Origin of the sequence: Microbacterium sp. LjRoot45, assembly GCF_964253325.1 — a bacterium.
Taxonomy (GTDB): Bacteria; Actinomycetota; Actinomycetes; order Actinomycetales; family Microbacteriaceae; genus Microbacterium.
In genome coordinates this window covers 1,022,618-1,074,535 of sequence record NZ_CAXUQM020000001.1, presented here as the reverse complement: position 1 = coordinate 1,074,535, position 51,918 = coordinate 1,022,618, and the positions used below count along the sequence as shown (strand labels likewise).

Annotated in this window: 70 protein-coding genes (2 of these 70 only partly in view); 4 read left to right on the top strand and 66 right to left on the bottom strand. The window is 69.7% G+C overall.

Features of this window, described 5'->3' with window-relative positions:
• The 54 genes from ACSQ18_RS05000 to ACSQ18_RS04735 form a co-directional block, all read right to left on the bottom strand.
• On the bottom strand, positions 1 to 1,045 hold the 5' portion of the coding sequence (locus ACSQ18_RS05000) for a phage upper tail fiber protein (RefSeq protein WP_436036065.1). 101 nt of this gene lie to the left of the window's left edge; the window shows 1,045 of its 1,146 coding nt (coding positions 1-1,045); its start codon is at positions 1,043 to 1,045; its stop codon lies beyond the left edge, outside the window.
• Between the two features lie 6 nt (positions 1,046 to 1,051).
• Positions 1,052 to 1,348 (bottom strand): hypothetical protein, encoded by a 297-nt coding sequence (locus ACSQ18_RS04995; RefSeq protein ID WP_436036064.1) that lies wholly within the window; start codon positions 1,346 to 1,348, stop codon positions 1,052 to 1,054.
• Positions 1,349 to 1,383: 35 nt separating this feature from the next.
• On the bottom strand, positions 1,384 to 1,746 hold the full coding sequence (locus tag ACSQ18_RS04990; RefSeq protein WP_436036063.1) for a hypothetical protein: 363 nt from the start codon (positions 1,744 to 1,746) through the stop codon (positions 1,384 to 1,386).
• A complete protein-coding gene (locus ACSQ18_RS04985; RefSeq protein WP_436036062.1) occupies positions 1,743 to 2,183 on the bottom strand; it encodes a hypothetical protein in 441 nt (146 codons plus the stop codon). The genes ACSQ18_RS04990 and ACSQ18_RS04985 overlap by 4 nt, the downstream gene beginning before the upstream one ends.
• Entirely contained in the window at positions 2,180 to 3,079 is a 900-nt protein-coding gene (locus ACSQ18_RS04980; protein ID WP_436036061.1) for a hypothetical protein, read from the bottom strand. Before ACSQ18_RS04980 ends, ACSQ18_RS04985 begins: the two co-directional genes overlap by 4 nt.
• 64 nt (positions 3,080 to 3,143) lie before the next feature.
• Positions 3,144 to 3,398 (bottom strand): hypothetical protein, encoded by a 255-nt coding sequence (locus ACSQ18_RS04975; protein WP_436036059.1) that lies wholly within the window; start codon positions 3,396 to 3,398, stop codon positions 3,144 to 3,146.
• 11 nt (positions 3,399 to 3,409) lie between these two features.
• Positions 3,410 to 3,562 carry a hypothetical protein gene (locus ACSQ18_RS04970; protein WP_436036058.1) on the bottom strand — a complete coding sequence of 51 codons (153 nt, stop codon included), beginning with the start codon at positions 3,560 to 3,562 and terminating at the stop codon, positions 3,410 to 3,412.
• Positions 3,563 to 3,564: 2 nt separating this feature from the next.
• Complete coding sequence (locus ACSQ18_RS04965) at positions 3,565 to 5,457, bottom strand: DUF859 family phage minor structural protein (protein ID WP_436036057.1); 1,893 nt, start codon at positions 5,455 to 5,457, stop codon at positions 3,565 to 3,567.
• The gene (locus ACSQ18_RS04960; protein WP_436036056.1) at positions 5,457 to 5,630 is read right to left on the bottom strand and encodes a hypothetical protein; all 174 of its coding nucleotides are present in this window, start codon (positions 5,628 to 5,630) and stop codon (positions 5,457 to 5,459) included. Before ACSQ18_RS04960 ends, ACSQ18_RS04965 begins: the two co-directional genes overlap by 1 nt.
• On the bottom strand, positions 5,627 to 7,807 hold the full coding sequence (locus tag ACSQ18_RS04955; RefSeq protein ID WP_436036055.1) for a hypothetical protein: 2,181 nt from the start codon (positions 7,805 to 7,807) through the stop codon (positions 5,627 to 5,629). The genes ACSQ18_RS04960 and ACSQ18_RS04955 overlap by 4 nt, the downstream gene beginning before the upstream one ends.
• A complete protein-coding gene (locus ACSQ18_RS04950) occupies positions 7,800 to 8,594 on the bottom strand; it encodes a hypothetical protein (protein WP_436036054.1) in 795 nt (264 codons plus the stop codon). Before ACSQ18_RS04950 ends, ACSQ18_RS04955 begins: the two co-directional genes overlap by 8 nt.
• Positions 8,587 to 12,243, bottom strand: coding sequence for a phage tail tape measure protein (locus ACSQ18_RS04945; protein ID WP_436036053.1), 3,657 nt, complete (start codon positions 12,241 to 12,243; stop codon positions 8,587 to 8,589). Before ACSQ18_RS04945 ends, ACSQ18_RS04950 begins: the two co-directional genes overlap by 8 nt.
• Before the next feature lie 320 nt (positions 12,244 to 12,563).
• Positions 12,564 to 13,013: a DUF7426 family protein gene (locus tag ACSQ18_RS04940; protein WP_436036052.1), complete on the bottom strand. Its 450-nt coding sequence runs from the start codon at positions 13,011 to 13,013 to the stop codon at positions 12,564 to 12,566.
• A 73-nt stretch (positions 13,014 to 13,086) separates the two neighbouring features.
• The gene (locus ACSQ18_RS04935) at positions 13,087 to 13,863 is read right to left on the bottom strand and encodes an IPT/TIG domain-containing protein (protein WP_436036051.1); all 777 of its coding nucleotides are present in this window, start codon (positions 13,861 to 13,863) and stop codon (positions 13,087 to 13,089) included.
• 11 nt (positions 13,864 to 13,874) lie between these two features.
• Entirely contained in the window at positions 13,875 to 14,279 is a 405-nt protein-coding gene (locus ACSQ18_RS04930) for a phage tail terminator protein (protein WP_436036050.1), read from the bottom strand.
• Positions 14,276 to 14,593 (bottom strand): hypothetical protein, encoded by a 318-nt coding sequence (locus tag ACSQ18_RS04925; protein WP_436036049.1) that lies wholly within the window; start codon positions 14,591 to 14,593, stop codon positions 14,276 to 14,278. Before ACSQ18_RS04925 ends, ACSQ18_RS04930 begins: the two co-directional genes overlap by 4 nt.
• A gap of 11 nt (positions 14,594 to 14,604) precedes the next feature.
• Entirely contained in the window at positions 14,605 to 14,931 is a 327-nt protein-coding gene (locus tag ACSQ18_RS04920; protein ID WP_436036048.1) for a hypothetical protein, read from the bottom strand.
• Positions 14,928 to 15,290, bottom strand: coding sequence for a hypothetical protein (locus tag ACSQ18_RS04915; RefSeq protein ID WP_436036046.1), 363 nt, complete (start codon positions 15,288 to 15,290; stop codon positions 14,928 to 14,930). The genes ACSQ18_RS04920 and ACSQ18_RS04915 overlap by 4 nt, the downstream gene beginning before the upstream one ends.
• A gap of 34 nt (positions 15,291 to 15,324) precedes the next feature.
• A complete protein-coding gene (locus ACSQ18_RS04910; protein ID WP_436036045.1) occupies positions 15,325 to 15,546 on the bottom strand; it encodes a hypothetical protein in 222 nt (73 codons plus the stop codon).
• Positions 15,546 to 16,469, bottom strand: coding sequence for a phage major capsid protein (locus ACSQ18_RS04905; RefSeq protein WP_436036044.1), 924 nt, complete (start codon positions 16,467 to 16,469; stop codon positions 15,546 to 15,548). Before ACSQ18_RS04905 ends, ACSQ18_RS04910 begins: the two co-directional genes overlap by 1 nt.
• A 13-nt stretch (positions 16,470 to 16,482) precedes the next feature.
• On the bottom strand, positions 16,483 to 16,845 hold the full coding sequence (locus ACSQ18_RS04900; RefSeq protein WP_436036043.1) for a capsid cement protein: 363 nt from the start codon (positions 16,843 to 16,845) through the stop codon (positions 16,483 to 16,485).
• Between the two features lie 2 nt (positions 16,846 to 16,847).
• The gene (locus ACSQ18_RS04895; RefSeq protein WP_436036042.1) at positions 16,848 to 18,128 is read right to left on the bottom strand and encodes a head maturation protease, ClpP-related; all 1,281 of its coding nucleotides are present in this window, start codon (positions 18,126 to 18,128) and stop codon (positions 16,848 to 16,850) included.
• The gene (locus ACSQ18_RS04890; RefSeq protein WP_436036041.1) at positions 18,125 to 19,393 is read right to left on the bottom strand and encodes a phage portal protein family protein; all 1,269 of its coding nucleotides are present in this window, start codon (positions 19,391 to 19,393) and stop codon (positions 18,125 to 18,127) included. The genes ACSQ18_RS04895 and ACSQ18_RS04890 overlap by 4 nt, the downstream gene beginning before the upstream one ends.
• Before the next feature lie 14 nt (positions 19,394 to 19,407).
• Positions 19,408 to 21,135 (bottom strand): terminase large subunit domain-containing protein, encoded by a 1,728-nt coding sequence (locus tag ACSQ18_RS04885; protein WP_436036039.1) that lies wholly within the window; start codon positions 21,133 to 21,135, stop codon positions 19,408 to 19,410.
• A 61-nt stretch (positions 21,136 to 21,196) separates the two neighbouring features.
• Complete coding sequence (locus tag ACSQ18_RS04880) at positions 21,197 to 21,823, bottom strand: P27 family phage terminase small subunit (RefSeq protein ID WP_436036037.1); 627 nt, start codon at positions 21,821 to 21,823, stop codon at positions 21,197 to 21,199.
• Between the two features lie 3 nt (positions 21,824 to 21,826).
• The gene (locus ACSQ18_RS04875) at positions 21,827 to 22,219 is read right to left on the bottom strand and encodes a hypothetical protein (RefSeq protein WP_436036035.1); all 393 of its coding nucleotides are present in this window, start codon (positions 22,217 to 22,219) and stop codon (positions 21,827 to 21,829) included.
• A 1-nt stretch (position 22,220) separates the two neighbouring features.
• Positions 22,221 to 22,403 (bottom strand): hypothetical protein, encoded by a 183-nt coding sequence (locus tag ACSQ18_RS04870; protein ID WP_436036033.1) that lies wholly within the window; start codon positions 22,401 to 22,403, stop codon positions 22,221 to 22,223.
• 3 nt (positions 22,404 to 22,406) lie between these two features.
• Entirely contained in the window at positions 22,407 to 23,150 is a 744-nt protein-coding gene (locus ACSQ18_RS04865; RefSeq protein ID WP_436036031.1) for a hypothetical protein, read from the bottom strand.
• Positions 23,151 to 23,300: 150 nt separating this feature from the next.
• Positions 23,301 to 23,735, bottom strand: a complete 435-nt coding sequence (locus tag ACSQ18_RS04860) for a hypothetical protein (protein WP_436036029.1) — start codon at positions 23,733 to 23,735, stop codon at positions 23,301 to 23,303.
• A 3-nt stretch (positions 23,736 to 23,738) separates the two neighbouring features.
• On the bottom strand, positions 23,739 to 24,050 hold the full coding sequence (locus ACSQ18_RS04855) for an HNH endonuclease signature motif containing protein (RefSeq protein ID WP_436036027.1): 312 nt from the start codon (positions 24,048 to 24,050) through the stop codon (positions 23,739 to 23,741).
• Positions 24,051 to 24,413: 363 nt separating this feature from the next.
• A complete protein-coding gene (locus ACSQ18_RS04850; protein WP_436036025.1) occupies positions 24,414 to 25,277 on the bottom strand; it encodes a hypothetical protein in 864 nt (287 codons plus the stop codon).
• Positions 25,261 to 25,983 (bottom strand): hypothetical protein, encoded by a 723-nt coding sequence (locus ACSQ18_RS04845; protein ID WP_436036023.1) that lies wholly within the window; start codon positions 25,981 to 25,983, stop codon positions 25,261 to 25,263. The genes ACSQ18_RS04850 and ACSQ18_RS04845 overlap by 17 nt, the downstream gene beginning before the upstream one ends.
• A 546-nt stretch (positions 25,984 to 26,529) precedes the next feature.
• On the bottom strand, positions 26,530 to 26,682 hold the full coding sequence (locus ACSQ18_RS04840) for a hypothetical protein (protein ID WP_436036022.1): 153 nt from the start codon (positions 26,680 to 26,682) through the stop codon (positions 26,530 to 26,532).
• Entirely contained in the window at positions 26,679 to 27,077 is a 399-nt protein-coding gene (locus ACSQ18_RS04835; RefSeq protein WP_436036021.1) for a hypothetical protein, read from the bottom strand. Before ACSQ18_RS04835 ends, ACSQ18_RS04840 begins: the two co-directional genes overlap by 4 nt.
• The gene (locus ACSQ18_RS04830; RefSeq protein ID WP_436036020.1) at positions 27,074 to 27,571 is read right to left on the bottom strand and encodes a hypothetical protein; all 498 of its coding nucleotides are present in this window, start codon (positions 27,569 to 27,571) and stop codon (positions 27,074 to 27,076) included. Before ACSQ18_RS04830 ends, ACSQ18_RS04835 begins: the two co-directional genes overlap by 4 nt.
• Complete coding sequence (locus ACSQ18_RS04825; protein WP_436036019.1) at positions 27,568 to 27,873, bottom strand: hypothetical protein; 306 nt, start codon at positions 27,871 to 27,873, stop codon at positions 27,568 to 27,570. Before ACSQ18_RS04825 ends, ACSQ18_RS04830 begins: the two co-directional genes overlap by 4 nt.
• A complete protein-coding gene (locus ACSQ18_RS04820; RefSeq protein WP_436036018.1) occupies positions 27,870 to 28,175 on the bottom strand; it encodes a hypothetical protein in 306 nt (101 codons plus the stop codon). The genes ACSQ18_RS04825 and ACSQ18_RS04820 overlap by 4 nt, the downstream gene beginning before the upstream one ends.
• Complete coding sequence (locus tag ACSQ18_RS04815) at positions 28,172 to 28,609, bottom strand: hypothetical protein (RefSeq protein ID WP_436036017.1); 438 nt, start codon at positions 28,607 to 28,609, stop codon at positions 28,172 to 28,174. The genes ACSQ18_RS04820 and ACSQ18_RS04815 overlap by 4 nt, the downstream gene beginning before the upstream one ends.
• Positions 28,606 to 28,896, bottom strand: coding sequence for a hypothetical protein (locus ACSQ18_RS04810; protein WP_436036016.1), 291 nt, complete (start codon positions 28,894 to 28,896; stop codon positions 28,606 to 28,608). Before ACSQ18_RS04810 ends, ACSQ18_RS04815 begins: the two co-directional genes overlap by 4 nt.
• Positions 28,883 to 29,242 carry a hypothetical protein gene (locus tag ACSQ18_RS04805; RefSeq protein ID WP_436036015.1) on the bottom strand — a complete coding sequence of 120 codons (360 nt, stop codon included), beginning with the start codon at positions 29,240 to 29,242 and terminating at the stop codon, positions 28,883 to 28,885. Before ACSQ18_RS04805 ends, ACSQ18_RS04810 begins: the two co-directional genes overlap by 14 nt.
• The gene (locus ACSQ18_RS04800; protein WP_436036014.1) at positions 29,239 to 29,625 is read right to left on the bottom strand and encodes a hypothetical protein; all 387 of its coding nucleotides are present in this window, start codon (positions 29,623 to 29,625) and stop codon (positions 29,239 to 29,241) included. Before ACSQ18_RS04800 ends, ACSQ18_RS04805 begins: the two co-directional genes overlap by 4 nt.
• Positions 29,622 to 30,290 (bottom strand): hypothetical protein, encoded by a 669-nt coding sequence (locus tag ACSQ18_RS04795; protein ID WP_436036013.1) that lies wholly within the window; start codon positions 30,288 to 30,290, stop codon positions 29,622 to 29,624. The genes ACSQ18_RS04800 and ACSQ18_RS04795 overlap by 4 nt, the downstream gene beginning before the upstream one ends.
• On the bottom strand, positions 30,287 to 31,840 hold the full coding sequence (locus tag ACSQ18_RS04790; RefSeq protein WP_436036012.1) for an Lsr2 family DNA-binding protein: 1,554 nt from the start codon (positions 31,838 to 31,840) through the stop codon (positions 30,287 to 30,289). Before ACSQ18_RS04790 ends, ACSQ18_RS04795 begins: the two co-directional genes overlap by 4 nt.
• Positions 31,837 to 32,154, bottom strand: coding sequence for a hypothetical protein (locus ACSQ18_RS04785; RefSeq protein WP_436036011.1), 318 nt, complete (start codon positions 32,152 to 32,154; stop codon positions 31,837 to 31,839). Before ACSQ18_RS04785 ends, ACSQ18_RS04790 begins: the two co-directional genes overlap by 4 nt.
• A complete protein-coding gene (locus ACSQ18_RS04780; protein ID WP_436036010.1) occupies positions 32,151 to 33,602 on the bottom strand; it encodes a ParB/RepB/Spo0J family partition protein in 1,452 nt (483 codons plus the stop codon). Before ACSQ18_RS04780 ends, ACSQ18_RS04785 begins: the two co-directional genes overlap by 4 nt.
• A 55-nt stretch (positions 33,603 to 33,657) precedes the next feature.
• Positions 33,658 to 33,906 carry a hypothetical protein gene (locus tag ACSQ18_RS04775; RefSeq protein WP_436036009.1) on the bottom strand — a complete coding sequence of 83 codons (249 nt, stop codon included), beginning with the start codon at positions 33,904 to 33,906 and terminating at the stop codon, positions 33,658 to 33,660.
• Positions 33,906 to 34,358 (bottom strand): hypothetical protein, encoded by a 453-nt coding sequence (locus ACSQ18_RS04770; protein WP_436036008.1) that lies wholly within the window; start codon positions 34,356 to 34,358, stop codon positions 33,906 to 33,908. The genes ACSQ18_RS04775 and ACSQ18_RS04770 overlap by 1 nt, the downstream gene beginning before the upstream one ends.
• On the bottom strand, positions 34,355 to 35,299 hold the full coding sequence (locus ACSQ18_RS04765) for a hypothetical protein (protein WP_436036007.1): 945 nt from the start codon (positions 35,297 to 35,299) through the stop codon (positions 34,355 to 34,357). Before ACSQ18_RS04765 ends, ACSQ18_RS04770 begins: the two co-directional genes overlap by 4 nt.
• Before the next feature lie 24 nt (positions 35,300 to 35,323).
• Complete coding sequence (locus tag ACSQ18_RS04760; RefSeq protein WP_436036006.1) at positions 35,324 to 35,992, bottom strand: phage antirepressor KilAC domain-containing protein; 669 nt, start codon at positions 35,990 to 35,992, stop codon at positions 35,324 to 35,326.
• 5 nt (positions 35,993 to 35,997) lie between these two features.
• On the bottom strand, positions 35,998 to 36,231 hold the full coding sequence (locus ACSQ18_RS04755) for a hypothetical protein (RefSeq protein WP_436036004.1): 234 nt from the start codon (positions 36,229 to 36,231) through the stop codon (positions 35,998 to 36,000).
• Positions 36,232 to 36,271: 40 nt separating this feature from the next.
• The gene (locus tag ACSQ18_RS04750; protein ID WP_436036003.1) at positions 36,272 to 36,475 is read right to left on the bottom strand and encodes a hypothetical protein; all 204 of its coding nucleotides are present in this window, start codon (positions 36,473 to 36,475) and stop codon (positions 36,272 to 36,274) included.
• Positions 36,472 to 37,059, bottom strand: coding sequence for a hypothetical protein (locus tag ACSQ18_RS04745; protein ID WP_436036002.1), 588 nt, complete (start codon positions 37,057 to 37,059; stop codon positions 36,472 to 36,474). The genes ACSQ18_RS04750 and ACSQ18_RS04745 overlap by 4 nt, the downstream gene beginning before the upstream one ends.
• Positions 37,056 to 37,997 carry a hypothetical protein gene (locus ACSQ18_RS04740; protein ID WP_436036001.1) on the bottom strand — a complete coding sequence of 314 codons (942 nt, stop codon included), beginning with the start codon at positions 37,995 to 37,997 and terminating at the stop codon, positions 37,056 to 37,058. Before ACSQ18_RS04740 ends, ACSQ18_RS04745 begins: the two co-directional genes overlap by 4 nt.
• Positions 37,994 to 38,233 carry a helix-turn-helix domain-containing protein gene (locus ACSQ18_RS04735; RefSeq protein WP_436036000.1) on the bottom strand — a complete coding sequence of 80 codons (240 nt, stop codon included), beginning with the start codon at positions 38,231 to 38,233 and terminating at the stop codon, positions 37,994 to 37,996. The genes ACSQ18_RS04740 and ACSQ18_RS04735 overlap by 4 nt, the downstream gene beginning before the upstream one ends.
• A gap of 133 nt (positions 38,234 to 38,366) precedes the next feature.
• Between ACSQ18_RS04735 and ACSQ18_RS04730 the strand changes: the two genes are divergently transcribed.
• Positions 38,367 to 38,627 (top strand): helix-turn-helix domain-containing protein, encoded by a 261-nt coding sequence (locus tag ACSQ18_RS04730; protein WP_436035999.1) that lies wholly within the window; start codon positions 38,367 to 38,369, stop codon positions 38,625 to 38,627.
• Positions 38,628 to 38,764: 137 nt separating this feature from the next.
• On the opposite strand, the gene ACSQ18_RS04725 is transcribed toward ACSQ18_RS04730, so the two are convergent.
• The 4 genes from ACSQ18_RS04725 to infC all read right to left on the bottom strand — a co-directional run bounded on the left by ACSQ18_RS04725 (position 38,765) and on the right by infC (position 40,996).
• The gene (locus ACSQ18_RS04725; RefSeq protein ID WP_436035998.1) at positions 38,765 to 39,571 is read right to left on the bottom strand and encodes a TrmH family RNA methyltransferase; all 807 of its coding nucleotides are present in this window, start codon (positions 39,569 to 39,571) and stop codon (positions 38,765 to 38,767) included.
• Between the two features lie 90 nt (positions 39,572 to 39,661).
• On the bottom strand, positions 39,662 to 40,042 hold the full coding sequence (gene rplT, locus ACSQ18_RS04720; protein ID WP_144807539.1) for a 50S ribosomal protein L20: 381 nt from the start codon (positions 40,040 to 40,042) through the stop codon (positions 39,662 to 39,664).
• A gap of 46 nt (positions 40,043 to 40,088) precedes the next feature.
• Entirely contained in the window at positions 40,089 to 40,283 is a 195-nt protein-coding gene (rpmI, locus tag ACSQ18_RS04715; protein ID WP_005048908.1) for a 50S ribosomal protein L35, read from the bottom strand.
• A 62-nt stretch (positions 40,284 to 40,345) separates the two neighbouring features.
• On the bottom strand, positions 40,346 to 40,996 hold the full coding sequence (gene infC, locus ACSQ18_RS04710; protein ID WP_436035997.1) for a translation initiation factor IF-3: 651 nt from the start codon (positions 40,994 to 40,996) through the stop codon (positions 40,346 to 40,348).
• Between the two features lie 227 nt (positions 40,997 to 41,223).
• Between infC and ACSQ18_RS04705 the strand changes: the two genes are divergently transcribed.
• Positions 41,224 to 41,631, top strand: a complete 408-nt coding sequence (locus ACSQ18_RS04705; RefSeq protein ID WP_174236293.1) for a DUF1844 domain-containing protein — start codon at positions 41,224 to 41,226, stop codon at positions 41,629 to 41,631.
• Between the two features lie 9 nt (positions 41,632 to 41,640).
• Here the strand turns inward: ACSQ18_RS04705 and ACSQ18_RS04700 are convergent, their stop codons facing one another.
• The 6 genes from ACSQ18_RS04700 to ACSQ18_RS04675 form a co-directional block, all read right to left on the bottom strand.
• The gene (locus ACSQ18_RS04700) at positions 41,641 to 42,423 is read right to left on the bottom strand and encodes an SseB family protein (protein ID WP_436035996.1); all 783 of its coding nucleotides are present in this window, start codon (positions 42,421 to 42,423) and stop codon (positions 41,641 to 41,643) included.
• A complete protein-coding gene (gene priA, locus ACSQ18_RS04695; RefSeq protein WP_144807537.1) occupies positions 42,407 to 43,153 on the bottom strand; it encodes a bifunctional 1-(5-phosphoribosyl)-5-((5-phosphoribosylamino)methylideneamino)imidazole-4-carboxamide isomerase/phosphoribosylanthranilate isomerase PriA in 747 nt (248 codons plus the stop codon). Before priA ends, ACSQ18_RS04700 begins: the two co-directional genes overlap by 17 nt.
• Before the next feature lie 56 nt (positions 43,154 to 43,209).
• Positions 43,210 to 43,857 carry an imidazole glycerol phosphate synthase subunit HisH gene (gene hisH / locus ACSQ18_RS04690; RefSeq protein WP_301039692.1) on the bottom strand — a complete coding sequence of 216 codons (648 nt, stop codon included), beginning with the start codon at positions 43,855 to 43,857 and terminating at the stop codon, positions 43,210 to 43,212.
• Entirely contained in the window at positions 43,854 to 44,459 is a 606-nt protein-coding gene (gene hisB / locus ACSQ18_RS04685; protein ID WP_436035995.1) for an imidazoleglycerol-phosphate dehydratase HisB, read from the bottom strand. Before hisB ends, hisH begins: the two co-directional genes overlap by 4 nt.
• 86 nt (positions 44,460 to 44,545) lie before the next feature.
• Positions 44,546 to 45,637 (bottom strand): histidinol-phosphate transaminase, encoded by a 1,092-nt coding sequence (locus ACSQ18_RS04680; RefSeq protein WP_436035994.1) that lies wholly within the window; start codon positions 45,635 to 45,637, stop codon positions 44,546 to 44,548.
• A gap of 102 nt (positions 45,638 to 45,739) precedes the next feature.
• A complete protein-coding gene (locus ACSQ18_RS04675) occupies positions 45,740 to 46,105 on the bottom strand; it encodes a LysM peptidoglycan-binding domain-containing protein (protein ID WP_436035993.1) in 366 nt (121 codons plus the stop codon).
• Between the two features lie 256 nt (positions 46,106 to 46,361).
• Here ACSQ18_RS04675 and lexA point away from each other — a divergent pair, with 256 nt between their 5' ends.
• Positions 46,362 to 47,045 carry a transcriptional repressor LexA gene (gene lexA, locus ACSQ18_RS04670; RefSeq protein ID WP_144807532.1) on the top strand — a complete coding sequence of 228 codons (684 nt, stop codon included), beginning with the start codon at positions 46,362 to 46,364 and terminating at the stop codon, positions 47,043 to 47,045.
• A gap of 14 nt (positions 47,046 to 47,059) precedes the next feature.
• Here the strand turns inward: lexA and metE are convergent, their stop codons facing one another.
• Both metE and ACSQ18_RS04660 read right to left on the bottom strand, forming a co-directional pair.
• Positions 47,060 to 49,378, bottom strand: a complete 2,319-nt coding sequence (gene metE, locus ACSQ18_RS04665) for a 5-methyltetrahydropteroyltriglutamate--homocysteine S-methyltransferase (RefSeq protein WP_436035992.1) — start codon at positions 49,376 to 49,378, stop codon at positions 47,060 to 47,062.
• A complete protein-coding gene (locus tag ACSQ18_RS04660) occupies positions 49,375 to 50,340 on the bottom strand; it encodes a methylenetetrahydrofolate reductase (protein WP_436035991.1) in 966 nt (321 codons plus the stop codon). Before ACSQ18_RS04660 ends, metE begins: the two co-directional genes overlap by 4 nt.
• A 246-nt stretch (positions 50,341 to 50,586) precedes the next feature.
• Here ACSQ18_RS04660 and ACSQ18_RS04655 point away from each other — a divergent pair, with 246 nt between their 5' ends.
• A protein-coding gene (locus tag ACSQ18_RS04655; RefSeq protein WP_436035990.1) for a S9 family peptidase crosses the window boundary here: on the top strand, positions 50,587 to 51,918 show its 5' portion. Its footprint extends 615 nt past the window's final position; 1,332 of the gene's 1,947 nt are visible here — the first part of the coding sequence; its start codon is at positions 50,587 to 50,589; the stop codon falls past the right edge of the window.

The window sequence follows — 51,918 nt, the reverse complement described above, 5'->3', positions numbered from 1 at the left end:
CCTTCCCGGTCAGCTCGGTCTGAACGAACGCGGTCGTGGCGATGCTCACGTCGTTGTCCCCCGGCGCCGGCGTCGGCGCCGTCGGGTTCCCCGTCAGCGCCGGCGACGCGAGCGACGCCTTGAGCGCGAGCGCGTTGGTGATCGTCGCGGCGAAGTTCGCGTCGTCACCGAGCGCGGCCGCCAGCTCGTCGAGCGTGTCCAGTGCGCCCGGCGCCGAGCTGATCAGCGCAGCGATCGCCGTGGCGACGAACGCGGTGCTGGCCGCCGTTGTGCTTGCGTCGCCCGGCGCGGCCGTCGGCACCCGCGGGTTGCCCGTGAAGACCGGCGACGCGAGCGGCGCCTTGAGCGCGAGCGCGTTGGTGATCGTCGCGGCGAAGTTCGCGTCGTCACCGAGCGCGGCCGCCAGCTCGTCGAGCGTGTCGAGCGCGCCCGGCGCCGAGCTGATCAGCGCGGCGATCGCCGTGGCGACGAACGCGGTGGTGGCGATGCTCGTGTCGTTGTCGCCCGGCGAGGGGGTCGGCGCGGTCGGGTTTCCCGTGAGAGCTGGCGACGCCTTCGGGGCCAGGGCGGCGAGCGCGGCGGCGAGGTCGGTCTGGCTGGACATGGGGCCCGTGATCGAGCCCCAGGCTGCGGGGCCACCCTCACCGCCGCCTCCCCCACCGCCGGCCTCGACGAGGGCGATGAGATCGGCGATCCAGCCCGGGACGCCCCATCCGCCATGGTCGGGCGGGGTCACGTCGACGAGGTCCTTGAAGGCGACGGTGCCGGAGGTCGGCACCTCGCAGTAGCGCGGCGGCGAGGTGAACTCGCCGCCATTGATGATGAACTGGAACTCGTGCGCGAAGCCGTCGGGCAGCGGGTCGACCTGGATCGAGAAGGCGCCGTCGCTTTCGAGCTCGTGGCGCGAGGCGATGGGCAGCATCGTCACACCGCCGGCGGTGGTCACCATCTCGACAGGCCGGACGGTGATGTAGGACTTGTTCGGGCCGATCGTCGACGGGGCGACGCCGCTACCGACCCCGGCGTCGCCCGTGATCGTCGTCATTGCAGCTCAGCCCTCTCCGTCGACCGCGTCGGCACTGCCGGCGCTGGCCTCCTGGTACTCGGCCGGGACGCCCTTCGAGATGATCGAGAGGTAGGAGGCGAGACCCGCGAGCGGCGGGGACGCGAGAGCGACGCCGACGGTGATGCCCGCGACCAGCCAGTTCGGCTCCGCGGCAAATGCGATGATCGCCGCGGCGCTGATGCCACCGGTGGGGATGGTTGCGGCGTAGGCCTGTGCGGTGGTGCGGACGAAGCCGCGCTTGGCGGCGAGCTTCACTCCGGGAGGGATGACGGCGTCGGACATGGGGTTCTCCTTCAGGTGGTGGTGTTGAGCGGCGATCACGGGTGTGCTCGCCAGGGGTGATCCATCGGCATGGTGTCCTCGTCGAGGTCGGCGAGGTCCTCCGGGTTGAGCCGCGGCACGTGGTCACCCGGCCACTGCCGGGACAGTGCGCGGATGATGCGACCCTTGGACGCGTCGCGGCGCTCAGCGTTCTCCATCCGCGCGAGCAGGCCGGGGTCCTTCTCGTCGCCGTAGACGACCTTGGTGAGCGCATCGAGACGCTGCCAGAGCGTCTCGATGCGAGTGGGCTCCCGGAACCGCTTGACGATCAGCGAACCGATCCATCCGAGGATGGCGGTTAGAGCGATGCCGCCGAGCACGAACAGCTCCCCCGTGTAGTCCGCGGCCGCGGGCGTCACTGTGCGCTCCGGGTGAGCGGCCGCCTGACGAGCGAGTAGAACCGGATCGTGGGCAGCACGCACACCACGACCGGGACGAGCGACAGCGGGGCACTGTCCCAGTCCCCGCTGGACCCGGATCGGTAGATGAGCGCGAACGAGTAGGCGACGAACGACAGCACGAATGCGGCGGTCGACCACTTCTCGAACCGGTAGCGACCCGTCACCCACGTGCGCGCGACAGCTGCCGCGGCGAGCGTCGCAAAGGCCACCACGCACAGCGCCCACCCGAGCGCGAACGCCCGCGACCCTACGATGACGAACGTCGGCACCTCGACGATCGCGGCCCAGAAGCCATACGCTGCGAGGCCGACGTACTTGCCGAACAGCGCAAGAGTCAGCGCGCGCCCCGACAGACCGATCTCGCGATCCTGCAGGGGGTGGTGCCCCCCGCTCACTTCAGGTACTTCCGGAGGACGTACCCGGTGAGCACCTTCAGGCCCACGCGGACGCGGACCCTCCAGTACGCGGCCTTCGCCGAGCTGCCGTCGACGGGCACGGCGCGGAGGACGGTGACCTTCTGACCCCGCTTGAGCCGGGCCAGCCGCTTGGAGCCGCCCTTGCCGAGCTTCGCCGGGCGGTCGCGGAGAACGAGCGTCGAGCGTGCGACGGCCTTGGTGCGGAGGACTGCGAGGTTGCCCTGCACCCAGCCGGTGATCTTGCCGGCCTTGATCGGAGTCCACCCGGCGATGGTCTTGCCGGACTTGATCACCGTGCCCGGGTCGAGGGTCGCGATCACCGCGCCGCTGCGCGGAGACGTGCGCACGTTGACGTGGCCGAGGGCGACCTTCTCGTACGCGTACTTCACCGCCGCGCCCGCGGGAGATCCCTGCACGGCGTCGGGGTCCGGACCGGTGGTCACGTTGTGTCCGCCGATCCAGTCGGTCCACCCGAGGAACTCGACCTCGTTGGACGCCCACTTCCGCTCGAGCTCGTCGATCGTCGTCGCGCCGATGCGGCCACGGGTAGGCCAGTCCGTGGAGACGATGCGGTTGCCGCCCAGCGAGAGACAGATGTGCCCGGGCCACGGGTCGACGGTGCCGTCCTCGATCCGCAGCTTGAAGTACACGACCGCGCCGGCGGGCATGTTCCTGTCGCCAACGTGCCGGCGGCTCACCGGGGTGCGGTTCCACGACACCCGCGCGGACGTGTACGCGTTGGGCGCGTCCGACCTCTTGAACGGGAAGATCTGAAACACCTCGTAGAGGCACGCCAGCGGCCGGTTCACCTTCTTCGCGAGCAGCTTCCGCGCGGCGGCCTGGCCGTCGAGCGTCTCAGGCTTGAACACCATCATGTGCCTCCTCGGGCATGGCTGAGGCCCCCAGCTATGCCAGGGGCCTCATATGTGGGTGGTTGAGTCAGACGCCGTCCGGCGTCTCATCCGATCCGATAGGTGCGTCGTTGAGCAGCTGCTCGAGCTGCGCGTTGCGCTCGGCGATCAGGTCGTCACGCTCGGCGAGCTGGCGGGTGAGGTTGCTCACCTGGCCGGCGAGCGCGGCTCGCTCGGCCTGCAGCGTCTCGATCGTGATGTCCTTCGCGATGCCGTCGACGGTCAGCGCGGCGATGTGGCTGCCGAGCCGTTGCACCAGGTCTCCGGCGTTGACGTTGGTCATCTTGTGCTCCTTCAGTGGGTGGTGATGTCGGTGATCAGCTGGCCGCACGGGTTGCACACCACGAGCTCGAGGCAGCGGAGTGTGACGGGGATCTCCGCGTTGCCGCAGTCGGGCGTGTGGCAGACCACCGTCCGGAGAGGGGGCTCGGTCTCTGGGTCGTCCATGGCTATCCGTCCGTGCTGCTCTCGAACATCTGGGTGGCGTGCCAGGCGACCGGCGTGGTCGTCGTGCTCCCGCGGGTGAGGTAGACCGTGGTGCCCGAGGCGCTGGTGCCGGAGTAGCCGACGCCTTTCACACCTGTCGCGGTGCCCGGCACGGTGGTCGCGGCGGTCACCTGCAGGCGCGGCGCCCGGTTGAATCGCCCCACTGGGAACACGATCGACACGCCGGTTGGGGTGTCGGCGGCCGAGGGGGTGATGTCGACGAGGCCCTGCGCTTCGGCGTACGCGGTGTGTGCGCTGTTGATACGGCCGAGGATCTGGATCGATGACGATGCGCCACCGAGGATGATGTCGCCGCCATCGCTGTTCAGGCCCAGGGTCGAGACCGCCCCGTTGTTTCGCGCCATGATCTCGTTCGGATCGATGACGAGGTTGCCCGAGGTGTCGGCACCGATCTGGAACGCGTGGGCGGTACTGCTCGGCTCAGCGTCGTTCGTCGCCGAGAGGCGCAGCCGGGTCGAGTAGATGTCGCCGGCGACGTCGAGCGCCCCGCGCTCCCACCGCTTGCCGACACCGATGCCGCTCGGTCCGATGTCGAGCGTGACTGCGCCGACGCTCACCACGGCCTGCTGCGCCGATGTGGTGAAGCGATCGGTGACCTCGAAGCGGGCATCCCACGCGAGCAGCTCCGAGTAGGTGCTGATCACGAACGTCGCCGACAGGGCGATCCCCGAGTGTGTCGTCAGCGCGGTCGACGTCCAGACGGTCGTGTCCTTCTGCCGGGTGCGCGCCTGCCACTTCAGCGTGTTCCGCTGAGTGCCGTTGACCAGCGAGGAGACCGATGCGGCGACGGTGAACTTCAGCGAGGTGCCGTCGTCGTTGAGCGTCCCGTCCGGCAGACACCGCTGCACCTTGAGGAGGGTGATGCTCGGCGGCGCCCACGGCAGGACGTTGATCGCGACCGTGCGGGTCGCGGTGCGGCCGCGCGAGTCGGTCACCGTGGCGACGACGTTAACCGTCCCCGAGGCGGCGAGCGCGGCTGTCGTGCCGGACTGCCCGGTGAGCGTCTGCCCGGCCACGGTGACCTTGTACGCGGTGATCGTCGACCCGTAGACGCCGGCGGCGCCGCTGATGGCGTAGCTGAGCTTGGTCTGTGCCTGCACGTACGCGCCGATCGCCGAGGCGATCTCCGGCACCGCCTCGGAGACGGTGAGCGTGGATACGGTGGGGACGATCGACGAGCTGGCCCGGATGGTGAACGCGACCGACTTCGTGCCGACCAGGGTCGACCCGCTGTAGGTCTTCGCGGTGATCGTGCCGGACCCGGACACCGAGTCGGGGATGCGGTTGAGCAGCGACAGCGGCACGGTCCAGTCGTAGGAGCTGCCGACACCGGTGGCGATCGTGCCCGACGCGCCCTCGAAGCTGTAGGTGAGCGTGTGGGTGAAGCTGGACGAGGCCCGGGGCAGGTCGATCTCGAGGACAGATCCCGCGTTCACGGCGCCGCCGACGTCGGGCTGGGTAGCACGCGGGATGGTGGGGAGGGTGACCGAACCGGAGGGGGTGCCGGTGCCGAACAGCGGGCCACCCATGGACACCGACGCTGAGAAGGTGACGGTGCGGGTGCCGTCGGCGGAGTGGTTGATCCAGACTTCGTCCTCGTAGATCGTCTTCACCGAGTACTCGGTGAAGTCGTACGTGTACGTGCCGGACTCGTTGCCGCCGCCGGACAGCGACCAAGGGTAGCCGGTGTTGCTCCAGAGACCGGATCCTTCGTCCTTCCGGTTGCGGACCGTTCGCCGCACCAGCGACCGGTTGTTGGTGACCTCCTGCTTGACGAGCGTGATGACGAGCTCCGCGTCGTACTGGGAGTTGATCGCGTCCTTGAACGTGGCCACTACGAGACCGCCGTCACGTCGTGCAGCCGCACCTCGAACGGCAACGGCATCTCACGAGTGGCTGCCAGTAGTCCGAGCTCGGCGGCCTGCTCCTCCGACTCGGCGTCGACGAGCACGCCCATCCCTTCGTCGAAGGTGGGACCGACCGCCACCCGCACCTTGTAGCGCGTCATGTCTGCACCACTCTCACGATCGTGCGGTTGCCGGAGACCTCGAACTGCAGGTTTCCGATGACCGCGGTGTCGGATGTCAGCCGGGGCACGTCCATGCCCTGCGGCCCCCAGGTCGTCGCCTCGACCCCGTTGACGCTGAACGAGGCACCGTCGTTGCGGAACTCGAACGTGGTCGGGTCGCCCTCGCGGCCGATGACCGCGCCGTCCGGGCCGAAGCGGTAGTACTGGCCGGCTTCCTCGAGCTCGTCGACGCGGCCGGCGAGGATGAGAAACCCCTCGTTCGCCTCGAGCTGGATCTGCTCACCGACGTTCGGGGCGAGCATGTCGACCTCGATGACGCCGGCTTTGAGGATGCCGGTGGTCAGCTCAGCGATGATCGCGGTGTTGGCGAAGAAGTCGGGGATCGACTCGAGGTCGTCCGGCGTGAGCCCGATCACCGTGATGCTCGCCACCGTCGACGGGTTCGAGGTTCGGCCGGACGTGTCCCGCCAGAACAGGCGCACATACAGTTCGGTGCCGACCGCACCGCGCACGATCGCCACCTGCCCGTCGGTCGTCACGGGCGCGCCGGCGCGCGTCCACGCGCCGTCGGATGCGGGCGCAACCTCCGCGTACAGCTGCCAGAACGACGGGCCGACAGGCCCGGTCTCCAGCTGCCCGTCCCAGGAGATGATCACACCCAACGGCGTGGTCACCAGGATCGGCATCGTCGGAGCGGTGACGTCCTGCACGGGGCTCGCGGGTGTGACGGTGACCGGATCGGACAGCACCGACCAGGCGCCGTTGTACGCCCGCACCTGGACCGTGCGGAGATCGCCGGACCACTCCACCTCGGCGAACGTCTCAGAGCGCTCCAGGAGGGGCGCGGGGGACGCGTCGCCGACACCCACCCACACCTCGTAGGTGGTGACGGCCGTGTCGGCGCCGTGCACCGTCGTCGTCACCGGGTCCCACTCGAGGCGGATCTGCGCGTACGGTTCGCCGTTCGCGCGCACCATGCCTACGTTCGACACGACGGTGAGGCCGGTCGGCGCCGACGGTTCGGCCTTCGGCTTCACGACACCGGGCGGGATCGGCTGCCCGGAGCCGCCGGTCATTGAGATCGATCCGAAGGAGATCTGCGCCGCTCGAGCAGCGATCTTCGAGACGAGGCTGAGGAACCGCTCGCCGAAGGTCAGTCGCACCGTCACGCTGGAGTCGGACTTCGAGATCTGCACACCGACGAGTCGGTAGGCGCCGCCGGCCACGGTGAACAGGTCACCGAGCTGGAAGTCGATGAGCGGCCGGGCGGGCAGCATCGACATCGCGTCGTATGTCACGGTGAACTCGCGCCGCACCTGCGAGGCGGCGTCGATGATCGGCTGCGCCATCCGCAGCGCCACCGCGGCAGTGGTCGCGCCGGAGACGGTGACGACCGCCTCGCGCGGGCCGGCGCCGAGCTCGGGGCGGGTGACGATCTGGGTCGGCACATCGGTGTCGGTGACGACGTAGAACTTTGAGGCGGTGTCAGCGGTCGACTCGTTCGGCTCGATGCTCTTCGCGCCGGGCCCGATCGGGATCGTCTGAGTGCGGTCCTGCCCGCTGCCGGGGCGCACCAGGTGCAGCTCCGTTCCCTTCGAGTACCACTGGCAGTAGGCGCCGGCGGCGAGCGCGGAGAGGATCTGACCGCCGGACTGCCAGAGGCGGGCGGTCTGGTCGCTCTTGTCCGCGCTCGACCAGGCGTTGCCGTTGGAGTCGTGGGTGGGGGTGAACGTGGAGTGCCCGACGCCGGTGCCCGGGATGCGGGTGAGGAAGTCGTCGATGACCGCGCCGGCGGATGCGCCCAGCCAGGTGATCGTGTCGTCGGTGACGCCTTCGCTGATGTAGTGCCGGCCCATCCGGTCGGCGACCCATTGCACGCCGGTGTAGGAGCGCATGCCCGCGGGGTCCTTCTTGTCCCCCGTGCGACCGTGGAACACGAACAGGTCGTTGCGGGGCTTCTCCCACTGCTCCTCGCCGAGCAGCTCGACGGCCGCGTAGAACGGGGTCGGCAGGTCGCCGGCGATGACCTCCGACACCTGCAGCGTCAGTACCGCCGCGTCGTTCTCCACGGGGGTGAACGAGAGGATCGCCGGGATGACTTCGGCCGGTGTCGTCGGGGTCGAGTAGCGGCGCACCTGGATGTCGAAGTCATGCAAGGTGCGCTCCCCTCCCCCTGATCTCCAGCTGCGTCGACGCGCCTCGCGTCGCGGTGGTCACGGTGACGCGGCCGCGCTTGGGCTCGAGCGGGCCGACCTTGCTCGGGTAGATGCCGAACCGGCCACCCGGCCCGATCGACTGGATGCCACCGCTGGCCGCGGTGCCACCGATCCACGTGTCCGTGCTGGTGATGAATGCCTTGCCGGTGTCGAGGTGGAACCGGAGGTAGTGCCCCGCCGTGGCGAGGTCGCCCATCCGCAGCGATGCGCGGCCAGAGGAGATCACCAGGTTGGTGAACGGTCCACGAGCTCGGACCACCGCGTCGGAGACGAGGCCGCGCATCTGCCACAGGTCGAGCTCATGCGAGGCGCCGGTGATCGGCTGGGTGAAGGTCTGCTCGTCGACGTCGCGCCAGAACACCCCGGGGATGCGCAGCGTCGCCGTGACCTGCACGATCTCGTCGCGTCGCCCCTGCCCGACCGGGCTGCTCGAGAGGTACTCGATCGCCGCGGCGATCGAGTCGTTGTCGGTGCGGCCGAGCACCTCCCCCTCCATGAACAGCGAGAGGAGGGTCTCGTACTTGGACCGCGGCGCCTGCACCGCGAACGTGGGAGTCGGCGGGAGGAGCGAGGCCAGGTTGTCGTCGACGTTCGCGACAACACCGGGGCGCCCCGGCACACGCAGCGACGTCCGCTCGACCGAGTAGTCGGTGAGCGGCCGGGACGGGGCGAGGAGCTTCCACCCCATCCCGGGGTTGTGCAGCGCGATCCCGTCGACGCTATACATCCGAGCCTCCCATCGCCGCGCCCGCCACGATCTGCGCCGCCTCCCACGCCCGCTGCTCGGGATCGTCCGCGACAGGATGGTTCTGGACCACCGTCACGTTGATCACCTTCTGTGCGGGCCGCGTCGACGACGCGGCGGCAGCGGCGAGCGCATGCGATCCGCCTGTTGTGGTGACCGGTCCCCCGGTGGCGTAGGCGGGGATGCTGGTGAGCTGGCCGGCCAGCGCGGCGCGGCGGAGCGCCTCGACGCGGGAGTGCCCACCGGCACCCTGCACCTCGGCCGCGGTCCACATGTGCTCCTCGTTCGAGCCCCACAGGAGCACGGCATCGTCGGTCGGACCGCCGGGGCCGGAGATCCGTCCGCCGCCCGCCTTCTTGGGGGCGGCCTTGAGGCCCGAGGTGATCGTCCGGATGATGCGGTCGACCTCGCGAGACAGCGCCGCGCGGATGTCGTCGGCGTTCTTCTTGGCGTCGCGGACCTGCTTCTCCGCGGTCGAGATGAGCTTGGCGTAGGTCTGCTTCGTCTCCGGATCGATCTGCATCATCGCGACCTGGTCGCCCGCCTTGTCGGCGTACTTGTTGCTCGTCTTGTAGGACGAGTTGATCGACTCGACCTCAGCCTTCGTCGCCTTCAGCAGCGCGTCGACGACCGGCTCCCCTTCCTCGACGCCCAGCCCTGCGAGCTCGGCGATCAGTGCCGGGTCGAACCTCTTCTTGGCGAGCTGCTCGAGCTTGCCCGCGAACCGCTTGATCGCGGACGCCTTGGTCTTCGCGTCCTTCGCGATGCTCGCCGCGGTGAGCGACGTCTTGGAGCTGGTGACCGTGGTCACCGAGCTGCCGTCGATCTGCCGGGTCTGCGTCGTCGGCTTCGAGCCGAGCGAGCCCCAGGCGGAGACGTCGAATGCCCGGCGGAGCACGCTCGAGATCCCCGACGCGAACGACTCGACAGTGTCGCGGAAACCAGCCAGCCGCTCACGCGCCTTGTCGAGCTTCTTCTCGGCGGCCTCACCCGCCTTCTCGAGCCGCTGCAGCTGCCGCTCGGAGCGGACTGCCTCGTTGCGGAGGCGTCCCTGGGCGCGCTTGCTGGAGACCTCGATGACCTGGAAGAGCTCGTCGACGAGGGAGAGTGCGTTGCCGTTCATCCCGGCCTCGCGGTTCTCACCGCGGCGCTGCGACCGCGTCCAGTCCAGCAGCATGCGGCTGACCGCGCCGCCGGAGGCGAACCCAGGGATCTGCCCACGGAGTACTCGCTGCAGTTGGCCGGATCGGATCGCCGAGCGGAGGGCATAGATCTGGCCCTGTCCACCGGCCTTCACGACCTCTTCGGCCGTGAGCACGTGCTCGCCATTGGAGAGCATCGCGGGGATCTCGTCGTCCTTCGGCCCGCCCGGACCGGTGACCTCTCCGCCGCCTGCTCGGTAGCGGATGTTGGTGCCGGCAACCTGGTAGGTGTTGCCGCCCTCCGCGTCCACGGTCACGGTGATCCGTCGTCCGCTGTTGCGGTTGATGAACGTGTCGACCTCGGCCTGCGCGGCCGCGGTGTTCGAGTCGAACGTGAGCTCGCCGTTGGCGCCCTTCTTGACGGTGTTGATGAGCTTGCGGGCTTCGCCCTCGGTCTTGCCCATCTGCACCATCTGGTCGACGAGCGCGTCCTCGCCGTCCTTGTACCGCTGGGCAAGAGTCGCCTGGTCCTCGCCGGTCGCGGCCGCGGCGTCGCCCTGCTCCTTGAGCGCCTCGAGCGCGTCACGCACCTGCGACTTCATCGAGGCCGATCCGTCACCGACCTGGCTGATCGAGTCGGCGAGGCGCAGCGAGGCGTCGTTCAGGTAGCCGAGCGCGATCTGCTCGTCGGCGAAGCCGTTGAACTGCCCGCGCATTTCCTCGAGTCCTGCGACGGCATCCGCGGTGTTCTCGTCGAACCCGCGCATGCTGGCGGCCAGATCGTCGAGCTCCTTGGGCCGGCCCTCCATGCCGTTGAACACGTCGATGACGCCGGCGATACCGGACACCACCTCGGCGAGCGGACCCGAGACGAATGAGCCGAACGCCTCGGTGGAGCCGATCGCGAAGTCGATGGCACCGTTGAGCATGTCGCTGAAGAACTGCAGCAGCGGGCCACGGTTGGCCGAGACCCAGTCGGCGAAGTCGCCGAGCGGCTCGGAGAACGCGGTCGCGAGGGCGCCCTGGATGCCGTCGACGGCGACCTCGATGTTGCGCTTGGCGCGCTCGACCTTGGATGCGTCGTTCCCCGTGAGGGTGTCGAACATCTCCTGCGCGGCGCCCTTGACGCCATCGAGCTCGTCGACGGCTGTCGACAGGTCCATCGCGAAGAGCGCCTCGCCCAGGTCCTCCGCCTGGGTGCCGAACAGGGCCACGGCGGCCGCGTTCCGCTTCACCGGGTCCTCGGTGCGGCGGAGCTCGTCGAGGACCTCAGCGAGCCCGTCACGGGCCGCCTTGCCCCCCTTGGCGATCTTCGCGGTCATCTGCTCAGCGTTGAAACCGAGCAGCTGGAATCCCGCCGCGGATGCGTCCGTGCCGTCGGTCGCCCGGATCTGGAACTCCTTGAGCGCGTCCGCAGCGAGGTCGCTGTTCCGGGCGCCCGCCTCGAGGCCCTGGTTGAGCAGGCCCAGAGCCTCCTCACCAGACAGGCCGAGTCGAGCGAACAGCGCCGGGTACTCGGTGAAAGTGTCGAGGAGATCCTCGGCCCGGTTCACACCGTTGCGTGCGCCGGCGGCGAAGATGTCGAAGGCCTCCTTGGAGTTCTTCGCGATGCCGGTGCGGAGCATGGTGGCGACTGCGGCCGCGACCGGGCGGACGTCCTCACCGAGCACGTCCGCGATGCCGGCGAGTCCCTCGATCACGGACTGCGCGTCCCGGTTCGCGGTCTCCTCGTCGATGATGTTGAACTGCAGCGCCAGCCGGGCAGTGTCCATGTTCTGCTCGACGGACTCACCGAAGGTGTTCGCGTACGCCTCGCCCGCCATGGAGCCGAGACGCTGTGCCGCGACCTCGCTGATGCCGGTGAGCGCCTGCAGGCGGTCGCGCCCGGCCTCTTGCTGGAGGCCCTCGTCGAAGGCGTTCAGCAGGGCCTTGGCGGCCGCTGCGCCGAGAGCGACGACAGCGCCGGCGATCGGGATGGCGGCGAGCGCGGCGACGATCTCGGCGCCGAACTGCTCGCCGGCGTCCGCACCGGAGTCGCCGGCGGCATCGGCCGCGTCCGCCATGGCGTTCTCGGCCGGGGCGGTGTCGGCGTCGACCTCCATGACGGCACGGGCGGAGCGGAGGCCCTTGAGCTGGCGCTCGACCTTCTGCATGTTGGCTTCGGCGCGGGCGATGTCGGCGTTGACGTCGAGCTCGGTCTCCACGGAGCGGAGGTAGTCGAGCCGCTCCTTGACGCGGATGAACGCCTTCTCGGTGCGTTCGATGTTGGCGTCGACGGTGGCGACGGTGCGCTGGGAGACGATGCGCTTGGCCTGCTGCTCGACGCGGTCCATCGAGGCGAGGGCGCCCTTGGCGTCCGCGTCGACCTTCTGCTTGATCGGCTTGGACTCGATGCGCTGCCCGACCTGCTTGACGTAGGACTCGCCCTTGGCGATGCCGTCGACGTTCGCGGTGAAGAGCGTCTCGAGCTCGGCTACGCGCAGGGGCATCGTTCACCTCCGGATGGTGAGGGCGGCTCGCAACCGGGAGTCGGTGTGCAGCAGCGAAAGGATGTAGTCCCGCACGGGCGGCCACGGCCGGCGGAGTGTCTCGGGTGCGTGGATGTCGATCTGGAAATGTTGCGCGAGGTCGATCGCGACCGCGTCCCAGTTGGTGACGATCCCGTAGACGGTCGCGTCGACGCGGACCTCGTTGCCGTCCGCGTCTGGCTTGGGGCTGGCGGTGGCGCCAGCCGCCTCGAGCGCAGCCGCGGGCGGCCTGTAGTCGGCGAAGATCGGCAGCCCGTTCTCGTCGACGTCGATGGGCTCCCCTACGCCGTACTGGACCCACTCTTCCGGCGTGAGGAGCGCCGCGCTTTTGGGGCCGGGGTGTCCTCCCCCGCGGCGGCCTCAGCGGCGATCTCCGGGCCCCACATGAGCGCGGCGATGATGTCGGCGTACTCCTGGCCACGCGCCCAGTAGAAGACCGCGTAGTAGGCCATCCGGTCGATGCTGACCTGCGGCACCTTGTCGGCCACCATCTGGCGGTGCACCTCGTCGGTGAGGGCGAAGTGCTCCCCCTTGGACACGCGGCTGAGGATCTCCGTCACATCCTCGGGGACGTCGCCCCGGACCAGGCCTAGTCTGATCTCTCCGAGGACCGCGGCCGCGAGGATCTTCTGCGCCCGCTCGGTGTCGGGCGGCGGGACGGTGTACGTCTTGCCGCGCAGCTGCAGCTCGAGGTCGGGCTTGACCCAGTTGTCGAATGCGATGGCGCCCATGGTGCTCCTTCTACGACACAAGGGCGGAGGTCACCGGTGTTGGTGACCTCCGCCCTTGTGGTTCGTGGTTGTGTCAGGCTCCGCGCGTGTACGGGAGCGCCGTGGATGCGCCGGCCGGCGACGTGACGACGATCTGCGCCGATCCGGCCGACCCGGCGGGGAGGGACGCGATGATCGTCGACCCGCTGACGACGACGTAGTCGTCGGCGTTGGAGGCTCCGAACTTCACGCCGCCGGCGCCGGTCACGCCGACGAAGCCGGCGCCGATGATGGTCACCAGCTCGCCCTCGGCCGCGCCCTCGGGGCTCGCCGACGTCAGCTTCGGTGCGGTGACATCCCAGCCCGCGAACGGGTTGGCGATCACCTCGTAGGAGCCGACGCCCGTCAGCGTCCAGTTCCACACCTCGGTCTCGCCGCCGGGCCCGGTGTTGGACCGGGAGTAGGCGACCGTGACGTAGCCGCGGCCCGCGTCGGTCGGGTTGGGGGTGCCCGTTTCCGGCTTGTGGTACCAGCGCACCTCGACCTGCGCGGCCTCACCCTTGGCGGTCGGGAGCGTCCGCTGCCGCAGCGCCTCGATCTCGGGCAGATACTCGCCCGTGGTGGCCGACCGGTTGATGTTGGTCGAGACGGCGATCGCGAACGCCCAGCCGCCGACATCGGCGTTGGGGGCGCCCTTGTCGTCGTAGGTCTGCGCGTCGAATGTCTGCGGGGTCGGCGTCATGCCGAACCCGAACATCCGGCGGAGGGGCGCCCAGACCGGGGCGTCGTGCGTGCCCAGGTTGACGTCCATGCCGTACTCGAAGCTCTTGCCGAGCGTGGTGCCGGCGGGGAGCGTGACTTCGTTGACCATGTGAGATCTCCTCAGATCGTGTCGTTGTCGAACGTGATGATGTAGTTGTCCGTCCGCTCCTCGCGGGCGTCGTTGTCGGCACCCATCGGGGCCATGGACAGGTGGGTGATCCCACTGATCCCTCCCACGCGGGAGAGTCCTTCGAGCACCGCGGTCGCGGGCAGCTCGAGCTCGTCGGCGCCTCTGCGGACTCCCTTGCGGCCGCGGAGGCGCAGCTGCACGCGGCGGCCGCGGACGCCGCTTACGCGGGTGTCAGCGACGCCGTACACCCGCACCCCGACCGCCTGGTCGGGAGCGGTGCCGATCGCGCCGTAGAAGACGCCCACCGGGCTCGTCTTGACTGCCGGGTACTGCCACCCGGGGATGCTGCCGAGCGCCTGGCAGAGCAGCTCTGTGAGCTCGTGGTCGCTCATCATGCGAGACGCCTGCGCATCTCGCTGGCCATCTTGCCCTCGACGTCGTACTCGAGCGCGGCGTTTTCGAGGAACTTCGGCTCGCCGCCGTCCTCGTGCCGCCAGTCGAGGTTCTCGTGGTTGAGCTTGGAGACGAGCGAGGTGAAGCCGACCTGCACGGTGAGGTCGTCGCTCGCGACGAAGCCAGACTTGTCGGATGCGCCGGAGTCGGTGGGCGACTTCTCGCGGGCGCTCTTGAGCACGTCGCGGCCGACCGCCTTGAGCGACTCTTGGGCGGCCTTTTCGACGGTGCTGAGGATCGCGTTGTGGATCTTCACGCGTGGGCCTCCTACTCGAGCGAGAGACGAAGGAAGGAGTCGAGCCCGGAGCCCGTGTTGTCGCTTCGGCCGACGGCGATCACGCGCGCCTCCCGCTGCGAAGTCGTGCCGGACCACACGGTGACCAGCGACCCGATGGGGACGGCAGCGTCGAGCGCGACCTTCACCTCGGTGGACGAGACGACCTCGCGGCCATTCGCGTCGCGGACGAGCTTCTGCTCGTCCTTCACCTCGGCGCGCAGCTCACGCGGGTCTGCCCAGCTTTCGCCGCGGCCACCGTCCTCCACGAGGTCACGGACCGATACCCGATGCGGGTAGAAGAACGCCGGCCACTTCACGTGTAGCGACCTTCCGGCCAGAGGTTCGCGATCGCGCTGCGCTCCGGGAAGCTGCCCAGCGGCGTGCCCGGCGCGGCGGCCTGCGTGCACAGCGAACGCAGCGAAGTGATGGCGTCTGCGTCGAAGGCGGACTCGATGTCGGCGAACGTGATCGAGGTGCCGTCCCGACTGAGCGACTTCGCCCGGCGGGCGCCAGGGTCGGGCAGCTCTGCGATGACGCCCTTGAGGATCGCCACCGCGTCCTTGTACGGCTCGGTGTTCGCGATGAAGTTGTCGATGCAGGGGGCGATGGAGCGCGCGCGGACGAGTACTCGGCGTGCGAGGTCCTCGTCGGTGCTGATCGCCGTGGTCGGGATCATGTCCATCGCCCCCTGTCGGGTTGTGCGCCCGCGCTTACGCGGCGGGCGTCTGGTTGCCGTCGTCGTTGCCGGTGGGCTCGTCGACGGTGAACCTCTCGATGAGGCCGAGCGTGCTGAGACGCTTGATCTCGTCGTTGGTGACCGACTCCGGGAGCACGGCACCCTGGCGGAGGTAGACCTCCCCGCCCTGGGCGCCGGGCACCTTGGCGACGATCATGGTGGCCTTGACGCGGTGCCGCGTCTTCGAGCCGGCCATCAGGCGAACGCCCCGGTGATGGTCACGCCGGCCGTGGCGTCGGTGACGACGGGCACGGTGACGCGGCGCGAGCGCAGGAGGTAACCGTCGGTCTCCTCCTGGCGGATCGACTTGACCTCGACGCCCGGGAGCGCGTTGGTGTAGCCGGGGCCGCCGAGGTCCTCGTCGGCCATGCCGCCGAGCTCGTCGGTATCGACGAGCATGGGCGCCGTGGTCGGCACGAACGGCGAGCGCAGCCAGGTGAGGTCGAGCACCTCGGGCCACCGTCCCGTGATGAGCGGGTTGGCGGCCTCGCGCGGCAGGAGGCCGGCGTCGAGGAACAGCGACATGACGGTCGCGTACTGCGTGGGCTTGAGGACGATGGTGTCGAGCACGTGGCCCTCGCCGGACTCCTCGGCCGCGGCCTTCGCGGCCTCCACGGATGCGACGATCGCCTTGGCGGTCGTCCAGCTCGCCGTCGCGGCGCTGGTCTGGGTGACCTTCGACGCGATCACTCCGAGCGCGGCGGAGTCGACGAACTTGACCATGCGGTTGACGAGCTGCCGGGTCGCGCGGTCGACGACGTCGATGCCGCGGCGCTTGATCGACTCATCGGTGATCGGCACGTCGCGGCCCCACTTGTCGACCTTCGCCGCGGCGAGGTCACCGGCGGTGACCTGCGAGCGCGGGTACTCGCCGCCCGGGGCGATCGCCTCGGGGTTGTCGGGCGCGAAGATCGGCTCGCCGTTCTCGTAGAGCACGGTGCCGCCGACGGCGCGGAAGCGGCCCTTGAGCAGCGCGTCGGAGATGAACCGCTGCGCTGCGAGGGTGCGGATGCGTCGGCCGATGAGCGACTGGGAGCGGAGGATCTGGTGGATCTGTTCCGCGCTCAGCTGCGCCGTGTTGTCGATCGACGGGACCGGGTAGGTCAGGGAGTTTCCCATGGGTTCGTTCTCCTTATCGGTCCAGTGCGATCTGGACGAGGGCATCCGCGGCGCCGGCCGCGGTGATGGCGAGGCCGATGCCGGCCTCGCCGGCGCCGACCGTGACGACCTTGCCGGCGGCGGCGGGCTTCACCCGGGCGCCGGCGACGATCGCCGCGGAGGCGACGAGCTCCTGGACGCCGCCGCGCAGCACCAGGACGTCCTCGCCCGACTTGGTGTCCTGCGCGGCCGCGCCGAACACCTTGACGCTGTCGGCCGCGGCATGCGCGACCGCGCGGGCGCCCGTGATCTCCACGAGGCGCTTGCCGGTCACGTCGGCGCTGGCGGTGCAGGTGACCGAGGCGCCGGGCTTGAAGAGGTGGATGTGGTCGGCCATGATCAGGCCTCCTTGTTCTCGTCGGCGCCCCAGCCGGCCGCCGCGTACAGGGCCTCATCGGCGCTGTTCACGGTGTCGGAGTGACCGATCTCGGCCACGGGGACGGTGTTGGCGGGGAAGGACGCGAGCAGCTCCTTGGTGCCGTCCTCGTCCTTGTCGAGCGCGGCGCGCCACTTGTCGCGCGCGTTCGGCGAGATGCGGCCTTCGCCGAGCGCTTTCGCGACGATCGCGTCGCGTCGGTCGCTTTCCTGCTCGGCGCGGGCCTTGGCGCCGAGGGCCGCGTTGGTGCGGAGCTCCTCGAACGCGGCCGCGTCGAGCACGACGGCGCCATCGGGCACGGTCGCGGCCGCCGGGGCTGCCGGGGTGTCGGGCTGTTCGGCGAGCGCCTCGTCGAGCGCTGCGAGCAGCGTCTCGTCGGTGGCATCGGCGTCCTTCACGCCGAGCCGCTCGCGAAGGCCAGCCTTGATGGTGTCGCTCATGTTGAGCTTCTCCTTCTGGTTGGGTTCACCCGGCTCGGACGAGACCGGGAGCTTGGAGACCGAGGCCACGGCGGCGGCGATGCGGTCAGGGAATCGGGAGATGGGAACGACGAATGCCGCGTCCTCGATGAGCTCGCCGTCGTCCCCCTCGTCGGGCAGGTCGCCGACAGTGACGGTCTCGCCGGCGTCCTTCACTGTCGCGATGCGGTCGGCGAGGCCGAGGGCGACCGCCTCGGGGGCGGTGAGCCAGGTCTCGTCGGCGAGCAGCTTCGCCCAGTCCTTCTGTCCGGCCTTCGCGGTGTAGATCTCGATCGCGGACCGCTCGACCCCGTCGAGCATGTCGGCGGTCTTGCGGAGATCGACCGCGGCACCCCAGGTGATGGTCCACGGCGAGTGGATCATCTGCTGCGTGCCGGGCGACATGACGACCTCGTCGCAGCCGGCTGCGATGATCGATGCGGCCGATGCGGCGAGCCCGTCGACGATGGCGGTGACCTTGGCCTTGTGAGCGCGGAGGAGGTTGAGGATCGCGATCCCCTCGAACACTTCACCGCCGGGCGAGTTGATGCGGAGGTTGATCTGGGTGACCGTGTCGGGCAGCGCGTCGAGCACGCTGCTGACCTCCTTGGTGGAGATCCCCCACCAGCCTCCCCACGAGTCGATCGGCCCGTACATGCGGATCGTCGCGATCGTTCCGTCGCCGGACGGCGCCGGCGACGTGACCGCGTTGAAGATCTCGCTCTTCGACTTCGGCTGAGGGACGCTGCCCCAATACCGAGTCGCGCGAGGCGAGTGGTGGTTCATGCTGCCTCCTCAGCCGCCGTGGGCGGCGGCGTGTAGTTGGGATCTCGGACGGGCAGGCCGTACAGGGCGCGGACATGCGCCTCGAGAGCCGGGTCGTACCTGAGAGCACCGGACTCGAGCAGCGCCTTGATCGCCTCCGCCGTCGCCGGATGCTGCGCGCCGATCTTGGCCGGCACGATTCGGGGTGCCCGGACCGTGGGACCCCAGTTGCGGTCCACGAGGTCCTCGACGACGTGCTGCTGGGTGATGTCGGCGATGTGCTGCGCGACCGCGTTGAGCGAGTTCGTGAAGAAGTCCGCGAACGTCGACCCGAGCGCCCACGACCCTGTCTCGGTACCGAGGTTCAGGAAGTGAGCGAGCACCGCGCGCGCGATCTGCTCGTCGTGGTAGCGAATCGGCACGTCGCTGTCGGGCAGCTTGCCGGTGACGCCCTTGAGCTCGAACGTGGCCCCGTGCGGGAGAGAGACGCCGGATGTGTCGCCGGCGCGGGCCTCCTTGGCGATCTTGAGGCCCGACTTCACCTGCTCGTCGGCCCACTTCTCCTTGTCCTCGTACGTGCCGGCGTCCGGCGGCGGGGCACCCGTGTAGGTCGAGATGCCGAGGCCGTTTCGCTCGGCGGTCAGGGCCTGAATGCGCAGCAGTCGGTCCTTGAGTAGCCAGTTCTTGTACGCGGTGCGCAGCAGGGACCGGCCGAGCCAGTTGGAGCCCTCGCGCTCGTTGACGTACACGACCAGCCGGTCGACCGGGATGGTGACCTTGAGCTTGCCGGCGACGCCGTGCTGCTCGATCGCGATCAGGCCTCCGTCGGAGCCGACCTTGATGTCAGAGATGGTGCGCGGTGGCCGCCAGGCGAGTTTCGCGAGATGGAGGAGCCCTCCCTCCGGCCGGTACACCTGCTCGAAGATCGAGTGCCCGTAAGGCAGCTCGAGCAGCGCGAGTCGGACGTGGTCATTCCAGGAGAACCGGTTGCGGGTCCGCAGCGGTGCGATCGGATCGCGGCCCTTGATGGGGAGTCCGAAGTCGCCGGCGATGTGGGTGACGACCTCATCGTCGGCGCCGGCGGGATCGATCACCCACTCCGTGCTCAGGATCGGCTTGGTCACCGCCTGCAGGACCGAACCGACCTGCGCGTCCTCGGTCCGCATCCGGTCGTACACGTCGATCGACTGCGGCCACATGAGGTCCGGGTTGGTCTCGTGCGTCTCAGCGACGAGCTGCCCCCAAGTGGGGAGCATCCCCGTCTGGTAGCCGATCTCTTCGGGCAAGGGTGGTCCCCCTCTCAGAATCGGACGGTGGCGATGCTCTCGCCGTCGTCGAAGTCGTCGTCGAGCTCGTCCCGATTGACGGTCTGCGGCGGCGGTGGCGGAGGTGGCGGTTCCTGCACGGGCTGGCCGAGCAGCCACAGGGCGGCCACCCAGGCGCGCAACGCGGCGATCTCCACAGGCGAGTTGACCGGGTCGAGCACCCAGGTGCCGCCAGCGAGGTACTTCCGCTCAGCGGTCTGCGCCGCGAGGTCGAGAATCGGCCACGGCGTGTGCCACACCCGCAGCTCGCGGAGGGCGTCATCGGCGTCGGCGTGCGCGTCCAGCAGCTGCAGGTCGACGATCGGCACCTGGAAGCTCTGGTCCTGCTTGAGCTTCTTGATGAGCGTGGACTCCGGCGCGGCCTTCACCTGCCCGGTCACCGCCTTGATACGGCCCTTGCGCTCCGGCGCGGTCAGCCACTCGGCGACCCAGTCGGTTCCTGGGCGTCCGGTGACGATCTGCACCTGGGCGTCACCGTCAGGACGGCGACCGGCGAGCGCGATGAACGTTTGCACGCGCGAGCCCGCCTGCGCGATCCCGGCATAGAGGTCACCGACCATGCGGTCGACCTCCGGATGAGCAATGCGCTGCTTGCCCTCGTCGTCGACGAACGTCTCGATCGTTGTCGTCTCCCACGAGCCCGGGTCGAACGGGCCGGAGTTGGCGCCGTCGTTCCACTGGCACAGGACCTCAGTGCGGAACACCCACTCCGGGTCGGTGCGCATCGCAGACGCGATGGTGCGGTCGGAGATCGTGTAGTTGCGGGACGGGTTTGCCCACGACCATCCGACGCGGTCGCGCCGATCGCATCCGGGAGGGGCAGACCACTCGAGGATGAGAAGGGTGTCCTCGTCCTGCTCGAGGTCCTCGAGCGCGAGCTCGCCCTCGTCGTCGTAGTCGTCGAGCTCGTCGTCAGCGAACGGCTCGTCGAAGTCCTCCATGGACTCGAGGTCGAATGACGTCGGCGCCGAGCTGTTGGACTCCTCGGCCGCGGCGATGCCGTCCGGGTCGCCCAGGGCCCGATGCGCCATGAGGCGCAGATAGCGGAGCACGCGGGAGGTGACGTCGCCGGCGTTAGAGAGCGCGAGGATCAGCGCCTCGGCGCGGGCCATGGTGGTCTTGGTGATCGCTCCCCAGGCATCCCAGCTCTGGTGCTCGCGAAGCTCGTCGAGAAGAACGAGGTTGCCGGACAGTCCGCGGCCGGCGCGCCGGTTGGCGGCCTTCACCTTGTACTTCGAGCCGGACGTGAGGTTGAGCGACTTCTTGCCGTTGACCTTCGTGACGCCGGCGACGAGCGAGCGGAGCTCCTCGTCCTCGTGGACGATGTCGACGACCTCTTCCCAGAGCGCCTCAGCGACGTCGAGGTCCTGCGCAGTGCCCAGCGCGAGCGGCCAGCCCCACACGAACAGCAGCCAGATGGTGAGGACCTGCGCGAGTGTCGACTTGCCGTTCTGTCGGGCGACGAGGACGAGGACCGTGCGGAACCGGAGCGAACCGTCCTCGTTGAGCTCAAGCATCCGGATCAGCGCGGCCCGCTGCCACGGCAGGAGAACGACGTTGAGGACCTCGAAGGCGAAGTCGATGACCTCGAAGCCGAGGCTCGTCTCCGGAGTGAGCTCGCGCAGCGGAAGGGTGCAGATGCGCGGCTCGGCGGAACCGTAGTTGCGGGCGGTCTCGGGGGTGGCGACGTCGTGCTCGTGCACCTTGTCGACGTACAGCTGGCCGCATCCGGTGGGAATCGGCCAGTGTGTCCGGAGCGGTCGATTAGCCGGCGAGCGCCTGGCGGGCGCGGGCCGCGTCCTCGAACTTGCGGACCTTGCCACCACCAGTCACCTTCTTCGCGTCAGGCGGGAGCGACGCCGGCGTGATCTGCAGCGCGGCGCAGCCCTTGAGGTAGCTCGGAATCATCACGTAGGACGCCTGACGCAGGGAGTCGAGCCCTTCGCGTTGCGCCTCGTCGATCAGCCACGCCAGCGTGAGCACCGCCTCGCACGCCGCCTTGAACCGCTCGTCGTCGGCCAGCTTCGGCTCTGCGGCGATCGAGTGCTTCGTCGCGTCGTACATCGGCCCGCGCCGTCGGACGGCGGCCTTGGGCGCGTTGAACATCGGCGCCCAGTCCTTGAGCTGGTCGGCGAGCTGGCGTGCGGCGGCGAGCGCGGGATGCACGATGGCGCCACGCTTCTCGTCCGCGACGACCAGACCCTCGGTCGAGAGCTTCGCGGCGACGTCGCGGGACTGCGCGACGATCACGCAGTAGATCTCGAGCATCGCCGCGTCGGCCTTCGGAGAGATCGCACCGCGGGCGATGACCTCCCGCCACACCTCGCTCGCTGTCTCGCCAAGGCGGTCAGGCGGGCCGGCGGGGATCGTCGACGGTCGGCGAGCTGCCATCGTTCACGCTCCAAGTGTCATTCGGCCGACGGTCATCGTGCCGACGGTGAGCTGCCCGACCTTCATCACGCCGACGCTCGGTCGGTTGAGGTCCTCGGTCTCCCGCTCGAGGTACTCGGGACGCAGGCGGGCCACCAGGTCGGAGAGGGTGCGCCGGGACCCCGGCCAGTCGACGAGCTCTGCGATCTGCGCGACTTTGACTCGCGGGTAGTCGGCGAGCATGTCCCGCACCGCCGGCTCGTACTCATCCGCGAGGGTCTGCCGTCGGTACTCGAGCGCGGCCTCCGGGTCGAGCGCCCGTCGAACAGCGTTGCGGGAGGCGCCGGCCTCCCGGGCTATCCCCCGGATCGTGCCGCCCTTCTCGCGGCGATCGCGGATGTCGCGCCGGTCGTGCATGTCAGCCCGTCCGGGAGTAGCCGCACCGCGAGCACTGCGTCGCGACGCCGAGCGTGGACACGCCAGCCGCGCCGAGAAGCAGCATCGACGCCCGCCACAGATCCGACCAGCCGCACTCGGGGCAGTCCTCGTCGAGCCGGACCGGTTCGGTCGCGTCGACGCGGATGCCGAGATCGCGAGGCACGGTTCACGCTCCGACGTCGAGCGCAGTTCGCACCGCCGCGTCCTTCGACTCGAGCAGCTTGCGCAGAGCGACGGTGCGCTCCGGCGAGCGCGGCAGCGTCTCCACCAGCTGACGAGCTACCACGGCGAACAGCCGCGAGGTCTCAGCGAGGGGCCCCTCGGGCAGATGCGTGTGTGTGAAGTAGCGCAGCAGCGGCTCCTCCTCTGCCGGCGGCGCCGCAGGCTCACCGCCGACGAGCTCCCGCACGAGCTGGTCGACCCCGAGCGCGACCTTCAGCGCGGGAGCCTCTTCCGCTTCCTCGCTCTCGGGCTCCTCGCCCTGCCACGGTGCTGCGGTGCAGATGGTCACGAGCCGGGGTGGCTCGTGGAGCTTGAACACCTCGGCCAGCAGTTGGGCGACGTCGTCGAATCCGTACTCGACGCCCTCCTCCGCACCGCGGTTCTGCAGCTGGCGATACGAGATCGCTTCAGCCTCGCCGTAGGGGAAGGCTGCGTCGTTGACCTCGCGCGCCATGTCGGCGTTCAGCGTGACCAAGATGCGTCGGCGCCCGCGAGGCGTGGCATCCAGCCAGCGTGTGGCGAGCCACGTCTTGCCTTCCTGGCGTCCGCCGTAGATGACGTGCTCGGGTCCGTCCACCGGGATCGGAGGTGCGATGTGGCGCTCGAACTCGCGGCGGCGCAGAACCTCGGCGGAGCGCTCGGGGTCGGGGGCGATATCGAAGGGCGAGCCGATCATGCGCTTGGTCACGGTGGTGCTCCGTTTCGGTCGGTTGATGAGGGCGGGTCCGTTTTCGTCGCCACCCGATGCGCGTCGGGGGGTACCCCCTCGGCCTCGGGGGGAGAGGCAGGTTGCCCCCGCGGTTGCCGCCCCCATGGGGAGGCTGGATTTTCTGACGGATCACCAGTCCTCGAACGCCACACCCTGCACGTCGAGGTCCGCGTCGATCGCTGCCCAGCCCGGGAAGAGCGGGACGCCATCGGTCCTGTCATGGCGGCGGAACCAGGAGCGGAGGGCGACGAGCGTCTCGACCTTGTCGGTCCGGGCCCGCAGTCGGATGCGCCGCTCGAGCTCGTCGATCGGTGCGAGCATCAGGAAGGTGTGAGTGGCGCCGATCGCCTCGGCTGTCCGTGCTCGTGCGGTCGACGTCGCGCCCGATCGGATGACGACCGCCCGAGCGCCCCGCGTGCGGCCAAGCGCACTGAGCCCGGCACGGAACGTGACCTCGTCGGTCCATTGCGGATCATCACGGTCGAACACTTCGAGACCGGACGCGCGGGCGGCGGTCGACTTGCCAGCGCCGGGAGGACCGCACAGCAGCACGACCTTCCGCATCGGTCACCAGTCCTCGAACTCGACGCCCGGCTCCATTGGGTTCTCCCCCGTGCCGGCTGACGAGTTGCACGACTTGTGCGCCGGGGCCCAGTTCGACGGTGACCAGGTGAGATGCGGGAACAGCTTTCGAGACTTGACGTGCTGAACGGTGCAGCCGTCGGGGTCGGTCGAAGGCAAGCTGTAGTCGATCGGCTGGCGACAGAGCACGCAGGGCGTCCGCTCGCGCCGCCCGGCTGCCTTGACCTGACGGAGTGCCGCGGCCGCACGGCGTCCGTTCCATGCGGGGACGTTCACCTCAAGCTGACTACGAGGCATGCGGCCACCCTCCGGGGTGCAGCAGTGGGCGCCGACTTGCACAGCCGACGCCCACCGCCCCTCACAACCGCGCCCCACCGGATCAACGAGCGACTGTCGCGCAACGAGTTGTGGTCGCGTGTCACGGTGGGGCGGGCCCCGGCGAAGAGCACCAATCAACTCCGGGACGACTAGGGGCGGCGCGCGTCCGAAAGGTTGCAGCCTGGCCTGCACCACACACGCCTGAACGCTGACTCGGAAGCGAGACCTCGATGAGATGATCACGCAACGTGCGCCGCCCGAGAACCAGAAGAGCCCCACCCGATCGGGCGAGGCTCTTGGCATAGGTTCCGTGCACGCACAGCGTAGCACCCACCGCGGAAGTCATTCCGGCAATGACTCGCCGCCTGGCGTGTCGGCAGTCACCTCCTCGACCGGTCGTGCCCTTCCGCGCCGGCCGACGCTCCGCCGCGACCTCATGAGCTCCGCGGCCGCGTCGACCTGGGAGGCGTAGAAGTACGAGACCACCGAGCCGTCCGGCTCGCGCAGCTTCGCGCGAGGGACGAGCACGTCGGACTTCACCCAGGTGCGCAGCTGCCGATCGCTGATCTCCGCACGCTTCGCCGCGTCACGAGCCGGGATCAGCGGATCGAACCAGGGCTCCGGGATCGGGATGCGCCCCACCACCGTGCCCTCGGCGCTGGCGGCCACCGAGTAGACGTGGCGATCGCGTCGCTCGATCCCCCACCGTGCGGCCGCGTCAGCGAGTGACCAGGCATGCCGGTCGCCGTGCGCGTCGACCAGGTGCATGTCGAGGGTGGCCTCCCACAGGCTGTCGATCCATTCGGGCACGCTGAGGACGTCGTCGATGCCGGCGAGCGTTCGTGGGTCGATGAAGCGGTACCACTCGGCGAGGTTCGCCTCGATCTCGGTGAGCGCGTCGAGCAGCTCGGCGTCGATCTGCTCGGGCGCGATCGCCGCATGCCCGGGGACCTTGGTCGGCGAGTAGGCGACGGCCTTGCCCTGACGGGTGAGCGAGCGCAGTCGCCCGAGCAGGTCTGGGGCGTTGCGCAGGATGCCACGGACCCGGCGGTAGCAGGTCTCGCACACCAGGGTGTCGTTGTGGGTCTTCGCCGGTGCGCAGCCGGTGCAGTCGCCGTTCTCGGTGCCGTAGCTGGGGCACTCGGCGTAGTGCTTGCCCTCGGCGAGGCATCCGCGGATGCAGGGTCGCTCAGAACGGGGTGTCATCGCCCTGCCCCTCTGCGGTGCGCCAGAACTCATCGTCGGCGAGCTGCCTCTCGTAGCGGGCCTTCGCGAAGAACTCCCTGCGGAACTCCCGAGCGGTGCCGCAGGGACCACACTCCGAGGTCACGTTGCCGTGCGGATGATCCGGGCAGCCGATGGGCGGTGCGAGCATCTCGAGCGGGATCTCCGGAGGTGTCCGAGGAGTCACGGTCCGCAAGGTGGCCCAGTGGGCAGCGTTCGCGTTCTCGATCGCGCTCGCACGCTCTCGCGCCCTCGCTCGCGCGTTCTCCCTCTCTCTCTCCAAAGCCGTGGAATCGAACCCCGCGAATCCGGGCATCCCGGACGCCGGCTGCGGGCCAGGAGCGGGCGCTGACGGGGCGGCGAGCGCGGGTAGCGGCCGGTGCAGCGAGATCCACTCGGCGCCCTCCGCGACGTACGTCGAGAGGAAGCCACAGTCCTCGAGCGTGAGGACGTGCAGCACCACACGCTCGACCGCCTCCTCGAAGGTCGGAGGGGCCCACAGCCACCCGGCGGAATGCAGCTCCACCGTGAGGTCGACCGGGACGAGTGGGCGCCGGCCGTGAGCGTCCGTGAGACGCCAGAGCCCCTCGGCGGTCAGCTGCACCTCCGTCGGCGCCGACCGGTAGCCGGGGAACGCCCGATCCTGCTCGGTCGGTTCCCGTTTCAGCGGCCACCTGGGGGGTTGCATGTCCTGTGTTCTCCATCTCATCGGTCAGTCGTCGCGGCGAGCGCGGGCGTTTCGCTCGGTAGGCGTCTGGGGGGTTCTCGCCGTAGTCGGAGCCGTACGCGAACGCTTGCAGGCACAGCTCCCACGCGATCGCGATGTCCTCGCGGTCGACCGCGAAGCACTCGGTCCACCCGGAGCCGCGGATCAGGATGCCGCTGGCCTCCGAGGGGTGGTGGAAGGCCGGCTTGAACCGGGTCGCGAGGAACCGGAGCGCATTGAGCTCCCACGTCCCGTCGGTGTTGCCCTCGTTCGCGATCAGGTGCGCGCCCGACGCGAGCAGCATCTCGATCCGCCGACGAGACCACGCCCGACCCACCTTGAGCACGCCGAGGCCGGGACCGTGAAGATCAGGCCAGTAGGCGACGTACGTCCATGCGTACCGCGGCAGAGTGCGTAGCGGCGTCATCTCCTTGCCGCGGCGCTGCTGCTCGAGGTGACCGTTGCAGAACCCGCGGGCGCGGTGCTCCCGACTGCAACCCTCGAAGTCGCAGCCGATCCACGAGCGCCTCACGACTGATCACTCGATTTCGGGTCGATAGCCTCGAGCCGTCGGATGACGTCGACGAGGTGATCCGGCGCGCAGTCCTCCTGCGACTCCCACGAGATCGAGTAGCCGTCGCTGTAGGCGACCTCGATGCGCGTTCCCTTCTTGATCTTCACGACCCCTGTCCTTCCGATTCGTGCTGCGCCGGCCACCTCGCGCCGGTCTCGGAGTTCTCGTGCTCGTCGTGCTTTCCGACGAGGTGGCACCGCATCCAGTACGGGTCCACCTGCTGGGAGCGGAAGTAGTCCCACGACCACATCTGCGCGGCGCACGGAGTGTCGTCCACCGGCTCGGGCTCTGGGACGAGGCGCCTGAGCGGCCACGACATCGTGTCGTCCCTCACCCAGCCGACCGACGACTCGTCGTCCTCGTAGCGCACTCGGGTGTAGAACATTTCCCCGTCCTCGTTGCAGCTGAGGATCAGGAGGACGTCCATGTGGTCGACGACGGCCATCTCACCCGAGTCGTGTTCCTCGACGACCTCCCAGAGGTCGCGCATGTTCTCGATCATGAGTGCTCCTGTCCGGTGGATAGGTGGACCCACGATTCGAGACGGCTTGCGATCCGCCCACCGCATGTGGCACAGCGGTGCGGGCGGGACCGTCCATCCCACCGCGCTGCGTGCTCCGACTCCTGTCCTTCCGATTCGGGCGCGGGGTGGAAGCCGACTCGATCGCACTCCGGGCAGTTCTCCCAGTGGTGCGGGAACGTCCACTGCTGGCCCTCCCAGTTCGGCGGAGGGCCGTCGACCCGGACCATGCCCTCCCCGTCGCACGTTCCGCACGGCGTCGCGCCGGGGTGATGCTCAGGGCAGAACGTCTTCTCGCCGTCGTAGAACCACGTCACCTCGACATCGCCGAGGCCGACCTCCCGCGGCTCACGCAGCTGCTCTTCGACGTATGAGCGGGGCCAGTGCGAAGCCTCGTGCGTATCCTCGTCCGGCAGCGTGCGGCCGCAGTTCGGGGCCTCGCACTCGGCGCGGTAGAACGTCTCGCTGGTGATCATGACTGCTCCTGTCCGGTTAGTCGCGGATGCACATCGACCCGGGCCTGACGGACCGCGAGCGCCGCTTGCTTGCGGCGGTAACGTGCGAGCTCGCGGGCGCCTTTGCGGTGGGCGCCGGCCAGCGTCCAGGTGCTCCACCCCCAGCCGTCGTTGCCGCCGTAGCGCATGAAGAGCGCGACCGTGAGGTAGACGCGGTAGCGGCCGAGGGCGACGCTGGGCTCGATGGCTTCGACGATGTAGGTCCAGTCGGCCGGGTCGGTGTTGTCGTCGAGCGTGGGCGGAGGCGACGCCTTCTTTCTCATGAGCCGACCGCTTCCGTCGTGCCGTCCCACGTGAACTCGGCGACAGGGCGGTGCATCCGGCAATGGACGCAGTAGGTCGAGCCGTAGAAGCGCGGGTCTCGCGCGTACGTCTCGGCGATCGCGAGTGCCATCGTCGTGAGGGCTCCGCACGTGAGGTGGACATAGGAACGTCTGACGGGGCGCACGAAGCCCGCTGCGCGCTCGGCGTCGCTCAGCACGAGGTACGCCTCCGCCTGCGCGACGGGCTCAGTGTCGGAGCCTCGGGTCAGGCGCGGGTCGGTCGGATCGTCGGTGGTGCTCATGCGCGAGGCCTTTCGTGGATGTCGTCGTTGAGGAGGTCGAGGAGGCCGCCGGTCCCCCACTCCGGGGGCGGGCGGGACCCGGTGGGTCCGTAGTCGGTGTCGTCGAGGGTCCACCATTCGTCGCTCGCCATGTCCCACACGGACACCTGGCCGCAGGACGGGCAGCGGAACGCGTGGAGGTCGTATACCGCCCAGACGAGCGGAGCGCGGCGGCGGATCTGCGGGATCTGGGCCGCGGCCGCGACGCGCTCCTCGGATGGGTCGCGGCGGCCCCGCGCCGTGAAGGGCTGCTCGGTCGACCCGCACGAGCACGGCTCACGCTTCACGTCGGGGCAGAGGAACATCGGCGCCGGCGCCTCCCACCGGTCCCACACGACAGCGCGCCCGTCCCAGGCGACCGGGAGCGGGTGCGAGACGAGCTGCAGCGGGGTCATGCGACCGTCCGCTCGACGGGGATGGCTGAGCCGCCCCAGAGCTCGGGACGGTCGTCGATGAGCACGTCGCAGTTCGGGCAGCGCCACACGCTGCAGTCGGCGTAGCGCTGCACGACCGTGACGCGGGAGACGTCGTGGACGTGCCCGCACCACTTGCAGCGGTACGGGAACCTCATGGGCTCGGTGGCGGGCTCCCCGTGCGCCTCCTGTGCGCTCGCGGGTGGGCCCACTTCTGACGGTCGCCCGCCACCGAGGGTCGTGAGGATCATCGGGTCATCGCTGCTCATCTGCCGCCTCCTCGGCAAGGGCGGCGCTTTCGCAGAGCGCGGCGATCAGACGGGCGGTCGCGGACTTCTCATTCGGGCGCGGAGCGACCAGGACCGTGACCGTGCCGTTGAGATACGCGGCCGCGTAGTCGGCCTGCCACGGCAGCATGTCGAGGCCGAGTACTTCGCTCGCGTAGCGGGAGACCTCGGCGGGCGTATAGTCCCCGCCCCACATGCGGCCGCACTCGCACCGATGCGAGCGGTGCGGCCGCGTTCCCTCCTCGCAACGGTGGAACCGGTCGCCCGAGAACTCCTGCTCCTGGCAGTTCGGCGCGACGTGCGCCGTCGGCATGTCGCGGTAGCTCATCGCGCCTCCTCGGCGACCGCCGGCCACCGGTAGTTGCCCTCGTCGGCGACGCCCTCGAAGGAGACCGCGACCGGGCGCGAGATGTCGATCCACTCGCCGTCGACGAGCATCTCCACGCGCCGAGCATCATGTTGATCGCCGCCCCGGTCCCGGTGCATCCGGTCGATGCGTGCGATCGCCGCGGCGGCTTGTCGATCGATGCGTCGGTTGATCCACTCGAGGGCGGCGGCGGACCAGCTGGTGAGATCGTGGAGGTGCTCGAGCTCGATCCGCATGAGCGGATGCATGACCACCGTGCCGTCGCCGGTGAACACGGTAACGCTCCGACGAGGGACGTGCTCGCTCTCACGCACCTTGAGCCCGTCGATCTGAATGCCGATCACAGGAGGCCTTCCTGTCGGAGCTTCGCCTCAGCGAGCGAGACCCGCTGGAACGTGGCCGCGTCGCCGCCTATATCGGGGTGGCTACGGCGCTGTGCGCGGCGGAGGATCTTGTCTGTCGTGAGTTCTTCGGATGGTGAGCCCGCGGTGCGCCACAGGAAGTCCCACGCTGCGTCCGCGGTTGAGAAGCCGGCCGGCGCGGCGGTCGCCTCGATCGCGAGGAACCCGCGGTACTGCTCACCCCGCTTCGTCACCCCGTAGCGGTCGACCTTCCGCAGCGCCTCGAGCGCGAGTGCGACGGCGCGCAGGTTGGACTCCCACGTCGTGAACGTGTCGCACGGGTAGGACACGTGCCCGACCTTCGGGATCTCGAACGAGAGGATGATGCCAGGGTGCTCGGCGCGCGCATTCGCGTAGGGACGCCCATCAATGCGGAACTGCGACGGGGCGATCGCCACGAGCAGCTCGGCGTTCTTCGCGCCGAGCTCACGAAGCTCGCGGTCAAGATCCCGCAAGGTCTGCCCAAGCGGTACGGGAGTTCCGGGCACCCGCTTGCCGTCGACATACTTCGGAGGGCGGTTGAACGGGGATGAGACACGAGTCGTCGTCAGCTCGCCCGGCCACTCCCGTATGGGGGCGACCTTCATCGTGCTCGGCCAGTCGCTCATGACGCCGCCTTCCGCAGCCAGCGACGACGTCGCGCAGTTCCGACCGCAGCGTCCTCGATCAGTGCCCGGAGCCGGTCGCGCTCGACCCGCGCTGCGAAGGCCCTCTTGTCGGACTCGAGGAGCGCTGTCGCCACTTTGCGGGCGGTCTCCTGCAGGCCGCGGTGCTTCTCCTCAAGCGCCGCGAGTTTGTCGCTGAGATCCTTCGCGCGACTCTCTTCGGTGATCGCGCGCGCACGCTGGAAGGCGAGCATGCCGTGGATCATCGACAGGCGCCGCTCCTTGCTCGCCAAGGCGGTGTTCGCTTCGTCCCACTTCCGCAGTGCCAGGTCGAGCGCCGCGAGGGCCCGGTCCCGCTCCGCCTCCGCGTCCGTGAGGTTCAGGAACAGTCGGGCGGCGATCTCCCGCGCATGCTCGACATCCGCGGCCGCGGCGACATCTCCCCACTCCGGTCGCGGCGGTTCGTCGATCCGTGCGCGAGTCTCGTCGAGCATGTCCGACCGCTCGCTGTGCAGCAGACCCGCTGCGAGCTCCTCGACCGGGCCCTCGGCGAGGCCGTGCTCGACGAGGGCCTCGGCGGAGATGAGCGCTGCCGTCTCGGCGAGCTCCTGCTCGTCGACCACGATGGTGCTCTGCGCGGCCGCGTAGGCGGCGAGCGCGTCGGCAGGGATCTTGCCCTTGTCGGGGACGTGAGGGAAGCCGTTGGTGCGGCACCAGGCGCGGATCTCACGGCCGAGTGCTTTCGCCTGGCGGTCGTTGAGTCCCGCGGTGAAGTCGGAAAGGCGCGGCGGCGTGGGTTCGGCGTCGGCGCTCGTGGGGACGTTGCTGGTGGCCGTGGTGGGGAGCATGCTCGGGTCCTCGTTGAGCCAGGCGACGACGATCGCGTGTGGGATTCGGCCGGCCTTGGACACGGTGACCCCGTGCTCGGCGGCCCATGCGCGGATCTCCGCTCGGCGGCGCTTCTCGTCGTCAGCGGTGGGCGCCGGCTTCTCGGCCGCGGGTGTGGGATGCCCCATGCCCTCGTCCTCCGCCACGCCCTCACCGGGGGCCTGCACGGCTGAGGCCTCGTCGACCACGGGGGCCTCGTCTGATCCGCTGGGGTCGTTGGACCGCTCTGCAAGGGGCGGTGCAGCAGCCTCGCCGAGGTCGACAGGTTCGTCGGGGCGCTCGTCGAGTACTTCGGTGGGTGTCTGGTCGACGGCGGGCGTCGCGGGCTCGTCGTTGATGGCCGAATTCGCGCTCGGCCGATGCTGTGCGCGTTCCCGCATGGCGGCGGAGCGTTCGGCGAACTTCTCGTCCTCCTGCAGGACGTCGATGGTTTCGCCGCGGCGGATGGGCTTGAACCCGAGGGTGCGGGCGATCGCCTCGGGGCGAGGGTCCCGGCTCTTCGCCTTGAAGTACCGGTCCGGGGTGGTCGTCGAGCGGACGTACGCGTAGGTGCAGGTCATCCCGTGGGTGTGCAGGGCGGGGCAGTGCTTCTCGCCCTTGCAGCCCGCCTCATGGCCCTCCGGCGTGCCGTGCTCAACGCCCTCAGGGAGGTCGATGGTGGTCATGGCCGCTCCTGGTTCTTCGCGAGCCGGCGCAGCTGCCCGAGGGAGTTGAGGATGCCGGCGGCGATGCCCTCAGCGCCGGGGACCTCGAGGAGGATGCGCATGCGCTTGGTGGGTGTGCGATCACCGCCGGGCGCGAGCGGGAGGTCGTCGACCATGAACCCGTCGAGCTCGACGTAGATGGTCGGGGTTGCCGGCGAGACGCCCGCGGGGTCGCTCGCCATCGCCGCGTACACCTGGTAGCTGTCCGGCACGAACACGTCGGCCGTGTCGACCTCGCTGCCCGGGACGTGGGTGGGCTCACCGTTCCCGTTCATCGCTTGCCGCCCTTCTTGTGGGCGTCGACGAGACGCTGCTCGATGTCGGAGAGGCCGTAGCCCCACGCCGCGAGCTGGGCGAAGTACGGTCCGAGGGCCTCGTGCTGGCCGAAGCGGGGGTGCTTCGGGTTGCCGGCGGGGTACTCGACTTTGGCGATCGCGAAGGCGAGGAGGATGCGCAGCTCGTCCGCGGTCGACGCGGTCGCGAGCTGCTTCTCGATCGCGGCGAGCGCGGGACCGGAGTACATGCTGTCGACCCGCTCGAAGCCGAGGAGCTCGCACACGAGGTCCTTGGCGGTGTCGTCGCGGGCCTGGTCGTAGCGGAGGGCGTCGGTGTGCTCGACCATCGCCTTGACGATCCAGGTGCCGACGTCCTCGAGCTTGTGCTTGCCCGGGAGGAAGGTGTCGGACAGCCAGGCCCGGCGCACGGTGGTCGCGGAGGTCATCTCGGCCTTCGCCTGCCGCTTCGCCGCCCGAGCCGCCTTCTCCTCGTCGGTCAGGGGGCCCTTGCCGCCGCCGCTGTTCTCGAGCGACCACGAGGTGAGGCCTTTCTTCTTAGGATCTCGGACGCACCAGGTGACGCGGGCCTCGGTGCCGGCGCTCATCGTGTCGATGAACGCCACGCGACCCGGGATGTCGGTCGCCGTCTCGGGAGTGATCCGCGTCTGCTTCTTGTCGCCCTGTCGCCACATCCCGTCGAGGCGGTGGAGGCCGGCGGGCAGCCCGAACGAGTAGCGGTCCTCGCGGTAGACGACGTCCCAGCCGTCGTTGCGGGCCTTGTCGGCCTTCGACTGTCCGTCGCGGAGGCGTGCGACGCGGTCGCGGTGCTGCTGGGCGACGTGCTCGAGCTGGGCCGGGCGGGTCTTGGCGGTCTCGCGGAGGTCGGCGAGCGCCTGCTCGTCGTTCTCGAACTCGACGAGGGTGGCGGCCTGGTCGAGGGTGAGCTCGTGCTCGGTCATCTCGGCCGACGCGATCTTCGATGCGGCGACCTTGAGGGCGGTCTGGACGTGCTGCTTCGGGGCGTTGGTCTTGCGAGCGATCTGGTCTTCGGTGACGCCGAGGAGCGCGAGCTGCTTGTAGCCGGCGGCGCGCTCGGCGTCCGTGAACCCGACCCGCTGCTCGTTCTCCGCGATCTGCGCGAGGAGGCGCAGCTCCTCGGCCCGGTCGGCTTCGGCCTCCAGCTTCGGCTTGATGATCATGGGGATCACGGGCCAGCCGATCTCGAGCGCGGCCGAGATGCGGCGCTGGCCGATGGTGACGTGGGCGGTGCCGTCGTCGTCGAGGTAGCCGGTCGGGAGCTGCTCGAACCCGCGGACGCGGACGGATGAGACGAAGCTCTTGTCGAGGCGGATGTCCTTGCGGACGTTGGGGTCGATGATGATCTTCGCCCGGTCGATCTTCTGGACCGTGCCGGCGTCGGCGGTGGTCGGGTCGTACGTGGTGGCCATGAGTGGGTGCTCTTCCTTCGGTTGGCGATGGCTGGGGGTGCTGGCTGTCGGGTCGCTACGTGCTGTACCTCCGGGGAGGTGCGAACTCGGCGTGCAGCGCGTACAGCTGGTCGGACCGGCGGATCTTGGACCAGGCGGACCGCCACTCGGCCGTCGCCTCCGGGTCCTCGCTGATCCCCGCACGCGACAGCGTCATGCGCCGGCAGTCGAGGTCCTCGGCGATCCACGACATCGGCACGCCCTCAGCGCGGAGTACTCGAGCGCGCTCGATATCCGCCTCGGTCAGCGTCGACGCGCGGCCCATCAGTGCCCACCCCCGCACACGCCCTGGTGCATCACCCGCGCGAGGTGAGCCATCTCGCTGAGCAGCGCTCCCGCCTCGCCGCCACCACCCTCGACGTACGGGCCGGCGAGCGCGATCGCCATGGGGAAGTCCTCGTTGGCGGTAGCGGTGATGATCTGTGCGGCTGTCGTCTGTGCAGGCGTGCGGGGCTCGCCCGACGCCTGGGTGCCGAAGTGCGGAGAGAAGAGCACCTTGCCGGCGAGCTCGGGCGGGAGGGTGCGGTCGCGGACGAGTTGGAGGCTGCCCGCTCCCGCCGCGGCGAACCAGCTCAGGATCACGAGGTACGACGTGACGTCCTCGACGGCTTCGAGGACCCGGTCGAAGGTGGCCACCGCTTCCTCGCTGGTCTGCGGGTGCAGCAGCCCGGCTGAGTGCTCGGCCATCATCGTGCGGATCTGGTCGACGTTCGTCATGCGGCCGCCTCCTCCGCGAAGTAGTTCGCCGGCAGGCCGAGCTCGCTGCGATCACGGGCGATGGTCCGGTCGGTGACGCACAGAAGGTCAGCGAGCTCACCGTCGAGGTAGCCCCGGGCGTGGAGTCGCGGGAGCGCGATCAGCCGCTCAGCGCGCGTGAGTTGCACGCGGGCGCCGGCCACGGCGAGGTCGACCGCGAGGTCGTCGACGATCTCGAGCTCGTCGACGACTGCTGGGGCGTCGTCCGCATCGATGTCGTCCCATCCGAGTGGTGGCACCCATCCCCGCGCAGCGGCGCGCGCCGTGATCCTCGCGATCATCGCGCGCTGGGTTGCCGTGTCGGCCGGTGGGCGCACGGCCCACAGGCGCTCGTAGAGCGCGGCGACACCGCGGGCGGTGGACGCGTACACGCGATCCTCCCGCATCACCCGGCTGACGTTCGTTTCAGCCACCCCGAGGTGGGCTCCCAGCTGCGGGGTGGACCAGCCCAAAGCCTGCAGCGCCTGCAGTCGCCGGACCGTGCCCCTGGCGTCGACGCGCGCGTGGTCGGCGACGACATCGAGCGCGGGTTCGACGGCGAGAAGCTTGGCGGCAGTGGGCCGCGTTACCCGTTTCGCGGGCATGTAGGTCCCGTCGCTGGACTGCCGGCCCCAGCGGATACCAGCGATCGTCGACCGTGCGACGCCGGACGCGTTCGCGACCGCGGCGGTGCCCATCCCTGATCGGGCGAGGAACGCGAGGTGTTCGCGCACGGGTCCGGCGGGAAGCTGCTGGCGGTCGAAGGTGCCGTACGCGAGACGTCGGCGGCGGTCACGCATGCGCTGCGCCTGACCGGAACGGCACATGTCGCAGCGGCACCGATGGTGGAGGTAGCAGACGGTCGATGCGGCGTGGATGTGGTCAGGGGGGCACGTGAGTGCCTTGGTGGTGCTGGTGCTCATTCGGGGTTTCCTTCGAGGGGTGCGTCAGTCGAAGAGGGTGGGGTGGGCCGGCCTGGTCGTGGAACGTGCCGTGCCGGCGAGGGTGCGGCGGAGCTCGGTGAGGCCCGCGTTGGTGATGTGGATCTGGAGGTAGGGGCGGGCGTTGCGGCGCGGGCCGACGTAGACGGTGCGGAGGGTCAGCCAGTCGCGTGACGTCGCCGTCGACGTCGGAATCCACGCGTCGACACCCTCCGTGTTGCGCTCGATCCACCCGAGCTCGGCCATGTGGTCGAAGAGGCGATCGCGGCCGGTCGAGATCTCCGGGTCCTGGTCGAGCAGCCGCGCGGCGCCGGCGACCGTGTACGCCTCAGAGAACGCGGGCACACGGTGCGCCGCCTCCAGGACTTCCGGGGTGAGGTACTGCGGGAGCTCGGCCTCGACCCACTGCAGGAACGCGTCCGCCTTCGACGGTGTCAGCGACTCGTACCGGGCACGGTGCAGGGCGGTTTCGAGCGGGTAGTACTCGGCGCCGTTGATATCGACGACCTGGTCGTCGTCGAGGAGCAGCTTCTCCCCCGTGCCCCACGGCGGGATGCCGGCGAGCGCCTCAACGTCGTCGCGCCGCAGGTACACGTACGGGTGGTCGACGAGGATGTGCAGGTTCTGTCCGTCCACGCGCGGGATGATCGGCCGCGGCTGCTGCAGCTCCACCATGCCCATCAGCCCCGCTCGCTCTCGAGGGACGACGCCGCCTTGTCGTCAGCGCACGACGAGCAGAGGTCGTCCTCCACCCACCAGCACCCCGACGCGCACGCGACCTCATCGGTGCAACGGCAGACACGGCACCGCGGCTCGTCGATGAGCAGCGACTCGAGGGCCTGCGTCCGCCGCTCGAGTCGGGCAAGCGCCCGGAGGATCTGGCCCATCACGATGAACGCGATCAGCCACATCACAGCCGAAAGGCCGATGGCGATGAACTGCCACACAGGTCGGTCACGGCGCCGCCTCCGCGTTCAGCTCGTCGACGAGCTCGTCGATCGCTGCCACGTGGCGGCGAGCGCGGCCGAGTGCCTGGTTGAGCCACCAGCCGAACGCCATGACGATCACGCCGATCACCGCCTGGCCGGTGACGGTGAGGTCGGCGCAGTCGACCGTGAGGGCGAGCAGGCCGAGCACGATGATCAGGCGGGAGATCATGATGCACCGCCGTGAGTCTGGGTCCACCGGAGGCGGACCATCCTGGCGGTATCGCACGGCCCGCAGGGCTCGGTCGTGCCGCTGGGATGCTGGCTGCACGTCGACAGCGGGACGCCCTGACCTTGGTCGAGAACTCGACTTGCGATGAGCTCGTCGATGGAACCGAAGATGCGATCGGCCATGAGGTACATCAGCTCGGGCTCATCGATCACGGGAGCGACGATGTAGAGCCGCTTGCCGGCCGCGCCCGCGAAGTAGCCGGCCTCGAGGTGAGCGGAGCGCCCGCACGGGAGCAGCAGCACGCCGACCTCGGAGGCCCCCATCGCTGTCCAGTCGTTCTCGAACCCGCGGCGAGCGGTGTCGGTGGTGAGCGCCTGGCGGAATGACCACGGCGACCACCTCTCCCAGTCCGGATCGATGTCCGCCCAGCTGAACCCGCCCGAGTTGTCACCGAGGTTGTCGCTCGTCCACGGGGTCTGGGGATTGCGGAAGTCGTAGACCTGGTGACCGGCGCCACGGAGGCGGAACACGGCGTCCGGCTGGAACGCGTTGCGCCATGACGACGCGAGGTAGATGCGCGTCATCGGCGTGCCCGCTTCGGCGACTTCGGCGCGGCCCAGAAGATCGCGCCGACGATGACCAGGCAGATCGCTGAGAGCGCGACGGCGCGGATGCCGTCGCCGTTGCCACCGGTGGGCGGCAGGCGCCGCGCAGCGTGCTGCACGTCAGCGGGCGTGGTCGCGGCGGTCGTGTACTGCGGGGTGGGACCGACACCCTCGGTCTCGCTCGGCTGGGGTCCGGGCGGCGTCGCCGTGGGGGACGGCTGTGGGGACGGCTCCACCGTCGCCGTTGGGGTCGGCGTCGGTGTGACCGAGGGTGTCGGAGTCGGGGTCGGAGTCGCGCTCGGCGACGGGGTGGGCGTCGCCGTCGGAGTCGGAGAGGGGGTCGGAGTCGGCGTGGCCGTCGGCGTGACCGTCGGCGTCGGGGTGACGGTCGGCGTCGACGTGGGGGTGGGCGTCGCCGTCGGGGTCGCGGTCGGCGTGACGGTCGGGCTTGGCGATGTCGTCGGAGTGGGGGTCGGCGTGGCCGTCGGCGTGGCCGTCGGCGTGGGCGTGCCCGTCCAGGTCGGCGTCGACGTCGGCCGGCATCCGCGACCAATCGGAGGCTGGCCGCCCTCGCCGTAGTGCTCGTTGTAGAGCGACACCTGCACCCACGTGATGCACAGGGTGTCGGGGTCCGTCTGCAGCGCGGACCACGGGAGGAAGGACTTGCCGATGTAGAACCGGCGAGGCTCGCTCAGGTCCCAGTTGCGGTCCTCGAAGTGGATGCTGAGTGTGCGGCCATCCGACGTACGCACGTTGACGTGGCCGCCGTCGGGGAACGTGGCACCGTCGCGGAGCGTGAGCCCATCCTCAGCGACGATGTACGGCACGGGAGCGTCGGAACCGGCGGCGAGCGCAGCGGTCGCCGGGAGCAGCACGACCGCAGCCGCGGCGATCACGGCGGCGAGACGCCGGCTCACGAAGCCACCGCCTGAGGGACGCGCTCGACGAAGGTGACGCGGACGTCGTAGCCGAGCGCGCCTGCGATGCGAGCGAGGTCGTCGAGGGTGGTAGGCGTGTCCCCGGAGAGACGGCGTGCCATGGCCGACTGAGATAGGCCGACCCGCTCGCCGAGCGACTGCTGCGACAGCTTGGCCTCGGCGGCGAGGAAGCGGAGAGCGGGAGTCACTCGCTCAGTGGGTAGGTCATTCAGCATGCACACATGGTTACCCACGAAATGGGATCATGCAAGCACCCCGTACCCATCGGCGTGTTGCTTCACCCGCTGAGCGATGCTGGTTACCCGCTCAGCGGTTGCGCCACCCGGGATGAGCCGCTACTGTCGAGGCATGAGTGATATCGCTTTCCTGCCACGCCCGAACGTGGAGCGCCGTCAGACGATCGCCAAGAACGTGAAGGCTCACCTTGGGCATGCCGGCATCAGCGGCGCCGAGATGGGCCGCCGCATCGGGATGACCCAGTCGAAGATGAGCCGGCGAACCACCGCGGCCGAGCCGTTCGACATCGACGAGCTCGGCGCGATCGCTGACGAGCTCGACATCACGGTTGTCGACCTGATCACCGGAAAGCTTCCGTCTAACGATCTGTAACAGGCCCGGAACCTGGCGTGCGTGGGTCGCCCGGCGCTCTCAGGAGCGGCGGAACAGCGATCTCAGCCAGGCCGCCACGCGGCGCCACCAGGGCGGACGCGGGCCCTCGGTGCGACTGTTCGTCTTGGAGAACGGACTCACGGCCGCGCTCCGCTGCGCTGCGCGAAGGCGCTCTCGTAGAGGCAGACGCTGGCGGCGGTCGCAAGGTTCAGCGACTCGGCCCGCCCGTAGATGGGAAGGCGCAGCGTGAGGTCGACGAGCGAGAGCGCGCCCTCTTCCAGCCCCCTCGCCTCATTGCCGAAGAGCCAGGCGGTCGGCTCGGCGAGAGTCGGCCGATGCGCGAGGAAGTCCTCGCCGCCGACATCCGCCGCGACCACCCGCAGTCCCACGCTGTGCGCGCTCGCTACGACGTCGGCAAGGTCGGCCCCCACGGCGATAGGCAGGTGGAACAGCGAGCCCGTCGTCGCGCGGACGACCTTCGGGTTGTAGGGGTCGACCGTCCTCCCGGTGAGGATGACGGCATCCGCACCGGCGGCATCCGCCGCGCGGATGATGGTTCCCAGGTTGCCCGGGTCGCGCACCTCTTCACAGATAGCGATGAGCGACGGCGCAGCGGCGAACACATCCCTCACCGCGGACGGCGACTGCCTCGCCACTGCGACGATCCCCTGGGGCGTCACCGTGTCCGCCATCGCGTCCAGCACGGACTCCGTCGTGAACTCGACGTCCAGCCCGGCGGCCCGCGCGGCATCGCGCACATCCTGGTGCTTCTCCATCGCCGCGGGCGTCGCAAAGATCTCCACGATCGTGTCGGGGCGGTAGGCGAGCGCCTCACGAGCAGCTTGAGGACCTTCCAGGAGGAAGAGTCCGGTCTCCTGGCGGGCGCTGCGCTTGGTCAGCTTCGCGACGGCGCGCACACGCGGGGAACGGGGGTTCTCGAGCACGCTCTCAGTGTAGAGCCGACGCGCTCCCCCGCTGGGAACGACGACAGGGCGCCCTCCGAAGAGGACGCCCTGTCAGGAGTGCGGGGACGTTTACGCCTTGGGCGCGTTGACGTCGGCCGGCAGCGCCTTACGGGCCGTCTCGACCAGCGAGGCGAACACGGCGGGCTCGTTCACCGCGAGCTCGGCGAGCATACGGCGGTCGACCTGCACACCCGCCAGGCCGAGGCCCTGGATGAAGCGGTTGTACGTGAGACCGTTCTGGCGGCTCGCGGCGTTGATGCGCTGGATCCACAGGCGACGGAAATCGCCCTTGCGCTTGCGACGGTCGCGGTACGCGTAGACGAGCGAGTGGGTGACCTGCTCCTTCGCCTTGCGGTACAGACGCGAGCGCTGGCCGCGGTAACCGGAGGCGCGCTCGAGGATGACGCGACGCTTCTTGTGGGCGTTGACAGCCCGCTTGACTCTTGCCATTTCTTCTTACTTCCCTGTGTTCTTCAAACGCTCGATGCGCCGGCGATCAGATGCCGAGCAGCTTCTTGGCGACCTTGGCGTCGCCGGGGGCCAGGATCTTGTCGGCCGACAGACGGCGCGTACGCTTGGTCGGCTTGCCCTCGAAGTTGTGGCGGAGGTTCGCCTGCTGCTTCTTGATCTTTCCGCTTCCGGTGACCTTGAAGCGCTTCTTGGCACCCGAGTGGGTCTTCTGCTTCGGCATGGTTCTTCCTTCGTTGTGGTTCCCGCTGAGCGGGAGTCTGGGGGCCGGCGTGGCCGGAGTGCTTATTCCGCTTCGACCGTCTCGGCGGCCGGAGCCTGACCGGTACGAGCCTCGCGAGCAGCCTGCTTGTTCGCTGCGCGGGCGGCGTTCTGCTCGGTCTTGACCTCGGACTTGTTCTTGTGCGGGGCGATGACCATCACCATGTTGCGGCCGTCGATCGTTGGGTTGGACTCCACGGTTCCGAACTCGGCCACGTCCTCCGCGAACTTGCGGAGGAGACGCACGCCCTGCTCCGGGCGCGACTGCTCGCGACCGCGGAAGAGGATCATCGCCTTGACCTTGTCGCCCGCCTGGAGGAAGCCCTCCGCGCGCTTGAGCTTGGTCGTGTAGTCGTGCGCCTCGATCTTCAGACGGAAGCGCACCTCCTTGAGGATGGTGTTGGCCTGGTTGCGTCGCGCTTCCTTGGCCTTCTGCGCCGCTTCGTACTTGAACTTGCCGTAGTCCATGATCTTGACCACGGGCGGCTTCGAGTTGGGAGCCACCTCGACCAGATCGAGATCGGCTTCCTGTGCAAGACGCAGCGCCACCTCGATACGGACGACGCCGACCTGCTCACCCGCGGGGCCGACGAGGCGGACCTCGGGGACGCGGATGCGGTCGTTGGTGCGGGGATCGCTGATGTGCGGAACTCCTCTTCGTGCGGGGACTGCCACCGTGACACGGATGAGTGTCGCGGGCGGAAGATGATCACGTCCACCAGCACGATGCGCGCATCGGCTTCCCGTCTTCTGCACCCTGTTCCATGACGGACTACCCTGCGCGAGCCGGGCGGAGTGCGTGGACCCGGTAGCCTGGAACGGCAAGCGCGGGTGGGATGTGATCCTCTTTCGATCCGGAGTAGAACACTCCGGTGCGCGCCAAGTCTAGCAGAGAGCAGCACGTGAACACGATTCGGCCCGACCACGGCGACCAGGGCGAGAGCCACGACGCGCGGCATCAGCGCTGGGAGGAGCAGGAGCGCGCGGCACAGGCGGCCACGCGCGACATCGCCGACGTGCCCGCCGTCGAGGTCATCACGACGGCCGCCGTTCACCTCATGAGCGCCGCCGCCGTCAAGGTGGGGCTGGCCGACGCCCCCGAGACGCAGACCGACCTCGACGAAGCGCGCAAGCTGATCAATGCACTCGCGGGCCTCATCACCGCCGGAGCGCCCGAGATCAGCGACATGCACGCACGGTCGTTGCGCGACGGCCTGCGTTCGCTGCAGCTCGCCTTCCGCGAGGCGTCGGCCATTCCCGACCCCATCGGACAAGGACCGGGCGAGAAGTACACCGGACCGGTGAACTGAACGCCGGGATCAGGCTCCTCGTCGAAGCTTGACGGTCACCGAGTCGGCGAGCACGGCGATCCGATCGTCGGCGGCCCAGCGCTGAGCCAGCCGGCCGAGCACGGCGTCGAGCGCCTCGCGCGCCAATCCGTCCATCAGCTCCAACACCACCACGAGCTCGGGACCGCGCAGCCGCGCGTCGGGGTCACCCGCGACGACGACGACGTCGATCACGGACAACTCGGATGCCACGCTCTCCTGCAAGGCACGGAAGACCTCCGGCGAGTGGAAGCTCGGCTCCCACGGGATGCTCTGGGCGATAGCCCAGACGGCAGGTCTCCTCACCACGAACTCCGTCTCGGACGTCGGATCGATGACGATGAGATCGGTGTCCTCCGACGACGCCGACAGCGCGACGCGCACCGCTTCCACCGGTATGGGCCGGGCCGTGGCATCCCATCGACGCATCGTGTCGACCGAGCTGAACACCGGTTGCACGCGTCGGCCGTCGGGGGCGGCGACCGTCACGATGGAGAGCTCCTGCGTCTTGTCGACGCGTAGACCGCTGGGCGCGAGTCCTTCCTCGCCCTTTTCCGCGATCAACGGAATGAGCACACGCGCCGACCGCAGCGCGTCGACGACCTCCACCTGATCCCCCGTGCCGGCGCGGAACCTCATCAGGGCAGCGAGCAGGGCGGGGTCAGCTGACCCGTCGTCGGCCGCGTGGGGGTTGTCTGGGAAGCGTCGCCCCTCCCAGGGCACTCCCGCGGAATCGCCGGCGGGGTGACAGGCGTCCTCAGCCTGCGGCGACATCCAGCGCCTCGGCCAGGGTGAACGCCCCGGCGTACAGGGCCTTGCCGACGATCGCACCTTCGACGCCGAGCGGGACGAGCGCGCGAAGCGCGGCGATGTCGTCGAGGCTGGAGATGCCTCCAGATGCGACCACGGGCTTCGGGGTGCGGGCGACGAGTTCGCGGAGCAGCTCGAGGTTGGGGCCGCGCAGCGTGCCGTCCTTCGTCACGTCGGTGACGACGTAGCGGCTGCACCCGGCATCCTCCAGGCGCTCCAGCACCTCCCACAGATCTCCGCCGTCACGCGTCCACCCGCGCGCCGCGAGGGTCGTGCCGCGCACGTCGAGTCCGACCGCGATGGCGTCGCCGTAGCGGCCGATGACGTCGGCTGCCCACTCCGGGTTCTCCAGGGCCGCCGTGCCGAGGTTGATGCGCGCCGCGCCCGACTCCAGCGCGGCTTCCAGGGTCGCGTCGTCACGGATGCCTCCGGACAGCTCCACCTGCACGCCCCGCAGCTGCTTGATCACCTTGCGGAGGATCGCGGTGTTGCTCCCCCGGCCGAATGCCGCGTCGAGGTCGACGAGGTGCACCCAGGACGCGCCGTCCTGCGCCCACTGGAGAGCGGCATCGACGGGGTCGCCGTAGCTCGTCTCCGTGCCGGCCTCGCCTTGGGTCAGACGGACGGCCTTGCCGCCGGCGACATCGACGGCGGGAAGGAGGATGAGTTCAGGGGTTGACGCGAAATCGTTCATGGCTCCGGGAGATCTGTCGGGGGCGCGCGTCTGGCGCGCGTGCACAAGGAGAGAGGTTATCCCTGCGGGAGGGAATCGACCCAATTCGCGAGGAGACGGATGCCGGCCTCGCCGCTCTTCTCCGGGTGGAACTGCGTCGCCGACAGCGGGCCGTTCTCAACGGCGGCGAGGAACGGACTGCCGTAGTCGCACCAGGTCACGGCCGGCTCCCGGAACGGACGCATGACCTCGAGCGTCCACTGCTGGACACCGTACGAGTGGACGAAGTAGAACCGCTCCTGTTCGAGACCTCGGAACAGCACGGAACCCTCACCGGGACGCACCGTGTTCCACCCCATGTGCGGCAGCACAGGGGCATCGAGTTCGATCACCGTTCCCGGCCATTGCGCGAGTCCGTCGGTGACGTCACCGCGCTCGACACCCTGCTCGAAGAGGACCTGCATCCCGACGCAGATGCCCAGGACGGGGCGCCCTCCGGCCAGGCGCCGCTCGATCGCCTCGTCGCCGCGGCTGGCGCGCAAGGCATCCATCACGGCGCGGAACGCACCGACACCCGGTACGAGGAGCCCCGCAGCGTCCTGAATGAGTCCGCGATCGGAGGTCAGCCGTGCGTCCGCTCCCGCTGCCACGAGCGCTTTAACAGCGGAGTGCACATTGCCCGATCCGTAATCGAGTACGGCGACCAGCGGTGCGGGGTCGCTCACAGAGCGCCCTTCGTGCTGGGCACACCCCGCACGAGCGGGTCGAGTGACTTCGCCTGACGGAACGCGCGGGCCAGCGCCTTGTACTCGGCCTCCGCGATGTGGTGCGGGTCACGGCCGCCCAGCACGGTCACATGCATCGTGAGGCCCGCGTTGAAGGCGATCGCCTCGAAGGTGTGGCGCACCAGCGAACCCGTGAAGTGGCCGCCGATGAGGTGGTGTTCGAAGCCGGCGGGCTCACCCGTGTGCACGAGGTAGGGCCGGCCGCTGATGTCGACGACGGCCTGGGCGAGCGCCTCGTCGAGCGGGACGAGTGCATCGCCGTATCGGGAGATGCCGGTCTTGTCGCCGAGGGCCTGGCGGATCGCCTGGCCGAGCACGATGGAGACATCCTCGACCGTGTGGTGCGCGTCGATGTCGGTGTCGCCCGAAGCGCGCACCGTCAGGTCGGTGAGGGAGTGCTTCGCGAACGCGGTGAGCAGGTGATCGAAGAACGGGACCGTGGTGTCGATGTGGCTGACCCCGGACCCGTCGAGGTCGAGTTCCAGCTCGACGGTGGACTCGCTCGTCGCGCGGCGCAGTGTCGCCGTCCGGGAGGTGCTCATGGGCCGATTGTACCGAGGCGGGAGCGGACCCCGCGTCGTGTTGCACGGCCGCTGACCTCGCTCGCGGCCCCCAGGGCGGGCGAACGTCAGAGCGAAGCGAGCGCCTCGAGGAAGGCGGTGGACTCGTCGGCCGTTCCGGCCGTCACCCGAAGGCTGTGGGCGATCCCCACGTCGCGGATGAGCACGCCCCGGTCGTAGAGGCCCTGCCACGTCGCGGCCGGATCGTCGACGCCCGAGAAGAGGACGAAGTTAGTCCAGCTCTCGTACGGGGTGTAACCGAGCGCATCGAGGGTGGCGGAGATCCGATCGCGCTGAGCGACGATCTCGTCGACCATCGACAGCATCGTGGGAGCGTGGCGCAGCGCGGCCGTAGCCGCCGCCTGCGTCAGGGCGCTCAGGTGATACGGCAGGCGCACGAGACGCAGCGCGTCGATGACACCCGGATCGGCGGCGAGGTATCCGACGCGTGCTCCCGCGAACGCGAAGGCCTTGCTCATCGTGCGCGAGACGACGAGTCGTTCCCTCCCCGGGAGCAGGGTCAACGCCGACCGCTCGTCGCGCGGCGCGAACTCCTGGTAGGCCTCGTCGACGATCACGATCCCGCGCGATGCCTCGTAGACGGCGTCGATGACGTCGAGTGACATCGGCGTGCCGGTGGGGTTGTTGGGCGCGCACAGGAAAGTGACGTCCGGGTCGGCGTCGGCGACCTGAGCGGACGCCGAATCCGCCGACACCGTGTAGTCGGCGTCGCGCACGCCGGCGACGTACTCGGCGCCGGTCGCCCGGGTGAGGAGCGGATACATCGAGTAGGTCGGTCCGAATCCGAACGCCCGGCGACCCGGCCCTCCGAAGGCCTGGAGCAGGTGCTGGAGCACTTCGTTCGACCCGTTCGCCGCCCAGATCTGATCGCGATCGAGCCCGTGCCCGAGGTAGTCGGCGAAGCCCTCGCGCAGAGCCGTGAACTCCCGGTCGGGATAGCGATTCACCTCACGCAGAGCGAGGGCGATGCTGTCGAGAATGTCGTCTGCCACCTCTTCGGGCACCGGGTGCGTGTTCTCGTTCACGTTCAGCGCGACCGGGAGAGGCGCTTGCGGAGCTCCGTACGGTGTCAGTCCACGCAGATCGTCGCGGAGGGGAAGATCCTCGAGGCGGGCACGTCCGTCGGTAGGAGAACTCACTCCCCCATGCTACGGCGCGCCTCGTCGAGAGCGAGAAATCCGCGTAGCCGAAGGTCCCGCATGCCCACGCGCGCCGGGATGCCGCCGACCGCCGGTGGAAGGTCAGTCGCGAGCCGCGTACTCGGCCGGAATGGCGAGAGTGTCACCCGCGACGAGCTCGGCGGAACCGAGGGCGTTGAGGCGAGCGATGGCGTCGACCACGTCACGCGGATCGGCCGCCGGCGCGACTTCTTCCGCGATGGACCACAGGCTGTCACCCGGAAGCACGGTGACGGTGGTGAACGCCCCCTCCGCTGCGCCGTGATCGGCCGACGCGAGCGCGCCGCCCCCGGAGACGATCGCGATGCTGAGCGCGGCGATCGCGGGGAGAGCGGCGAGGAAGGCCACGACGCGGCGGCCGCGCACCGTGAGGCGCAGGCGCGTCGCCGAGGTCAGCGAGGGTGCTGCGGCGATGTCGATGGTGGTCATGAGTCCTCCTGGGGTTCGGAACTTCGTACCCGACCCTCGGCCGGGAGAGCCGGGTACGAAGTTCTCTTCCGAATCTATCTTCGATACATCTAGAGTGTCAAGCACGTCCGACATCGGAGATGAATCGAACGCGACACGCGATCCACTCACATCCATCAGCGGCGGAAGCGGATACGGTTTCGACAACAAGACCCCATCACCTACCTCCGACATTCGAAGGCGCAGACCTTCCGGAGGACTCGAGAGGAGCGCGGCCATGGACGAGATCCGGTCATCCCGGGACAGGCCCCAGACCCGACGGCGCACGTCGCTGAGCGACAAGCAGCTGGCGATCCTCGAGGTCATCCAGCGCTCGATCGCCCACCACGGCTACCCGCCGAGCATGCGGGAGATCGGCGACGCGGTCGGCCTGAAGTCACTCTCGAGCGTCACGCACCAGCTCAACCAGCTCGAGCTCAGCGGATATCTGCGACGCGACCCGGGCAAGACGCGCGCGATGGAGGTGCTCATCGACCTTCCCGGCAGCGCCGCCGAGAATCCCGCCGACGAAGCACCGTCTGTGGGGGACGCGGCGATGGTGCCGCTCGTCGGGCGGATCGCCGCCGGCATCCCCATCACGGCCGACCAGCAGGTCGAGGAGATCTTTCCGCTCCCCCGCCAGCTCGTCGGCAAGGGCGACCTGTTCATGCTGAAGGTCAGCGGCGAGTCCATGATCGACGCGGCCATCTGCGACGGCGACTGGGTCGTCGTCCGATCGCAGGCGACCGCGGACAACGGCGAGATCGTGGCCGCCATGCTCGACGGCGAGGCCACCGTGAAGACGTTCCGCCAGCGCGACGGTCACACCTGGCTCCTGCCGCGGAACACCGCCTTCGAGCCGATCCTCGGCGACGAAGCCGTCGTCCTCGGAAAGGTCGTGGCGGTGCTCCGCGCCGTGTGAGCGCTGAGCGCCGGTCACACGGCGGCCGCGACCTTCTCCCTCACGCGCGCCGTGGCGTCGACGAGATTCCGCAGGGATGCGACGGTCTCGTCGTAGCCGCGGGTCTTGAGTCCGCAGTCCGGATTGACCCACACCTGCGCGAGCGGCAGGCGCGCCGCGGCACGTTCGAGCAGTTCGGCCACCTCGTCGGTGGACGGAACGCGCGGCGAGTGGATGTCGTAGACGCCCGGGCCGACGCCGTGTCCGAAGCCCGACGCGGCGATGTCGTCGATCACTTCCCCGCGGCTGCGCGCGGCTTCGATCGAGGTGACGTCCGCGTCGAGAGCTTCGATCGCGCCGATCACGACATCGAACTCGGAGTAGCAGAGGTGGGTGTGCACCTGCGTGTGCGGCAGCGCCCCGGCCGTGGCCAGCGTGAAGGACCCGACGGACCAGTCGAGGTATGCGGGCTGCTCCGCGGCCTTGAGGGGAAGTAGCTCCCGCAGTGCGGGTTCGTCGACCTGGATGATGCGCACCTCGGCCGCCTCGAGGTCTGCGATCTCATCGCGCAGCGCGAGGGCCACCTGGTTGGCCGTCTCGCTCCACGGCTGGTCGTCGCGCACGAAGGACCACGCGAGGATCGTGACCGGTCCGGTCAGCATGCCCTTCACGGGACGATCGGTGAGCGACTGAGCGAACCCCGTCCAGGCGACCGTGATGGGCGCGGGACGCGAGACGTCCCCCCACAGGATCGACGGGCGTGTGGCTCGCGACCCGTACGACTGGACCCACCCGTGGCGCGTCACCGCGAAGCCGTCGAGATGCTCGGCGAAGTACTGCACCATATCGTTGCGCTCGGCCTCGCCGTGGACGAGGACGTCCAGACCCAGGTCCTCCTGCAGAGCGATGACGCGTGCGATCTCCTCGCGCAGGAACCGGTCGTACTCCCCCGCGGAGAGCTCTCCTCGCGCGTGCGCCGCGCGAGCACGTCGGATGTCTGCGGTCTGCGGGAAGGAGCCGATGGTCGTCGTGGGCAGGACCGGAAGATCCAGGTCACGCTGCGCCTGCCGACGCGCTTCGTCGTCGACGCGAACGAAGTCGGCATCGTTCAGTGCTGCCGTGCGCTCCCGCACCGCACCGTCACGAACACCCGGCGCCGCGGCACGGTCGGCGAGCGCGGTCGTGGCGTCGTCGAGGTCGGACCGGATCGCCTCGACACCCTCACGGAGCCCGAGGGCCAGCGTGACGACCTGCGCGGTCTTCTGGTCGGCGAAGGCCAGCCAGCCCGCGAGGCGCGGGTCGAGGTCGGGCTCGTCGGTCACGTCGTGAGGTACGTGCTGCAACGACGTCGACGTGGCGGCCACGACCCGTGCAGCGCCCAGAGCGGTCAGCGCGCCGAGGTCGTTCCAGGCGCGCTCCAGGTCACCGCGCCAGACGTTGCGGCCGTCGATGACACCTCCCAGGAGCACCTTCTCGGTGAGGCCCGGTACGGGCGCCGGAACAGCGCCGCGTCGAAGGTCGAGCGCGATCGCGTCGACCGGTGCTGCCGCGAGCACGCGCCAGGCGTCGTCGGAGAGCTGCGCGTACCCGGCGGCCACCAGGAGCTGCGGTCGCTCGGCGGCTGCACCCAGCACGGCGTAGGCGCGCTCGGCGGCGTCAGCCAGCTCGCGGTCCGTCAGCGCGAGAGACTGACTGACCAGCGCCGGCTCGTCGAGCTGCACCCAATCGGCGCCCGCGTCGCGGAGCTCCGCGAGGAGCGCCGAGTAGACGGGCAGGAGGTCGTCGAGCCGGTCGAGGGGGCGGAAACCGTCGGGTGCGCCGTCGGACGGCTTCGCGAGGGCGAGGAACGTCACCGGTCCCACGAGCACGGGCCGCGTGAGGTAGCCCTCGGCGCGCGCCTCGCGCAGCTGCGCGGCGAAGCGGTCGCCCGACCGCGAGAACACCGTCTCCGGCCCGATCTCGGGAACGAGGTAGTGGTAGTTGGTGTCGAACCACTTCGTCATCTCGAGCGGCGCTCGCTCCTCGTCGCCGCGGGCGACCGAGAAGTACGCCGACAGACCGATGGTGCCGTCGGCATCCCTCAGCGGATCGAACCGCGCCGGGATGGCTCCGACCGCCACCGCCAGATCGAGGACCTGGTCGTAGTACGAGAACGTCTCCGGGATGGAGGAGTCGTCGCGTCCGAGCCCGAGGCTCGCCAGGTGCGCGCGCGTCTGAGCGCGCAGCGTCGCCGCGGTCTGCTCGAGTTCCGTCTCCGAGGACCGGCCTGCCCAGTGCGACTCGACCGCGCGCTTGAGCTCGCGACGTCGACCGATGCGGGGGTAGCCGAGGATCGTTCCGGCGGGGAAGGTCATGCGGGGTTCTCCTGTTCGAGGGGACGGATGCCGGCCTCGCGGAGCACCGCGAGCACCGTGTCGTGATTGTTGAAGGCGTAGAGATGCACGCCGGGTGCTCCACCGTCGAGAACGGCGCGGGCGAGTCCAGCCGCGTGGGCGATACCGACGTCACGCTGCTCCTCGCTGCTCGATGCGCGCTCGAGCGCGCCGCCGAGCCCGGCGGGCCGTGCGTCGCCGGTGAGTTCGAGCACCCGCGCGAGACGTCCCGGGGAGGTGAGCGGCATCACGCCGGGAAGGATGGGGATGCGGACACCGGCATCCCGGGCCCGATCGACGAAGTCGAGATAGTCGTCGGCTTCGAAGAACAGTTGTGTGATGGCCAGAGTCGCTCCCGCGGCCTGCTTGGCCAGCAGCGCGTCGATGTCCTCGTATCGGTGTCGTGACCGCGGGTGGCCGTTGGGGAAGGCGGCGACCGAGATCTGCACGCGCTCGCGCGGGGCGACCCGAGCGGCCCCCGGGACGCCGGGCACCTCCGCCTCGCTGTACGGTGCCCGCTCCGCTTGCACGCGATCGATCAGCTGCACGAGCTGGGCCGCGCTCTCGAGGTCGCCGAGGAAGGCGTCTCCCTCGGCCGCCCCGGCGGGCGGGTCTCCCCGCAGCGCGAGGAAGCGGGTGATGCCGGCGTCGAGGAACTCGCGGATGAGCGCCGTCGCGTCGGCGAGCGTGCTGCCGACGCAGGTCACATGCGCCAGGGGCGGCACCGACGTCTCGCGCAGGATGTGCGTCAGCACCTCGAGCGATCGCCCGCCCGATGAGCCGCCCGCGCCGAACGTGACCGAGATGAACTCGGGTGACACGCGCGCGAGCTGCTGGATGGTCTCGTGCAGCGCCGGCATCCCCTCGGGACGGCGCGGCGGGTACACCTCGAAGGAAACGGGCACGGATGCCGGGGCGTCGGCCTCGGCGGCGGGATGCGACATGACAGATGGGTCCAGGGCGGGTCAGCGGGGGTGAGGCCGGTCGGCCGCGACCGCAACAGGCTGCGGTCTGCGGGCGGGTGCCGGGCTCGGCTGTCGCTCCTGCCCGTGACGCGTGACGCGTCGTCCGGGCTGTCCCGGCCGGAGCCGGGTCGATGCCCCCACTCTAGGACGCCGCCGCATCGCGCAGCCCTTCTGTGACGCGTTGTTTCGCAGGGACGACGCCGGCACGGCGCGTACCGTGGAGGGATGGTTGACACCCTCCCCTACGGCTCCTGGCCGTCTCCGCTGTCCGCCGCCGCTGCCGCGCCGCGCTTCGACGGGGCCGCGTTCGTCGGCGACGAGATCTGGTGGGGGGAATCGATCCCCTCGGAGGGCGGACGGACCACCGTTCGCCGCCGCGACGCGGACGGGCAGGTCGTCGACGTTCTTCCCTCGCCGTGGAACGCGCGCTCCCGCGTGCACGAGTACGGCGGCGGATCGTGGGCCGCGTCGCCCGACGGGCTGCTGTTCTTCGTCGAGAAGAGCGACCAGCGCATCTGGCTCCTCCGCAGCGACGGAACGACCGTCGCTCTCACCGACGACGACGGCGACGTGCGCTACGGCGGACTGTCGTGGCAGCACGGGATGCTGCTGGCCGTGCGCGAAGCACACGGGCGCTCTCCCGTTCCCGCACGATCGATCGTCGCGATCTCGACGGCGGGAGAACGGACCACGATGACCGAGGGCAGCGATTTCCTCGCTCAGCCCGCGCTCTCCCCCGACGGCGAACGACTCGCGTGGATCGCGTGGAACCATCCCGACATGCCGTGGGATCGCACGGCCCTCCGGGTGGGACGAGTGGCACACGGCCGCGTGGCAGACGTGCGCACCGTCTCGTCGGGGCGGACAGCGGCCCTGCAGCCGGAGTGGACCGCAGAGGGAGATCTGCTCTTCCTCGACGACCCGACCGGCAGATGGAACATCTTCCGCGTCTCGGGCGAGACCGCTCCCGCGGCCGTGTCGCCCGCCGATGCCGACACCGGCGGTGCGCTGTGGGTGCTGGGTTCGCGATGGTACGCGCCGCTCCCGCACGGCAACGTCCTCGCAATCCGCACCGACGGTCACGATGAGGTCGTCGTCGTGGACCGGGAAGGAGGCGTCACGCCCCTGGACATCCCCGTGCGCAGCCGCGCACTCGTGGAGGCCGTCGACGGCGCGCGCGTGCTCCTGTCGGGCGCCGCGCCGGGAGTGAGCGGCGTGTGGGCGGTCGACACCGCCTCCGGCTCGGTCGAACTCGTCCGCGGCGGCGGCTTCGAGGGTGATCCCGTCTGGCTCCCGCAGGGACGCGGCGTGACCTTCGACGGCCCGCACGGACCCGTCCACGCCGTCGACTACCGGCCGACGCACCCTCACGTCGTCGGACCGGACGGCGAGCGCCCGCCGTACCTCGTGTGGGTGCACGGCGGGCCCACGGCGCACGTGGGCGACGTGGCAGAACCGAAGGTCGCCTACTTCACGAGTCGCGGCATCGGCATCCTGGACGTCAACTACGGCGGGTCTACCGGGTACGGGCGGGCGTACCGCGAGCGGCTGCGCGGC

Excerpts from the sequence above, each read along its gene's own strand:
- ACSQ18_RS04995 (WP_436036064.1), bottom strand. The coding sequence starts at position 1,348 with ATGTCCGACGCCGTCATCCCTCCCGGAGTGAAGCTCGCCGCCAAGCGC.
- ACSQ18_RS04980 (WP_436036061.1), bottom strand. The coding sequence starts at position 3,079 with ATGATGGTGTTCAAGCCTGAGACGCTCGACGGCCAGGCCGCCGCGCGG.
- ACSQ18_RS04975 (WP_436036059.1), bottom strand. The coding sequence starts at position 3,398 with ATGACCAACGTCAACGCCGGAGACCTGGTGCAACGGCTCGGCAGCCAC.
- ACSQ18_RS04970 (WP_436036058.1), bottom strand. The coding sequence starts at position 3,562 with ATGGACGACCCAGAGACCGAGCCCCCTCTCCGGACGGTGGTCTGCCAC.
- ACSQ18_RS04960 (WP_436036056.1), bottom strand. The coding sequence starts at position 5,630 with ATGACGCGCTACAAGGTGCGGGTGGCGGTCGGTCCCACCTTCGACGAA.
- ACSQ18_RS04950 (WP_436036054.1), bottom strand. The coding sequence starts at position 8,594 with ATGTATAGCGTCGACGGGATCGCGCTGCACAACCCCGGGATGGGGTGG.
- ACSQ18_RS04945 (WP_436036053.1), bottom strand. The coding sequence starts at position 12,243 with ATGCCCCTGCGCGTAGCCGAGCTCGAGACGCTCTTCACCGCGAACGTC.
- ACSQ18_RS04940 (WP_436036052.1), bottom strand. The coding sequence starts at position 13,013 with ATGGGCGCCATCGCATTCGACAACTGGGTCAAGCCCGACCTCGAGCTG.
- ACSQ18_RS04935 (WP_436036051.1), bottom strand. The coding sequence starts at position 13,863 with ATGGTCAACGAAGTCACGCTCCCCGCCGGCACCACGCTCGGCAAGAGC.
- ACSQ18_RS04930 (WP_436036050.1), bottom strand. The coding sequence starts at position 14,279 with ATGATGAGCGACCACGAGCTCACAGAGCTGCTCTGCCAGGCGCTCGGC.
- ACSQ18_RS04915 (WP_436036046.1), bottom strand. The coding sequence starts at position 15,290 with ATGATCCCGACCACGGCGATCAGCACCGACGAGGACCTCGCACGCCGA.
- ACSQ18_RS04910 (WP_436036045.1), bottom strand. The coding sequence starts at position 15,546 with ATGGCCGGCTCGAAGACGCGGCACCGCGTCAAGGCCACCATGATCGTC.
- ACSQ18_RS04905 (WP_436036044.1), bottom strand. The coding sequence starts at position 16,469 with ATGGGAAACTCCCTGACCTACCCGGTCCCGTCGATCGACAACACGGCG.
- ACSQ18_RS04900 (WP_436036043.1), bottom strand. The coding sequence starts at position 16,845 with ATGGCCGACCACATCCACCTCTTCAAGCCCGGCGCCTCGGTCACCTGC.
- ACSQ18_RS04895 (WP_436036042.1), bottom strand. The coding sequence starts at position 18,128 with ATGAACCACCACTCGCCTCGCGCGACTCGGTATTGGGGCAGCGTCCCT.
- ACSQ18_RS04880 (WP_436036037.1), bottom strand. The coding sequence starts at position 21,823 with ATGGCAGCTCGCCGACCGTCGACGATCCCCGCCGGCCCGCCTGACCGC.
- ACSQ18_RS04875 (WP_436036035.1), bottom strand. The coding sequence starts at position 22,219 with ATGCACGACCGGCGCGACATCCGCGATCGCCGCGAGAAGGGCGGCACG.
- ACSQ18_RS04860 (WP_436036029.1), bottom strand. The coding sequence starts at position 23,735 with ATGCGGAAGGTCGTGCTGCTGTGCGGTCCTCCCGGCGCTGGCAAGTCG.
- ACSQ18_RS04855 (WP_436036027.1), bottom strand. The coding sequence starts at position 24,050 with ATGCCTCGTAGTCAGCTTGAGGTGAACGTCCCCGCATGGAACGGACGC.
- ACSQ18_RS04850 (WP_436036025.1), bottom strand. The coding sequence starts at position 25,277 with ATGACACCCCGTTCTGAGCGACCCTGCATCCGCGGATGCCTCGCCGAG.
- ACSQ18_RS04845 (WP_436036023.1), bottom strand. The coding sequence starts at position 25,983 with ATGCAACCCCCCAGGTGGCCGCTGAAACGGGAACCGACCGAGCAGGAT.
- ACSQ18_RS04835 (WP_436036021.1), bottom strand. The coding sequence starts at position 27,077 with ATGATCGAGAACATGCGCGACCTCTGGGAGGTCGTCGAGGAACACGAC.
- ACSQ18_RS04830 (WP_436036020.1), bottom strand. The coding sequence starts at position 27,571 with ATGATCACCAGCGAGACGTTCTACCGCGCCGAGTGCGAGGCCCCGAAC.
- ACSQ18_RS04825 (WP_436036019.1), bottom strand. The coding sequence starts at position 27,873 with ATGAGAAAGAAGGCGTCGCCTCCGCCCACGCTCGACGACAACACCGAC.
- ACSQ18_RS04820 (WP_436036018.1), bottom strand. The coding sequence starts at position 28,175 with ATGAGCACCACCGACGATCCGACCGACCCGCGCCTGACCCGAGGCTCC.
- ACSQ18_RS04815 (WP_436036017.1), bottom strand. The coding sequence starts at position 28,609 with ATGACCCCGCTGCAGCTCGTCTCGCACCCGCTCCCGGTCGCCTGGGAC.
- ACSQ18_RS04810 (WP_436036016.1), bottom strand. The coding sequence starts at position 28,896 with ATGAGCAGCGATGACCCGATGATCCTCACGACCCTCGGTGGCGGGCGA.
- ACSQ18_RS04805 (WP_436036015.1), bottom strand. The coding sequence starts at position 29,242 with ATGAGCTACCGCGACATGCCGACGGCGCACGTCGCGCCGAACTGCCAG.
- ACSQ18_RS04795 (WP_436036013.1), bottom strand. The coding sequence starts at position 30,290 with ATGAGCGACTGGCCGAGCACGATGAAGGTCGCCCCCATACGGGAGTGG.
- ACSQ18_RS04790 (WP_436036012.1), bottom strand. The coding sequence starts at position 31,840 with ATGACCACCATCGACCTCCCTGAGGGCGTTGAGCACGGCACGCCGGAG.
- ACSQ18_RS04785 (WP_436036011.1), bottom strand. The coding sequence starts at position 32,154 with ATGAACGGGAACGGTGAGCCCACCCACGTCCCGGGCAGCGAGGTCGAC.
- ACSQ18_RS04780 (WP_436036010.1), bottom strand. The coding sequence starts at position 33,602 with ATGGCCACCACGTACGACCCGACCACCGCCGACGCCGGCACGGTCCAG.
- ACSQ18_RS04775 (WP_436036009.1), bottom strand. The coding sequence starts at position 33,906 with ATGGGCCGCGCGTCGACGCTGACCGAGGCGGATATCGAGCGCGCTCGA.
- ACSQ18_RS04770 (WP_436036008.1), bottom strand. The coding sequence starts at position 34,358 with ATGACGAACGTCGACCAGATCCGCACGATGATGGCCGAGCACTCAGCC.
- ACSQ18_RS04765 (WP_436036007.1), bottom strand. The coding sequence starts at position 35,299 with ATGAGCACCAGCACCACCAAGGCACTCACGTGCCCCCCTGACCACATC.
- ACSQ18_RS04760 (WP_436036006.1), bottom strand. The coding sequence starts at position 35,992 with ATGGTGGAGCTGCAGCAGCCGCGGCCGATCATCCCGCGCGTGGACGGA.
- ACSQ18_RS04750 (WP_436036003.1), bottom strand. The coding sequence starts at position 36,475 with ATGATCTCCCGCCTGATCATCGTGCTCGGCCTGCTCGCCCTCACGGTC.
- ACSQ18_RS04745 (WP_436036002.1), bottom strand. The coding sequence starts at position 37,059 with ATGACGCGCATCTACCTCGCGTCGTCATGGCGCAACGCGTTCCAGCCG.
- ACSQ18_RS04735 (WP_436036000.1), bottom strand. The coding sequence starts at position 38,233 with ATGCTGAATGACCTACCCACTGAGCGAGTGACTCCCGCTCTCCGCTTC.
- ACSQ18_RS04730 (WP_436035999.1), top strand. The coding sequence starts at position 38,367 with ATGAGTGATATCGCTTTCCTGCCACGCCCGAACGTGGAGCGCCGTCAG.
- rplT (WP_144807539.1), bottom strand. The coding sequence starts at position 40,042 with ATGGCAAGAGTCAAGCGGGCTGTCAACGCCCACAAGAAGCGTCGCGTC.
- rpmI (WP_005048908.1), bottom strand. The coding sequence starts at position 40,283 with ATGCCGAAGCAGAAGACCCACTCGGGTGCCAAGAAGCGCTTCAAGGTC.
- ACSQ18_RS04700 (WP_436035996.1), bottom strand. The coding sequence starts at position 42,423 with ATGTCGCCGCAGGCTGAGGACGCCTGTCACCCCGCCGGCGATTCCGCG.
- priA (WP_144807537.1), bottom strand. The coding sequence starts at position 43,153 with ATGAACGATTTCGCGTCAACCCCTGAACTCATCCTCCTTCCCGCCGTC.
- hisB (WP_436035995.1), bottom strand. The coding sequence starts at position 44,459 with ATGAGCACCTCCCGGACGGCGACACTGCGCCGCGCGACGAGCGAGTCC.
- ACSQ18_RS04675 (WP_436035993.1), bottom strand. The coding sequence starts at position 46,105 with ATGACCACCATCGACATCGCCGCAGCACCCTCGCTGACCTCGGCGACG.
- lexA (WP_144807532.1), top strand. The coding sequence starts at position 46,362 with ATGGACGAGATCCGGTCATCCCGGGACAGGCCCCAGACCCGACGGCGC.
- metE (WP_436035992.1), bottom strand. The coding sequence starts at position 49,378 with ATGACCTTCCCCGCCGGAACGATCCTCGGCTACCCCCGCATCGGTCGA.
- ACSQ18_RS04660 (WP_436035991.1), bottom strand. The coding sequence starts at position 50,340 with ATGTCGCATCCCGCCGCCGAGGCCGACGCCCCGGCATCCGTGCCCGTT.